55 protein-coding genes (1 of these 55 cut by a window edge) are annotated in these 55312 nt (G+C 67.9%); 28 read left to right on the top strand and 27 right to left on the bottom strand.

Going from position 1 to position 55312, the window contains the following annotated elements; genetic code table 11:
* Positions 1-942 carry the 3' portion of a DMT family transporter gene (locus BLT64_RS07490; RefSeq protein ID WP_011748841.1) on the top strand. Its footprint begins 3 nt before the window's first position, so only the last 942 of its 945 coding nucleotides appear in the window; the start codon falls outside the window, past its left edge; it ends in the stop codon at positions 940-942.
* Between the two features lie 39 nt (positions 943-981).
* On the opposite strand, the gene BLT64_RS07485 is transcribed toward BLT64_RS07490, so the two are convergent.
* Entirely contained in the window at positions 982-1314 is a 333-nt protein-coding gene (locus tag BLT64_RS07485; protein ID WP_104491821.1) for a DUF2794 domain-containing protein, read from the bottom strand.
* Between the two features lie 61 nt (positions 1315-1375).
* A complete protein-coding gene (locus BLT64_RS07480) occupies positions 1376-1975 on the bottom strand; it encodes a cytochrome b (protein WP_011748843.1) in 600 nt (199 codons plus the stop codon).
* Positions 1976-2145: 170 nt separating this feature from the next.
* On the opposite strand from BLT64_RS07480, the gene BLT64_RS07475 reads away from it, so the two are divergent.
* On the top strand, positions 2146-6003 hold the full coding sequence (locus BLT64_RS07475) for a non-ribosomal peptide synthetase (protein WP_041529977.1): 3858 nt from the start codon (positions 2146-2148) through the stop codon (positions 6001-6003).
* Between the two features lie 219 nt (positions 6004-6222).
* On the opposite strand, the gene BLT64_RS07470 is transcribed toward BLT64_RS07475, so the two are convergent.
* The gene (locus BLT64_RS07470) at positions 6223-7056 is read right to left on the bottom strand and encodes an alpha/beta hydrolase (RefSeq protein ID WP_011748845.1); all 834 of its coding nucleotides are present in this window, start codon (positions 7054-7056) and stop codon (positions 6223-6225) included.
* A gap of 151 nt (positions 7057-7207) precedes the next feature.
* Between BLT64_RS07470 and BLT64_RS07465 the strand changes: the two genes are divergently transcribed.
* From BLT64_RS07465 to BLT64_RS07450, 4 genes are read left to right on the top strand one after another with little or no spacing between them, the layout of a single operon-like run.
* Complete coding sequence (locus tag BLT64_RS07465; protein ID WP_011748846.1) at positions 7208-8614, top strand: YncE family protein; 1407 nt, start codon at positions 7208-7210, stop codon at positions 8612-8614.
* Between the two features lie 59 nt (positions 8615-8673).
* Positions 8674-9771 carry an ABC transporter substrate-binding protein gene (locus tag BLT64_RS07460; RefSeq protein ID WP_011748847.1) on the top strand — a complete coding sequence of 366 codons (1098 nt, stop codon included), beginning with the start codon at positions 8674-8676 and terminating at the stop codon, positions 9769-9771.
* Positions 9750-10802 carry a FecCD family ABC transporter permease gene (locus BLT64_RS07455; protein ID WP_230999510.1) on the top strand — a complete coding sequence of 351 codons (1053 nt, stop codon included), beginning with the start codon at positions 9750-9752 and terminating at the stop codon, positions 10800-10802. The genes BLT64_RS07460 and BLT64_RS07455 overlap by 22 nt, the downstream gene beginning before the upstream one ends.
* Entirely contained in the window at positions 10802-11578 is a 777-nt protein-coding gene (locus BLT64_RS07450; protein ID WP_011748849.1) for an ABC transporter ATP-binding protein, read from the top strand. Before BLT64_RS07455 ends, BLT64_RS07450 begins: the two co-directional genes overlap by 1 nt.
* A gap of 30 nt (positions 11579-11608) precedes the next feature.
* Here BLT64_RS07450 and BLT64_RS07445 read toward each other — a convergent pair whose 3' ends face one another.
* From BLT64_RS07445 to rpe, 3 genes are read right to left on the bottom strand one after another with little or no spacing between them, the layout of a single operon-like run.
* Positions 11609-12028, bottom strand: a complete 420-nt coding sequence (locus BLT64_RS07445) for a DUF1178 family protein (protein WP_011748850.1) — start codon at positions 12026-12028, stop codon at positions 11609-11611.
* A gap of 40 nt (positions 12029-12068) precedes the next feature.
* Positions 12069-13268 (bottom strand): 3-deoxy-D-manno-octulosonic acid transferase, encoded by a 1200-nt coding sequence (locus tag BLT64_RS07440; RefSeq protein ID WP_011748851.1) that lies wholly within the window; start codon positions 13266-13268, stop codon positions 12069-12071.
* Complete coding sequence (gene rpe, locus BLT64_RS07435; RefSeq protein ID WP_041529978.1) at positions 13265-13957, bottom strand: ribulose-phosphate 3-epimerase; 693 nt, start codon at positions 13955-13957, stop codon at positions 13265-13267. Before rpe ends, BLT64_RS07440 begins: the two co-directional genes overlap by 4 nt.
* 222 nt (positions 13958-14179) lie before the next feature.
* Here rpe and hslO point away from each other — a divergent pair, with 222 nt between their 5' ends.
* From hslO to BLT64_RS07405, 6 genes are all read left to right on the top strand, one after another.
* A complete protein-coding gene (gene hslO / locus BLT64_RS07430) occupies positions 14180-15205 on the top strand; it encodes an Hsp33 family molecular chaperone HslO (protein WP_011748853.1) in 1026 nt (341 codons plus the stop codon).
* A 2-nt stretch (positions 15206-15207) separates the two neighbouring features.
* Entirely contained in the window at positions 15208-15789 is a 582-nt protein-coding gene (locus BLT64_RS07425) for an NUDIX hydrolase (RefSeq protein WP_041529979.1), read from the top strand.
* Entirely contained in the window at positions 15786-16952 is a 1167-nt protein-coding gene (locus BLT64_RS07420; protein ID WP_011748855.1) for a CCA tRNA nucleotidyltransferase, read from the top strand. Before BLT64_RS07425 ends, BLT64_RS07420 begins: the two co-directional genes overlap by 4 nt.
* Positions 16952-18814, top strand: a complete 1863-nt coding sequence (locus BLT64_RS07415) for an ABC transporter ATP-binding protein (protein WP_011748856.1) — start codon at positions 16952-16954, stop codon at positions 18812-18814. The genes BLT64_RS07420 and BLT64_RS07415 overlap by 1 nt, the downstream gene beginning before the upstream one ends.
* Positions 18811-20031, top strand: coding sequence for a class I SAM-dependent RNA methyltransferase (locus tag BLT64_RS07410; RefSeq protein WP_011748857.1), 1221 nt, complete (start codon positions 18811-18813; stop codon positions 20029-20031). Before BLT64_RS07415 ends, BLT64_RS07410 begins: the two co-directional genes overlap by 4 nt.
* 65 nt (positions 20032-20096) lie before the next feature.
* Positions 20097-20612 (top strand): L,D-transpeptidase family protein, encoded by a 516-nt coding sequence (locus tag BLT64_RS07405; RefSeq protein ID WP_011748858.1) that lies wholly within the window; start codon positions 20097-20099, stop codon positions 20610-20612.
* A 100-nt stretch (positions 20613-20712) separates the two neighbouring features.
* On the opposite strand, the gene BLT64_RS07400 is transcribed toward BLT64_RS07405, so the two are convergent.
* Both BLT64_RS07400 and dalA read right to left on the bottom strand, forming a co-directional pair.
* Complete coding sequence (locus BLT64_RS07400; RefSeq protein WP_232290473.1) at positions 20713-21588, bottom strand: glutathione S-transferase family protein; 876 nt, start codon at positions 21586-21588, stop codon at positions 20713-20715.
* Positions 21510-22073, bottom strand: coding sequence for a divisome-associated lipoprotein DalA (dalA, locus tag BLT64_RS07395; RefSeq protein ID WP_041529980.1), 564 nt, complete (start codon positions 22071-22073; stop codon positions 21510-21512). Before dalA ends, BLT64_RS07400 begins: the two co-directional genes overlap by 79 nt.
* A gap of 231 nt (positions 22074-22304) precedes the next feature.
* On the opposite strand from dalA, the gene BLT64_RS07390 reads away from it, so the two are divergent.
* Both BLT64_RS07390 and BLT64_RS26270 read left to right on the top strand, forming a co-directional pair.
* Complete coding sequence (locus BLT64_RS07390; RefSeq protein ID WP_011748861.1) at positions 22305-22958, top strand: L,D-transpeptidase; 654 nt, start codon at positions 22305-22307, stop codon at positions 22956-22958.
* Between the two features lie 92 nt (positions 22959-23050).
* Complete coding sequence (locus BLT64_RS26270; protein ID WP_128492956.1) at positions 23051-23662, top strand: uracil-DNA glycosylase family protein; 612 nt, start codon at positions 23051-23053, stop codon at positions 23660-23662.
* Positions 23663-23689: 27 nt separating this feature from the next.
* On the opposite strand, the gene hemH is transcribed toward BLT64_RS26270, so the two are convergent.
* Both hemH and BLT64_RS07380 read right to left on the bottom strand, forming a co-directional pair.
* Positions 23690-24721, bottom strand: a complete 1032-nt coding sequence (hemH, locus tag BLT64_RS07385; RefSeq protein WP_011748863.1) for a ferrochelatase — start codon at positions 24719-24721, stop codon at positions 23690-23692.
* A complete protein-coding gene (locus tag BLT64_RS07380; protein ID WP_011748864.1) occupies positions 24718-25557 on the bottom strand; it encodes a methyltransferase domain-containing protein in 840 nt (279 codons plus the stop codon). Before BLT64_RS07380 ends, hemH begins: the two co-directional genes overlap by 4 nt.
* A gap of 31 nt (positions 25558-25588) precedes the next feature.
* Between BLT64_RS07380 and BLT64_RS07375 the strand changes: the two genes are divergently transcribed.
* From BLT64_RS07375 to BLT64_RS07360, 4 genes are read left to right on the top strand one after another with little or no spacing between them, the layout of a single operon-like run.
* On the top strand, positions 25589-26326 hold the full coding sequence (locus tag BLT64_RS07375) for a double zinc ribbon domain-containing protein (protein WP_011748865.1): 738 nt from the start codon (positions 25589-25591) through the stop codon (positions 26324-26326).
* 35 nt (positions 26327-26361) lie between these two features.
* Positions 26362-26625: a glutaredoxin 3 gene (gene grxC / locus BLT64_RS07370; RefSeq protein ID WP_041530282.1), complete on the top strand. Its 264-nt coding sequence runs from the start codon at positions 26362-26364 to the stop codon at positions 26623-26625.
* Positions 26622-27473: a carbon-nitrogen hydrolase family protein gene (locus BLT64_RS07365; protein WP_011748867.1), complete on the top strand. Its 852-nt coding sequence runs from the start codon at positions 26622-26624 to the stop codon at positions 27471-27473. Before grxC ends, BLT64_RS07365 begins: the two co-directional genes overlap by 4 nt.
* Positions 27470-27979, top strand: coding sequence for a MarR family winged helix-turn-helix transcriptional regulator (locus BLT64_RS07360; protein WP_011748868.1), 510 nt, complete (start codon positions 27470-27472; stop codon positions 27977-27979). The genes BLT64_RS07365 and BLT64_RS07360 overlap by 4 nt, the downstream gene beginning before the upstream one ends.
* Before the next feature lie 84 nt (positions 27980-28063).
* Here BLT64_RS07360 and ubiG read toward each other — a convergent pair whose 3' ends face one another.
* A complete protein-coding gene (gene ubiG / locus BLT64_RS07355; protein ID WP_041530285.1) occupies positions 28064-28837 on the bottom strand; it encodes a bifunctional 2-polyprenyl-6-hydroxyphenol methylase/3-demethylubiquinol 3-O-methyltransferase UbiG in 774 nt (257 codons plus the stop codon).
* Positions 28838-28888: 51 nt separating this feature from the next.
* On the opposite strand from ubiG, the gene pip reads away from it, so the two are divergent.
* From pip to infB, 5 genes are all read left to right on the top strand, one after another.
* Entirely contained in the window at positions 28889-29875 is a 987-nt protein-coding gene (pip, locus tag BLT64_RS07350) for a prolyl aminopeptidase (protein ID WP_011748870.1), read from the top strand.
* Between the two features lie 195 nt (positions 29876-30070).
* Positions 30071-30691, top strand: a complete 621-nt coding sequence (gene rimP, locus BLT64_RS07345) for a ribosome maturation factor RimP (protein ID WP_011748871.1) — start codon at positions 30071-30073, stop codon at positions 30689-30691.
* Between the two features lie 3 nt (positions 30692-30694).
* Complete coding sequence (gene nusA / locus BLT64_RS07340; protein ID WP_011748872.1) at positions 30695-32374, top strand: transcription termination factor NusA; 1680 nt, start codon at positions 30695-30697, stop codon at positions 32372-32374.
* A gap of 15 nt (positions 32375-32389) precedes the next feature.
* Positions 32390-33010, top strand: coding sequence for an RNA-binding protein (locus tag BLT64_RS07335; RefSeq protein ID WP_011748873.1), 621 nt, complete (start codon positions 32390-32392; stop codon positions 33008-33010).
* A 7-nt stretch (positions 33011-33017) separates the two neighbouring features.
* On the top strand, positions 33018-35564 hold the full coding sequence (gene infB, locus BLT64_RS07330) for a translation initiation factor IF-2 (protein ID WP_011748874.1): 2547 nt from the start codon (positions 33018-33020) through the stop codon (positions 35562-35564).
* A 140-nt stretch (positions 35565-35704) separates the two neighbouring features.
* On the opposite strand, the gene BLT64_RS27600 is transcribed toward infB, so the two are convergent.
* The 4 genes from BLT64_RS27600 to BLT64_RS07315 all read right to left on the bottom strand — a co-directional run bounded on the left by BLT64_RS27600 (position 35705) and on the right by BLT64_RS07315 (position 38587).
* The gene (locus BLT64_RS27600) at positions 35705-35833 is read right to left on the bottom strand and encodes a hypothetical protein (protein ID WP_011748875.1); all 129 of its coding nucleotides are present in this window, start codon (positions 35831-35833) and stop codon (positions 35705-35707) included.
* 118 nt (positions 35834-35951) lie between these two features.
* Entirely contained in the window at positions 35952-36350 is a 399-nt protein-coding gene (mutT, locus tag BLT64_RS07325) for an 8-oxo-dGTP diphosphatase MutT (protein WP_011748876.1), read from the bottom strand.
* Entirely contained in the window at positions 36347-37744 is a 1398-nt protein-coding gene (argJ, locus tag BLT64_RS07320; protein ID WP_011748877.1) for a bifunctional glutamate N-acetyltransferase/amino-acid acetyltransferase ArgJ, read from the bottom strand. The genes mutT and argJ overlap by 4 nt, the downstream gene beginning before the upstream one ends.
* Before the next feature lie 3 nt (positions 37745-37747).
* Entirely contained in the window at positions 37748-38587 is an 840-nt protein-coding gene (locus BLT64_RS07315; protein ID WP_011748878.1) for a peptidylprolyl isomerase, read from the bottom strand.
* A 208-nt stretch (positions 38588-38795) separates the two neighbouring features.
* Here BLT64_RS07315 and secA point away from each other — a divergent pair, with 208 nt between their 5' ends.
* On the top strand, positions 38796-41501 hold the full coding sequence (gene secA, locus BLT64_RS07310; RefSeq protein ID WP_011748879.1) for a preprotein translocase subunit SecA: 2706 nt from the start codon (positions 38796-38798) through the stop codon (positions 41499-41501).
* 145 nt (positions 41502-41646) lie between these two features.
* Here the strand turns inward: secA and BLT64_RS07305 are convergent, their stop codons facing one another.
* Together BLT64_RS07305 and BLT64_RS07300 are read right to left on the bottom strand one after the other, a co-directional pair.
* Positions 41647-42366, bottom strand: a complete 720-nt coding sequence (locus BLT64_RS07305; protein WP_011748880.1) for a response regulator — start codon at positions 42364-42366, stop codon at positions 41647-41649.
* Complete coding sequence (locus tag BLT64_RS07300) at positions 42363-42881, bottom strand: MarR family winged helix-turn-helix transcriptional regulator (protein WP_011748881.1); 519 nt, start codon at positions 42879-42881, stop codon at positions 42363-42365. The genes BLT64_RS07305 and BLT64_RS07300 overlap by 4 nt, the downstream gene beginning before the upstream one ends.
* Before the next feature lie 152 nt (positions 42882-43033).
* Here BLT64_RS07300 and BLT64_RS07295 point away from each other — a divergent pair, with 152 nt between their 5' ends.
* Complete coding sequence (locus tag BLT64_RS07295) at positions 43034-43903, top strand: branched-chain amino acid aminotransferase (RefSeq protein ID WP_011748882.1); 870 nt, start codon at positions 43034-43036, stop codon at positions 43901-43903.
* Positions 43904-43987: 84 nt separating this feature from the next.
* On the opposite strand, the gene BLT64_RS07290 is transcribed toward BLT64_RS07295, so the two are convergent.
* The 8 genes from BLT64_RS07290 to BLT64_RS07255 form a co-directional block, all read right to left on the bottom strand.
* Positions 43988-44179, bottom strand: a complete 192-nt coding sequence (locus BLT64_RS07290; RefSeq protein WP_041529981.1) for a hypothetical protein — start codon at positions 44177-44179, stop codon at positions 43988-43990.
* Between the two features lie 75 nt (positions 44180-44254).
* Entirely contained in the window at positions 44255-44719 is a 465-nt protein-coding gene (locus BLT64_RS07285) for a PTS sugar transporter subunit IIA (protein WP_011748883.1), read from the bottom strand.
* An 82-nt stretch (positions 44720-44801) separates the two neighbouring features.
* Entirely contained in the window at positions 44802-45380 is a 579-nt protein-coding gene (gene hpf / locus BLT64_RS07280; protein WP_011748884.1) for a ribosome hibernation-promoting factor, HPF/YfiA family, read from the bottom strand.
* Between the two features lie 164 nt (positions 45381-45544).
* Entirely contained in the window at positions 45545-46279 is a 735-nt protein-coding gene (gene lptB, locus BLT64_RS07275; RefSeq protein WP_011748885.1) for an LPS export ABC transporter ATP-binding protein, read from the bottom strand.
* 4 nt (positions 46280-46283) lie between these two features.
* Positions 46284-46769: a lipopolysaccharide transport periplasmic protein LptA gene (gene lptA, locus BLT64_RS07270; RefSeq protein ID WP_011748886.1), complete on the bottom strand. Its 486-nt coding sequence runs from the start codon at positions 46767-46769 to the stop codon at positions 46284-46286.
* 52 nt (positions 46770-46821) lie between these two features.
* Complete coding sequence (locus tag BLT64_RS07265) at positions 46822-47403, bottom strand: LptA/OstA family protein (RefSeq protein WP_011748887.1); 582 nt, start codon at positions 47401-47403, stop codon at positions 46822-46824.
* Positions 47404-47405: 2 nt separating this feature from the next.
* Positions 47406-48353 (bottom strand): KpsF/GutQ family sugar-phosphate isomerase, encoded by a 948-nt coding sequence (locus tag BLT64_RS07260; RefSeq protein WP_011748888.1) that lies wholly within the window; start codon positions 48351-48353, stop codon positions 47406-47408.
* A 10-nt stretch (positions 48354-48363) separates the two neighbouring features.
* Positions 48364-48978, bottom strand: a complete 615-nt coding sequence (locus BLT64_RS07255; RefSeq protein WP_011748889.1) for a ribonuclease D — start codon at positions 48976-48978, stop codon at positions 48364-48366.
* 244 nt (positions 48979-49222) lie between these two features.
* Here BLT64_RS07255 and BLT64_RS07250 point away from each other — a divergent pair, with 244 nt between their 5' ends.
* The 3 genes from BLT64_RS07250 (at position 49223) to BLT64_RS07240 (ending at position 53356) form a co-directional block, all read left to right on the top strand.
* On the top strand, positions 49223-51220 hold the full coding sequence (locus BLT64_RS07250; protein WP_011748890.1) for a TonB-dependent receptor domain-containing protein: 1998 nt from the start codon (positions 49223-49225) through the stop codon (positions 51218-51220).
* 144 nt (positions 51221-51364) lie between these two features.
* Positions 51365-51622 (top strand): helix-turn-helix domain-containing protein, encoded by a 258-nt coding sequence (locus BLT64_RS07245; protein WP_028713927.1) that lies wholly within the window; start codon positions 51365-51367, stop codon positions 51620-51622.
* A 66-nt stretch (positions 51623-51688) separates the two neighbouring features.
* Positions 51689-53356, top strand: a complete 1668-nt coding sequence (locus BLT64_RS07240; protein ID WP_011748892.1) for a SulP family inorganic anion transporter — start codon at positions 51689-51691, stop codon at positions 53354-53356.
* Positions 53357-53470: 114 nt separating this feature from the next.
* Here the strand turns inward: BLT64_RS07240 and purU are convergent, their stop codons facing one another.
* Both purU and folD read right to left on the bottom strand, forming a co-directional pair.
* Positions 53471-54355, bottom strand: coding sequence for a formyltetrahydrofolate deformylase (purU, locus tag BLT64_RS07235; protein ID WP_011748893.1), 885 nt, complete (start codon positions 54353-54355; stop codon positions 53471-53473).
* Positions 54356-54426: 71 nt separating this feature from the next.
* Positions 54427-55311 (bottom strand): bifunctional methylenetetrahydrofolate dehydrogenase/methenyltetrahydrofolate cyclohydrolase FolD, encoded by an 885-nt coding sequence (gene folD / locus BLT64_RS07230; protein ID WP_074810269.1) that lies wholly within the window; start codon positions 55309-55311, stop codon positions 54427-54429.
* Position 55312: the final 1 nt, after the last annotated feature.

The raw sequence follows: 55312 nt of genomic DNA, 5'->3' as shown, positions 1-55312 counted from the left end.
CCGGCACCGGCCGCCACCAACCGCCCCATGACGCCGCTGGAATGGGCGATGCTGCTGGCCCTGTCGGCGGTCTGGGGTGGGTCGTTCTTTTTCAACGCCGTGGCGGTGCGGGAATTGCCGGTGTTCACCGTGGTCGTGTCGCGCGTGGCGCTGGCCGCGCTGATCCTGCTGGCCATCCTGCGCCTGCGGGGCGAGCGGATGCCGCGGGGCCGCCCGGTCTGGGCGGCGTTCTTCGGCATGGGCCTGCTGAACAATGCCATCCCGTTTTCGCTGATCGTCTGGGGACAGCAGCACATCGCCTCGGGCGCGGCCTCGATCCTGAATGCCTCGACGCCGCTCTTCACCGTGATCCTCGCCCATCTCCTGACCAGCGACGAGCGCATGACCGGCGGCAAGCTGGCCGGGGTTCTCATCGGCTTTGCGGGCGTGGCCGTGATGATCGGGGCGGATGCGCTGCGGGACCTGGGCGCGCATGTCGTGGCGCAGCTTGCCTGCCTTGCCGGGGCGATATCCTATGGCTTCGCGGGCATCTACGGACGCCGGTTCCGCGCGATGGGGGTCAGCCCGATGAGCACGGCGACCGGACAGGTGATCGCGTCCAGCCTGATCCTGCTGCCGCTTGTCGCGGTCGTCGACCGGCCATGGACGCTTGCGGCGCCAAGCCCGGCGGCCATCCTTGCGTTGATCGGCCTGGCCGCGATTTCGACCGCGCTAGCCTATGTGCTGTATTTCCGCATCCTCGCCACGGCGGGCGCAACCAATCTCGTGCTGGTGACATTCCTGATCCCGGCCAGCGCGATCCTGCTGGGCATCCTGTTCCTGGACGAAACCCTGCAACCCCGCCAGCTTGCCGGCATGGCGCTGATCGGGTTGGGGCTGGCCGCGATCGACGGGCGGCCGTGGCGGGCGGTCCGGCGGCGAAAAGGCGATTCGGCCGCATGAGCCTGATGACCCATGCCGCAGGCCACGGCAGCGCCGGGCTCAGTCCACCGGACGGATCAGCTTCTTCTCAAGCACGCGCAGCACGGTGCGCAGGTCGTGCCCGCGCTTGAGCACGCGCCCATCCATGCCGATCACCGCATATTGCCCCTGCGCATTGCGCATCCTGGGACGCTTTTCGATGCGATAAAGCGGATGCTCGGCCGCGCGGCGAAAGACCGAAAAGACCGCCATGTCGCGCAGGAAGGACATGGCATAGTCCCGCCATTCCCCCGCCGCCACCATGCGGCCATAGATCGACAGGATGACGCCCAGTTCGGCCCGGTCGAAGGCCACGCGATCATGCTCGGACGGGAAACCGAAGGGCACATTCATCATGAAGGAATGGTGACACCGCCCCGGCGCGCAATCAACGAAAAAGGGGCGGCCTCGGGCCTTACCTTGCCGATCTGCCCGAAATCGTGGCCTGAAGTCCCGCCCGCCGCCGCCCGGCCATGCGCGCCAGCGTGCCGTCGCGCCACATGCCCTCGTGCACGCCGACCATGACGACATGGCCCAGGATCAGCGTCAGGAGCAGCCAGCCCATCTCGCCATGCAGCGCATCGCCCAGCCCGACCATCCAGCCGATGGGAGGCTGCTGGGCCGGAAAGATCTCGAAGCCGAAGGGGGCAAAGACCCGCTCGCCGCCATAGGCGCGCAGCAGGGCCGCGACCGGCACCAGCACCATGACCAGATACAGCGCCAGATGGCCCAGCCGCGCCGCCAGTCCCCAGAACCCGGGGCCGTGATCCGGCCGGCGGCTGCGGTTCGCCAGGGCCCAGCCCACCCGCAGCACGATCAGCAGGAACAGCACCGTCCCCACAGGCTGATGCCAGCCGACGAAAAAGGACACCAGCGGCGTGCGGCCCAGAAGCAGCCGCAGCCCCATGCCGAAGAACTGCCACAGCATCAGCGCCGCGATGCTCCAATGCAGCAGGCGGGTCACCTTGCCATAGGCCTGCTCGGTATCGCGCAAGGGCAGGGATCTGGGGGTCATGGCCGCTCCTGCGCGGCCGGCCGCGCGAGTAAAGTTGACTAAATTCCTTAGCGACAGTATGGCCATGGCCCCAGACGGGCAAGACCCGCGATCCGGTGCCCGGGGTAACATGGTTGTCAGCTTATTCTTTTTCCCGCGATTTCACTCGTTCCGGCCCGGACGGGCCTGACATGGACACGCATCGCGACATTCCCGCCGATACCGGCTGCCCGCTGACCGAGGCGCAGGAGGGGCTGTGGTATGTCCAGGCGCTGGACCCGGGCAACCCGATCCTGAACACCGGGCAATATCTCGAGCTTGTCGGCCCGCTGGACCGCGACGCGCTGGCCCAGGCCGCGCTGCGCACCATCGCCGAGACGCCCGCCCTGTCGCTACGCTTTGGCACCGGGCCGCAGGGACCGCGGCAATGGGTGGGGCGCCCGCCGATGCTGGGCTTTGCCGACCTGTCCGCCCAGCCCGATGCCGAGGCGCAGGCACTGGCGCAGATGCGCGCCGACAGCCAGCGCCCGCTGGACCTCGGCAACGAACCGGCCGGGACGCTGACGCTTTTCGTCCTAGGGCCCGAGCGGCACCTGCTTTACGAGCGCATCCATCACCTAGCCATCGACGGCTATGGCATGGTGCTGGTGACGAACCGCATCGCCGCGCATTACGCCGCGCTGGTGGCCGGTGCGCCGGCGCCCGAACCCTTTGGCCCGCTGTCGCTGGCGGCCGAGGAGGACGCGGCCTGGCGCGCCTCGCCGCGCCGGCAGGCCGACCGTGACTGGTGGCATGCGGAACTGGCCGGCCTGCCCGAAGTGGCCGGGCTGGTGCCGGGCCGCGCGGTCAGCGGACCCGATTTCCTGCGCGACACGCGCTTGCTGCCGCAGGCTTTGCTGGACCGGCTGGCGGGCTATGCCGCCCAGAACCGGCTGGGCTGGCCCGACATCCTGAACGCGCTGACCGGCGCCTATCTGGCGCGTTGGACCGGCGGCGAGGCGGTGATCGGCCTGCCCTTCATGGCGCGGATGGGACGCAAGATCGCGCAGGTGCCCTGCATGGCGATGAACGTGCTGCCGCACCGGCTGCGGCTGGACGAGGATGCTCCTCTGCCCGAATGGCTGGCCGCGCAGTCCAGGCGAATGGCGCAGGGTCGCCGCCGCGGCCTTTACCGCAGCGAGCTTCTGCGCCGCGAATTGGGGCTGGTCGGCGGCACGCGGCGGCTGTACGGGCCGCTGGTGAACGTGCAGCCCTTCGACAAGCCGCCGGAATTCCCGGGGCTGGACTGCCGGCTGCATATCCTCGGCGCCGGCGCGGTCGATGACCTGACGCTGACCTTCCGCGGCGATCCGGCCTCGGGCATGATCTTCGAGGTGGACGCAAACCCGGCGCTTTATGCGCCCGAAGAGGTGCGCGGCCATGGCGACCGGCTGGTCGCCTTCCTGACCGCCGCGCTTTCGGCCGAGACGCTGGCCGGCGTGCCCACCGCCAGCCCCGCCGAAATCGCCGAGGCAAGGGCGAGGGGCGAGGCGACGCGCCATCCCCTGCCCGACACCACCCTGACCGCGCTGATCGAGGCGCAGCTTGCCGCCACGCCCGGGGCGCCGGCGATCAGCTTCGACGCGGACAGCCTCAGCTTTGCCGAACTCGACCGCCGCAGCGCCGCCCTTGCCGCGCGGCTGGAGGAACTGGGCGCCGGCCCCGACCGTATCGTCGCGGTGGCGCTGGAGCGTTCGCTGGAACTGCCCGTCGCGCTGCTGGCGATATTGCGTGCCGGCGCGGCCTACCTGCCGCTGGACCCCGCGCATCCGCCCGAACGCATCGCCCGCATCCTGGCGCAGGCCCAGCCGGTCGCGGTGCTGAGCACGGCCGATCTGGCGGGGCTGTTTCCCGCCGGCACCGATCCGCTGCTGCCCGGCGACTGGCCAGCCGAGGGACGCCCCAAGGCCAGGCCGCAGCCCGGCGATCTGGCCTATGTGATCTTCACCTCGGGCTCGACGGGCGAACCCAAGGGCGTCGCCGTCGAGCATCGCGCCATCGTCAACCGCCTCATGTGGATGCAGGCGCATTACGGCATCGCCCCCGACGACCGCATCCTGCAAAAGACCCCCGCGACCTTCGACGTATCGGTCTGGGAATTTTTCCTGCCGATGATCGCCGGGGCCGAGCTGGTCATGGCGCCGCCCGGCGCGCATCGCGACCCCGCCGCCATCGCCAAGGCGATCCGCGACCGCGCCGTGACAACCTGCCATTTCGTGCCCTCGATGCTCTCGGCCTTCCTGGCCTCGCCCGCCTCGCAGGGGCTGGCGATGCGCCGGGTGTTCTGCTCGGGCGAGGAGTTGACGGCCGATCAGCGCGACCGCTTCCACGCCCGGATCAAGGCCGAGTTGCATAACCTCTACGGCCCGACCGAGGCGGCGGTGGATGTCAGCTATTGGCCCGCCGGGCCCGAGGATCGCACGAACCCGATCCCCATCGGCTGGCCGGTCTGGAACACGGCGCTGGAGGTGCTGGACGATCGCATGCGCCCGGTGCCGCCGGGCCTAGCCGGGCATCTTTATCTAGGCGGGGTGCAGCTTGCGCGCGGCTATCTGGGCCGGCCCGACCTGACGGCCGAGCGGTTCGTGGACGGCCCCTCGGGGCGGCTTTACGCCACGGGCGACCTGGCGCGGCTGCGGCCGGACGGGGCGGTGGTCTATCTGGGCCGTTCGGACCACCAGGTGAAGATCCGCGGGCTGCGGGTCGAGTTGGGCGAGATCGAGGCGGCGATCATGGCCACCGGCATGGCGCGCGAATGCGTGGTGATCGCGCGCGAGGACCATGCCGGCGAAAAGCGCCTCGTCGGCTACCTGGTGCCGGGCGAGGATTGGCGGCCGGGACTGCTGGCCGAGCGGCTGGCGGCCGGCCTGCCCGCCTATATGGTCCCCTCGGCCGAGGTGGCGCTGGAGGCACTGCCCGTCACCTCGAACGGCAAGCTGGACCGCAAGGCACTGCCTGCGCCGGAATTCGCCGCATCCGGCCGGGCAGCGGAGACCCCGACCGAGCACCTGCTGGCGCGCCTCTTTGCCGAAATCCTGCACCTGCCCGAGCCGGCCCCGGCCGAGGCGGATTTCTTTGCCCTTGGCGGCGACTCGCTGTCCGCCGTGCGGCTGGCGCAGGCGCTGGAAGCCGAGACCGGCCGCGACCCCGGCCTGGGCACGATCTTCGAGTATCCGGTGCTGGCCGTGCTGGCCGCCGCGCTGGATGCGCAGACGCCGCATGACGACGGGCTTGGTCCGCTGATCCTGCTGGCCGAGGGCGATGCGCAGGCCGCGCCGCTGTTCCTGATCCATCCGGCGGGGGGCCTTGCCTGGGGCTATCGCGGGCTGGCACGGCGCATCGCGCCGGCGCGGCGGGTCTGGGGGCTGCAACATCCGGGCCTCGATCCGACGGTGGCGATGCCCGAAAGCCTTGCCGCGCTGGCGCAGGACTATGCCCGGCGCATCACCGCGCTGGCACCGCAGGGAAAGATCCATCTGGCGGGCTGGTCGGTCGGCGGCATCCTGGCACAAGAGATCGCCGTGATCCTGTCCGCGATGGGCCGCGAGGCCGGGGTGGTCGCCATGCTGGACAGCTATCCCTGCGACGCCTGGCGCGACGAGCCCGAGCCGGACCCGGTCGCCGCCCTGCGCGCGCTGCTGGCCATCGCCGGCTACGACCCCGAGGCGCATCGCGACCTGGACACGCGCGAGGCGGTGGTCGCCTTCCTGCGCCGGGGCGACAGCGCGCTGGGGGCGCTGCCCGCGCAGGTGCTGGACGGGGTGGTCCGCACCGTGACCGGCACCAACCGGCTGATCCGGGGCCATCACCATCGCAGCTTTGCCGGCACGGTCACGCATTTCCGCGCCGCCCGCGACCACAAGGATCGCGCGCTGACGCCCGAAATGTGGGCGCCCTATGCCGCCGGGCTGGAGGTCATCGACCTGCCCTTCATGCATGCCGAGATGACCTCGGCCGAAGCCACCGCCCTGATCGCGCCCGAGCTTGCCCGCAGGCTGGCCGAGAGCTGATCCTGTCGTCAGGGCGGCCCGGTGGCGGGCGGGGCAAGACCGGCAAAGCCCTTGTCGGTCCGCCGCCCGGCCAGCGGAATACGGCCGGAAACCGCTTGCCGCATCCGGCGACTGCCCCGGCAGAACAGCGCAGCAAGCAAGATCAGAAAATATCCGGCGAACAGCATCCGAATCCCCATTCGATTGCCGCCAGCCAAGCACCAAAGGCTGAAGATCCGGTTAACCCGCGCTGGCAAAGGGCAGGACCAGCGGGAAGGAGCCCGCCAGCGTCTGGATATGGATATGCCCGGGCAGCACATGGACCTGCACGCGATGGCCGGGATGGCGGGCGAGGTCCGCGACGAACTGCATGGTGGCCGGTGCCGGCCCGTCGGGGGGCGGGCCGTCGCTGCCCGAGCGTTTCTCGCGATCCCCCAGTGCCACCAGCAGCGGCAGCGATGCGGGCGCAGCGGCTTGGGCCACGCGGCGGATCAGCGCCTCGTCCCACCAGATCGAGGGGCTGATCGCGGCATGGCGGGCAAAGCCCTGCGGCCGCGCCAGCAGCGCATATAGCGTGAACAACCCGCCGAAACTGTGGCCCCAGAGCGTGCGGCGGGCAGGATCTACGGGCAGGCCGGCCTCGGCCGCGTCGCGCAGCGGGCCGGTCAGCCGGTCGTGAAAGATCGCCGCGCCGCCGGCCGTGCGGCCTTCGTGGACATGGTCGGGGCGCAAGCCGTCGCCCGGCCCGTCGGGCGCGGTAAAGTCCAGCGTCCGCAGCTCACGCGCGAATTGCCGGTCGGTATCGTAGCCGATGCCGACGACCATGAGCCCCGGTGCCAGCGCCAGATGCTCGGGCGTCAGGAAATCGAAGGCGGCATTGCCGTCCAGCATGTAGAGCACCGGCCAGCCGCCCGCCGGCACGGGCGCCCTGGGCACGGCCAGGAACAGCCGGTAGCCGGGACCGACCGCCACCACCTTCTGCGACAGCCGATGCGTGGGCGCCCCGGTCTGGAAGATGCGCAGTTCGGCCTGTTTTCTGGCATGCTCCGGCCCGACCCGTCCCAGCTGCGACATATTGCGTCGATTCCTCCGCTTATAAAGCTCCGACCTCCCGCCAGCGTTAGTTGACAAGGACAGTCAGGAATATAGGTTGCGCGCTGACCGAAGCCAGCCCTGATCCGGGGTCAGCCAAAGCGAGTCCTGATCCGTTTTCAAGGAGTTTCTCATGGCACATCCATCGCGCCCCTCATTTCGCGCCCTGCTTGGCGTGTCGGCGCTGGCGCTTGCGGTGATTTCGGCCCCGGCGCTGGCCGAGACCGTCTTCACCAAGCCGCTGGTCGATTTCCCGGGCCGCGTCAGCGCCGGCGGCGTCGAGCGCGCCCCGGTCCACAAGGGCGGCAAGGCGGTGATCGAGGGCCAGGACCTGATCCCCGGCCAGACCGTCACCCTGATGCGCGGCACCACCACGCTGAACGCCGAGCCGATCACCGTCGATGCCGAGGGCAAGTTCAGCTTTGCGCTGGACGTCGATGCCGAGGCCGAGACCGGCTTGCAGCCCATCGCCGTCATCACCGAGAACCCGGCCTCGGCCGAGGTGGTCCAGCTGAAGATCTCGCCCGAGGTGGCCATCTCGGGGGCCGATAAATTCGCCATCGCCAGCGAGCCGGTGGTGCGCGGGCTTTATCAGGTGAAGTTCAGCGAGGCCGCGAATGCCGCCTTCGTGACCAGCGCCGTCGGCCGCCCGCCGGTCAAGGAAGCGAAGCTGGTCAAGATCAACCCCGAGACGCTGAAGATCGAGGCCGAGGCCGTCCCGGGCGCCGCGCCCGCCCGTCCCGACGGCAGCGACGGCGGGCTGTTCGCCGTCTACGGCGTCGATGTCGACGAGGCGAACGGCAATGTCTGGGTGACCAACACCCGCCAGGACACGGCCGCGGTCTACAAGCAATCGGACCTGTCGCTGGTCAAGCAGTTCGAGCCGGGCGCCGTGCCCCATGCCCGCGACGTCGTGGTCGACGAGGCCAATGGCCGCGCCTATGCCAGCGCCACCGGCACGCCCGAGATCAAGGTCTTCGACACCGGGACGCTGGAGCCGCTGGAGCCGATCACCATCCAGTCGCAGATCCGGGGCGAAGAGTTCTCGACCATGGCGCTGGATATCGACGAGGCGGGCGGCAAGCTGGTCACCGTCAGCATTTCCACACCAGAAGCCGCGGTGGTCGATCTGGCCTCGGGCGAGGTCAAGGTGATCGCGCTGCCGGGCGCCAAGGTCGCCTCGGGCGTGGCCTACGACCCGCAGGAGGGGCTGATCTTCGTCGCCTCGCAGGCCACCGACAACCTGCTGATCGTCAAGGCCGAGACCGGCGAGGTCCTGCATGACGTGGCCGTCGGCGCCGGCCCGCTGAACGTCGCCTTCGAGCCGGTGGGCCGCCTGGCCTATGTCGCCAATCGCGGCGCCGGCACCATCGCCGTGGTCAGCCCCGAGGGCGAGGTCGTCGCCAACCTCGACGCCGGCAGCTTCCCCAACCAGTTGCGCGCCGACGGCAAGGGCAACGTCTGGGCGGTCAACAAGTCGCGGGGCGAGGACGACGAGGCGGGCGACCGCATCTGGCGCATCACCCCCGCCACGGAGTAAGAGGGTCCTCGACCCTGCCGGGGCGTTCGCGCCCCGGCGCACGAGCCAACGGACCCGCCATGACCCTGACCCGCCCGCTGCTTGCCGCCCTTGCCCTGATCGCCTCGCTTGGCTCTGCCGCGGCGGATGTGGTGGCCACCGACATCCTGGGGCGCGAGGTGCACCTGCCCCAGCCCGCGCGCCACATCGTGCTGGGCGAGGGGCGGCACCTGTCGGTGCTGGGCCTGATCCATGACGATCCGGTCGCGCTGGTCTCCGGCTGGCGGCTGGACAAGGCGCTGGACGAACCGACCATGCAGGCCTATCGCGAGAAGTTCCCGACCATCGACCAGATCCGTCCGGTCGGCTCGGGCAATCGCGACATCTCGGCCGAGGCGATCATCGCGCTGCATCCCGACCTGGTGGTGCTGACGCTGATCGACCGGAACGACCCGGGCATGGAGGTCGCCCGCCAGCAGATCGAGGCGGCCGGCATCCCGGTCGCCTATGTCGATTTCTTCTCGCATCCGCAGGAGAACTCGATCCCCAGCCTGCGCATCCTGGGCAAGCTGACCGGCGCCGAGGACCGCGCCGAGGAATTCGCCGGTTTCTACCAAAGCCGGCTCGACCGCATCCGCGACCGGCTGGCCGTGCCGGGCATCGTCCGGCCGCGCGTCTTCTTCCACGTCCATGCCGCCCCGCAGAATTGCTGCTCGACCGTCGGCACCGGGGTGTTCCACGATTTCATCACCACGGCGGGCGGGCAGAATATCGGCAACGACACCGTCAAGGGCGTGCTGGGCAATGTCAGCCTGGAATACCTGATCGGCGCCGACCCGGATGTCTATGTCGCCACCGGCGGCACGCATATGGCGGCGCGGGGCGGGCTGGTGCTGGGCTCGGGCGTCGATGCCGAAACCGCGCAGGCCGGCTTCGAAAGGCTGATCTCGGCGCCCGGCTTCTCGTCGCTGCGCGCGATCGAAGAGGGGCGCGCGGCCGGGGTCTGGCATCTGTTCAACGATTCGCCCGTGCATATCGCCTTGATCGAATACCTGGCCAAGACCTTTCACCCCGAACTGTTCGAGGATGTCGATCCCGCCGCCACGCTGGCCGAGATCAACGCCCGCTTCTCGCCCGTCATCGTGCCGGGAACGTGGTGGGTGACGCCGAAGCCATGAGCGACGCGACGCTTCAGCTCTATCACCGGCAGGGCCGGCGCAACGCCCTGCTGGTCGGGGTGCTGGGGCTGGCGGCGCTGGCGGCGCTGCTGCTGGATCTGGTGACCGGCCCCGCCGGCCTGCCGCTGGCCGAGACGCTGCGGGCGCTGACCGGCGGCGAGGTGGCGCGCGGCACTCGGGTCATCGTCTGGGACGTGCGCCTGCCCGTCGCCTGCATGGCGCTGCTGGTCGGCGCAGCGTTGGCGCTGGCCGGGGCCGAAATGCAGACCGTGCTGGAAAACCCGCTGGCCGAGCCCTTTACGCTGGGCGTCTCGTCCTCGGCCGCGCTTGGCGCCGCCGTGGCCATCGTGCTGGGCCTGACCCTGCCCGGCCTGCCGGCGGTCTGGAGCGTGTCGGGCAACGCCTTCCTGTTCGCGCTTGGCGCGCTGGCGCTGTTGCAACTGCTGGGCCGCATCCGCGGCGGCGGACCCGAGGTGCTGATCCTGTTCGGCGTGGCGCTGAACTTCACCGCCGCCGCGCTGCTGTCGCTCTTGCAATTCGTCGCCTCGGCCGATGCGCTGCAACAACTGGTGTTCTGGACCATGGGCAGCCTCGCCTCGGCGCAATGGCCGGGCGTGGTGATGATCGGCGTGGTGCTGGCCCTTGCGGTGCCGTTTTCCTTTCGCGCGGCGTGGAAGCTGACCGCGCTGCGGCTGGGCGAGGACCAGGCGAAAAGCTTCGGCGTCGATGTGGCCGGCCTCAGGCGCTGGACGCTGCTGCGGGTCAGCCTGCTTGCCGCCTCGGCGGTCTCGATGGTGGGCGTGATCGGCTTCGTCGGGCTGGCCGGGCCGCATATCGCCCGGATGCTGGTGGGCGAGAACCACCGCGTCTTCCTGCCCGCCAGCATCCTGACCGGGGCGCTGGTCATGTCGCTGGCCTCGACGCTTTCCAAGACGCTGGTGCCGGGGGTGCTGCTGCCGGTCGGCCTGGTCACCTCGCTGATCGGGTTGCCGATCTTCTTCGCGCTGATCCTGCGCGGAAGGCGGCGCTGATGCAGGGGTTGCTGGCCCGCGGTATCTCGGTCCGCTACGGCACCCGCTCCGTGCTGGAGGGGCTGGACCTGCCGCTGCTGCGCCCGGGCGAGGTCACGGTGCTGGCCGGGCCGAACGCGGCCGGGAAATCGACGCTCCTGCGCGCAATCGCCCAGTTGCAGCCCCATGGCGGGCAGGTCTTTCTGGATGGCCAGGAGCTGTCCCATACCCCGATGCGCGACCGCGCCCGGCTGATCGGCTTCATGCCGCAAAGCCTGCCGTCGAGCTCATCGCTGGTGGCGCTGGAAAGCGTGATCGCGGCACTGCGCGCGGGCGATACGCTGGGCGCGCGGCAGGCCGATGCCACCGCCATGGCTGTGCTGGACAAGCTGGGTATCGGCGCGCTGGCGCTGGAGCCCCTTTCGGCGCTGTCGGGTGGACAGCGCCAGATGGTCAGCCTGGCGCAGGCCATCGTGCGCGATCCGCGCCTGCTGCTTCTGGACGAGCCGACCAGCGCGCTGGACCTTGCGCGACAGGTGCGGCTCTTGTCGGAACTGCGCCGGCTGGCGGGCGAGGGGCGCATCGTCGTCGCCGTGCTGCACGACCTGGCGCTGGCGGCGCAATGGGCCGACCGCATCGTGCTGATCCACGGCGGCCATACCCATGCCGAGGGCGCCCCGGAACAGGTGCTGACGCCGCAGCTTCTGGCCGAAGTCTATGGCGTCGAGGCGCGGGTCGAGCGCTGCTCGCACGGGCGGATCATGGTGCTGATCGACGGCGAACACGCCCCGGCCTGATCCCGTATAGGGCGTTTCCGCGCCGCGCGGTCAATGCGCCCGCTGGCGCGAACGAAAGGGCAAGGGCGCGACGGGAATGCCTTCCTCCAGCAACCTCCTGGCATCTTCCAGCTTGGCCTCGCCATGGATCGCGCGCTCGGGCGCCAGGCCCTCGTGCATGGCGCGGGCCTCGGAGGCAAAGGACATGCCGACGTAATCCGAATTCTCCTCGACATGGCGGCGCAGCTTTTCCAGAACGGCCTCATGCTCGTTGCGCGGGCTGTGCAGGTCGGCGGCCTCGTCGCGACCCTGCGCCACGCGCGGCGCCATCAACGCCTTGTCCACTGTGGTCGAGCCGCAATGCGTGCAAGTGACCTGGCCCGCGGCGCGCAGGCTTTCGAACCCGTCCGAGGACCGGAACCAGCCATCGAATTCATGGCCTTTGTCACAGCGCAGGGCATAGCGGATCATCGCGACTCCTTTCCCTTGGAATATCGGGCCGCACAAGGGCTTATACAAGACTGCGCCGCGCCAGATGCCCGATCCGCTCGATCAGCGTTGCGGGATTGCCAGCCCGCGCCAAAAGCAGCGCCCGCGCCGCCTCGCCCATGCGGCGCTGGCCCGCCGCATCCTGCGCCAATGCGGCCAGCAACTGCGGCAGCACCGCCGCCTCGCAGCCTCTTGCCGCCCCCACGGCCTCCAGATCGGCGTAGTCGCCGGCATGGTTGGCGACATGCGGCCCGTGCAGGATGGCGCAGCGCCAGGCGGCGGGCTCCCATGGCGTATGCCCGCCGTGATCGGCAAAGGAACCGCCGGTGATGCAGATGCCCGCGGCGCGATACCACGATGCCATCTCGCCCAGCGTATCGGCCAGCAGCACCGCCGCCCCCAGCCCGCCGCCCCGGCTGCGGCGGACGACGTCCAGCCCCCGCGCCGCAATCAGCGCCGCCACGGCATCGCCGCGCTGGGGATGGCGCGGCGCCAGGATCAGCCGCAGGCCCGGCGCCGCCTCGCGGGCAGCCGCCCAGGCGTCCAACATCGCCGCATCCTCTCCCTCGTGGGTCGAGGCCGCCAACACGGTGCGGAAACGGTCCGGCGCATCCTCGCCCGGATCGACGCGGGCCGGACCCAGCAGCTTCAGGTTCAGCCGCGGCGTCAGCGCATCAGCCCGCAGCCCCAGCGCCAGAAGCCGCGCCTCGCTGTCCGCATCCTGCGCCGACAGCGCGTCGATGCGGGCCAGCATCGGCCCGATCAGCCCCGGCAGCCGGCCCCAGCGCGCCGCCGAGCGGGCCGAGATGCGCGCGCCCACCACGACCTGCGCCACGCCCCGCGCCGCCGCCATGGCCGAGCGGTTGGGCCAAAGCTCGTTCTCGACCGTGACCAGCACCGCGGGCCGGACCCGGCCCAGAAAGCGTCCCACCGCCTGCGGCACGTCCAGCGGCGCCAGCGCGCAGGCATGGCCCAGCCGCCGGGCAAGATCGCGCCCGGTCAGGCTGTTCACCGTCACCACCAGGGGAAAGTCCCGCGCCAGTTCCTCGGCCAGCACCTGAACCGAGTTCAGCTCGCCCACGCTGGCCGCATGCAGCCAGATGCCGCCCGGCGCGACCTCGGGGCCGGAAAGCGCCAGCCGCTCGCGCCAATCCGCACCGGCCAGCGGCGCGGCAAGACCCAGCGCCCCGCCGGCCAGCGCCGTGGCGCCGCGCCAGATCAACGCGTCGCGGCCTCGGCTGCCTCGCGGATGGCGCGGATGTTCTCGCCATAAGGCGCGCTGTTCGAAACCGAGCCGCCCCGGAACACCGCCGAGCCGGCGACCAGCACATCCGCCCCCGCCGCCGCGACCAGCGGCGCGGTGGTGGGATCGACCCCGCCGTCGATCTCGATATGGACCGGCCGGTCGCCGATCATGGCGCGCAGCTCGCGCACCTTCTCGATCTGGCTGTGGATGAACTTCTGCCCGCCGAAGCCGGGGTTCACCGTCATCACGCAGATCAGGTCGACGTCGTCCAGCAGGGGTCGCGCCGCATCGGCGGGCGTGCCCGGGTTCAGCGCCAGCCCGGCCCTGGCACCTGCGCCGCGAATGGCCTGAAGCGTGCGGTGGACATGCGGCCCCGCCTCGACATGGGCGGTGATGATGTCGCTGCCCGCCTCGGCGAAGGCCTCGATATAGGGATCGACCGGGGCGATCATCAGATGCACGTCCATCACGCCGCGGATATGCGGCCGGATCGCCTTGCACATGGCGGGGCCGAAGGTCAGGTTCGGCACGAAATGCCCGTCCATCACATCGACATGGACCCAGTCGGCGCCCTGGTCCTCGACGGCACGGCATTCCTGGCCGAAATTGGCGAAATCCGCGGAAAGGATCGAAGGCGCGATCTTGATGCGGCGGTCGAATGTCATGGCTGGCTCCCTGCATTGCCCCTGGTCCCGGTTATCGTCCAAGGCCGCCGGCCGTCAACATGCATGAAAGTCGCATTTCTCCGTTTTCCAAATACTCCGCGGGGGTCCGGGGGCGCGAAGCCCCCGGCTTCCCCCTTGGGCTTTCCGCCGCAGGGCCTATATTGGAGCCAAGGCGCCAGGCCGCTGCCGGCCCTCGCGCATCCCTATTCCGAAGGACTTCCGATGACCGAAACGAAGGAAATTTCCTGGGACGACCGCATGCTGCCCTTCCAGCTGGAACGCTCGGACATGCGCGGCCGCGTCGCGCGCCTCGGGCCCCTGCTCGAACATATCCTGTCGCGCCACGACTACCCGGTCGCGGTCAGCGCCATGGTGGCGGAACTCACCACCCTGGCTGCGCTGATCGGCCAGACCATCAAGCTGCGCTGGAAGCTTTCGCTCCAGGTGCGCGGCAACGGCGCCATCCGCACCATCGCCACCGATTACTATGCGCCCGAGACCGAGGGCGGCCCCGCCCGCATGCGCGCCTGGGCCAGCTTCGACGCCGAACGGCTGCAAGAGGGGGTGCCCGGCTTCGACCAGCTCGGCCAGGGCTATTTCGCGGTGCTGATCGACCAGGGCGAGGGCACGACGCCCTATCAGGGCCTGACGCCCCTGGCCGGCGGCTCGCTCGCGACCTGCGCACAGACCTATTTCGAACAGTCCGAGCAGCTTCCGACCCGGTTCGACCTGACGGTGGGCCGCTCGCGCCTGCCCGGCCAGCACCAGGACCATTGGCGGGCCGGCGGCATCATGCTGCAAACCCTGCCCGCCGCCAGCCATGCCGCACCCGAGGGCGGCACGCTGCAATCCGCCGACATCCTGCAAGGCGCGCAATCCGAGGACTGGAACCGCGCCACCATGCTGATGGCGACGGTCGAGGCGATGGAACTGGTCGACCCCACCCTGCCCTTGCCGAACCTGGTTTTCCGACTGTTCCACGAGGAAGAACCGACCTCCTTCGCCGCCCAGCCGCTGGTCTTCGGCTGCTCCTGCAACGCCGAACGGGTGCGCGGCACGCTGTCGATCTATTCGGCCAAGGACATCGCCCATATGACGAACGAGGACGGCATCGTCACCGCCGATTGCCAGTTCTGCGGCGCGCATTACGAATTCGACCCGAAAAGCCTCGGCTTCGAGGCGGAGATCGACGCCGAGGGCAACCCGCTGCCCAAGGGCGAGGCCGGGGAAAACCGGGCCGCGCTTTGACGATGGCGATCCGCGAGACATTGATGCGGGCCCTGTCGGGAACGACGGGGCCTTCGTCCGATTTCGACTTCGGAGGCACGCCGCCGGGCGAGGCGGTCCTGCGCCCTGCCGGCGTTCTTGCCGCCTTCGACGCAGTGGACGGCCGGCTGATCCTGACCAAGCGCGCCTCCAGCCTGCGCCACCATCCCGGCCAGATCGCCCTGCCCGGGGGCAAGGTCGATCCCGGCGATGCCGACGAAACCGCCGCCGCCCTGCGCGAGGCACATGAGGAGGTCGGCCTCGACCCCGCCCGCGTCGAGGTGCTGGGCACCATGCCGCCGCATCGCACCATCACCGGCTTTGCCATGACCCCGGTGCTGGCGCTGGTCCACGGCCCCTTCACCCCCATCCCCGAGATGGGCGAGGTCGAGGAGGTCTTTACCGTCCCCTTCGCCCACGTCGCCGATCCGGCGAACTATCATATCGAGGGCCGGATCTGGCGCGGGGCGCGGCGGGACTATTACGTCGCCCCCTGGGGACCCTATTATATCTGGGGCGCCACCGCCCGCGTGCTGCATTCCCTTGCGACAAGGCTTTCCGCATGACCCGTCTGACCGCGCCCTTCCTTGACGATCCGGCATTGAAGCAGGTTCTGGCCGCGCTTGCGGCCGGGGGCGCGCAGGCGCTGATCGTCGGCGGCGCGGTCCGAAACGCGCTTCTGGGCGAACCGGTGGCGGATGTGGACATCTCGACCTCGGCCCGGCCCGAGGACACCGTGCGGCTGGCCGAGGCCGCCGGGCTGCGCTCCGTGCCCACCGGCATCGAGCACGGCACCGTCACCGTCATCGCCGACGGCCGCGGCTTCGAGGTCACCAGCTTTCGCCGCGATGTCGAGACCTTCGGCCGCCGTGCCGTCGTCGCCTATTCCGACCGGATCGAGGACGACGCCCATCGCCGCGACTTCACCATGAACGCGCTTTACGCCACCGCCTCGGGCGAGGTTCTGGACCCGGTCGGCGGCCTGCCGGACCTGGCCGCGCGGCGGCTGCGCTTCGTCGGCAATCCGCACGCCCGCATCGCCGAGGACTACCTGCGCATCCTGCGCTTCTTCCGCCTGCTCGCCTGGTATGGGCGCGAGGCCGAGTTGCAGGCGCTTGCCGCCTGCCGCGAGCTGCGCGAGGGGTTGACCGGCATCTCCAGGGAACGCATCGGGCACGAGATCCGCAAGCTGCTGGACGCCCCGGACCCGTCCCGCGCCGTGGCGCTGATGGCCGAGGCGGGCGTGCTGCCGCTGGTCCTGCCCGGTGCGGATGCCGGCGACCTGCCCGATCTGGTCGAGGTCGAGCGGGAATACGGCACCGGCGCCCTGCCCTGCTGGCCGCGCCGGCTGGCCCTGCTGGCACCGCAGGATGCCGAGGGCGCCCTGCGCCTGTCGCGGGACGAGGCCCGCGCGCAGGACCACATTGCCGCCGCGCTGGCCCTGCCCGCGCCCGCCGCCGCCTATCGCTTCGGCCGCGCCAGCGCCGCGCAAGCGGTGCTGATCCGTGCCGCCCGCGGCGAAAGGCCGGCCTTCGGCTGGTGCCATGACCTGGCCCGCGGCGCCGCGGCGCAGTTCCCGCTGACCGCCCGCGACCTGATGCCCGAACTGTCCGGCCCCGCCCTGGGCGAGGCGCTGCGCCGGGCCGAGGCCGCCTTTGTCGAAAGCGATTTCACCCTGCCGCGCGACGCGCTGCTGCGGATCGCCCTGCAACACGAGGCCCGCGCCTGATGCATGATTTCTTCGCCCGCATGATCGACGCCTTCCGCCCGGCCGAGGGCCCACCGCCGCGCCGGCTGCTGGCCTTTTTCCGCTGGTGCCTGTCGGGCGCCTGGCCGGGGCTTACGCTGGCGGCGGTGGCCTCGGCGCTGGGGGGCATCGCCGACGTCGGCTCGGCGGTGCTGCTGGGCTGGGTGGTCGATGCGGTGGTCTCGACCCCCGTGGACCGGATCTGGGCGGAACAGGGCGGGCTGATCCTGGGCTTCGTCGCCTTCTTCCTGCTGATCCGCCCGGCGATCTTCGGGCTTTCGACCGCCAGTTCCAGCGTCATCATCGGGCCGAACATCCTGCCCTTGGTGCTGTCGCGGCTGCATCGCTGGACCATGGGCCATGCCGTCACCTTCTTCGACAACGATTTCGCCGGCCGCATCGCGCAAAAGCAGATGCAGACCGCCCGCGCCGTGACCGATGTGGCGACCGAGTTCGTGAACGTGGTGGCCTTTGCGCTGGCCTCGGTGATCGGCTCGGCCGCCTTCCTCGTCTCGGTCGACGGCTGGGGCGCGCTGGCGCTGATGGTGTGGCTGGGCTCGTATGTCCTGCTGATCCGCTTTTTCCTGCCGCGCATCCGCACGCGCTCGGCCAGCCGGGCCTCGGCCCGGGCGATGGTGACGGGGCAGGTCGTGGACACGATCACCAATATCAAGACCGTCAAGCTTTTCGCCCATGCCGAGCACGAGGACCGCGCCGCACTTGGCGCCATGGCCGGCTTTCGCGAACGCGCGCTGGATTTCGGCCGCGTCTCGACCTGGTTCCGCCTGTCGCTGATGACCATCGCCGGCGCGCTGCCGGTGATCCTGGTCGGCGGCGCCATCCTGCTGTGGCGCCAGGGGCTGGCCACGGCGGGCGACATCGCCGCCGCCGGCGCCATCGCCATGCGGCTGGCGCAGATGACCGGCTGGGTCAGCATGGCGCTGATGGGGGTCTGGGGATCGATCGGCGAGGTCGAGGACGGCATGAAGACCCTTGCCCCGCCCCATGCCCTGACCGATGCGCCCGATGCCGTCGCCCTGGGCCGGGTCGCGGGGCGGATCGACTTCGACCATGTGGATTTCGCCTATGGCCGGGCCGAAGGGGGCATCACCGACCTGGACCTGCATGTCGCGCCCGGCGAAAAGCTGGGCATCGTCGGCGCCTCGGGGGCGGGGAAATCCACCATGGTCTCGCTGCTTCTGCGGCTTTACGACGTGGAAAGCGGCGCGGTCCGCGTGGACGGCCACGACGTGCGCGCCGTGACGCAGGAAAGCCTGCGTCGCAACATCGCCATGGTCACGCAGGAAACCGCGATGTTCAACCGCTCGGCGCGCGAGAACATTCTCTACGGCCGTCCCGACGCGACCGAGGCCGAGATCGTCGCCGCAGCCCGGGCGGCCGAGGCGCATGAGTTCATCCTGACCCTGCGCGACCACATGGGCCGCACCGGCTATGACGCGCATCTGGGCGAGCGTGGCGTCAAGCTGTCCGGCGGCCAACGCCAGCGAATCGCGCTGGCCCGCGCGCTGCTCAAGGACGCGCCGATCCTTGTGCTGGACGAGGCGACATCGGCGCTGGACAGCGAGGTCGAGGCGCAGGTCCAGGACGCGCTGCACCGCGCCATGCGGGGCAAGACGGTGATGGCCATCGCGCACCGGCTTTCGACCATCGCCGAGCTTGATCGCATCGTCGTGCTGGAGGCCGGGCGCATCGTCGAACAGGGCAGCCATGCCGAGTTGCTGGCGCTCAATGGCACCTATGCGCGCTATTGGAACCGGCAGTCGGGCGGCTTTCTCGGGACCGAGGACGATACGGCAGAAGATGCGACGGAGGCCGCCGAGTGACGCTCTGGACCGTCGAGCGGCTGGGCCGCAAGGGCGATGGCGTAGCGCTCAGCGGCGATCGGCGCGCATTGGCCGCGCTGACCCTGCCCGGCGAACAGATCGAGGGCGAAGAGGAAGCCGGCCGCATCGCCAGCCCGCGCATCGTGACACCTTCGGCCGACCGGGTCCGCCCCCCATGCCAGCACTACCGCGCCTGCGGCGGTTGCTCGCTGATGCATGGCTCGGAGGCTTTCGTTAAGGCATGGAAGGTCGGCGTGGTGACCGAGGCGCTGCGCGCGCAGGGGCTATCGGTGCCGGTCGCCGGGGTGCATGTCTCGCCGCCGCGCTCGCGCCGGCGGGCGGTGCTGTCCGGGCGGCGGACGAAGAAAGGCGCGCTGCTGGGCTTTCACGCCCGCGCCTCCGAGGTGATCGTCGACATCGCCGATTGCCATGTGCTGCGGCCCGATATCCAGTCCGCGCTGCCACTGTTGCGGCGGCTGGTCGTCGCCGGCGCCTCGCGTGCGGGCGAGCTGTCGCTGACCGTGACCGAAACGCCGGCGGGGCTGGACGTGGCCGTCACCGGCGGCAAGCCGATGGAGCCGGCGCTGTTCCAGACCCTCGCGGCACTGGCCGATCAGGGCGATCTGGCACGGCTCAGTTGGGACGGGCAGGCCATCACCCGCCGACCGCCAGCCCTTGCCATGGGCCGCGCGCGGGTGGTGCCGCCGCCGGGCAGCTTTCTGCAAGCGACAGCCGAGGGCGAGGCCGCACTGCTTGCCGCCGTGCGCGGCATGGTGCGGGGCGCCGGGCGGATGCTGGACCTGTTCGCGGGCTGCGGCACCTTTTCGCTGCCGCTGGCCGAGACGGCCGAGGTCCATGCGGTCGAAGGGCTGGCCGCGCCGCTGCAGGCGCTGGATGCCGCCGCCCGGCAGGCGCAGGGCCTGCGCCGAATCACGACCGAGATCCGCGACCTGGCCCGCCGCCCGCTCATGCCCGACGAGCTGGCTTATGACGCAATCGTGATCGATCCGCCGCGCGCCGGGGCCGAAGCGCAGGCGCGCGAGATCGCCCAGGCGCAGGTTCCGACGCTGGCCTGGGTCAGCTGTGACCCGGTCACTTTCGCAAGGGATGCGCGGATTCTTGCCGAGAACGGCTACAGGTTGTGCCAGCTGTTCGTGGTCGATCAGTTCCGCTGGTCGCCGCATGTCGAGACCGTAGCAGAGTTTCGCCGACGCTAGCCGAATCTTAACCTCTGTGGTATTTCATAACAAAACGAAGCGCATAGCGCATACAGAGGGCAGTGATGATTCGGGCAATTCGCGCATTTCTCGCGGTTGTCGCAGTTGCCGTCGTGGCAAGCTGCGGCGGTGGCGACAGCCTCCAACCTAGCAAGACCTATCAGGGGCCGCCCATCACGCAGATCGTGGTGAAGAAGGCCGACCGCAAGATGTATCTGGTCAGCGGCAAGGAAGTCGTCAAAAGCTACAAGGTCAACCTCGGCAACCAGCCGTTCGGGCCAAAGCAGTTCGAAGGCGACGGCCGCACGCCCGAGGGCATGTATTTCATCGACCGCTTCAACCCGCGCAGCCGCTATCACCTGTCGGTCGGCATCTCCTACCCCTCGGCGCAGGACGTGGCCAAGGCGGCAGCCATGGGACTGCGGCCGGGCGGCGATATCTTCATCCACGGCCTCGGTCCCGAGGGGCGGGCACTGAACCGCGCGGACTGGACCGCCGGCTGCATCGCCGTGACCGATGAGGAGATCGAAGAGATTTTCACCATGCTACGGCCGGGCGTGCCGATCTTCATCTACCCCTAAAAAGCGACGAAGGCCCCGCGCCTGTGCTCGCGGGGCCTCGCGCCGGATGGGGCCCAGTCGGCGAATTGCCGGGGATCGTCAGGCAGGACGGCCCCGCCGTTCAGTTCCGGGCCTGGGCCTTTGCCGCATCGGCCGCTTCGAAATGCGCCAGTTGATCCCGGCGGGCCTTCCGGAAGGCCGGGCGACTGCAAGAACGCGCCACATAGGCCCCGAGAGCGGGGTAATTCTCCAGCTTTCCCAGATCGTTCGGAATGCGAAGCACGTCGGACATCATGATGTCGGCGACCGTGAAGCACGTGGCCGCCAACCATTCCCGCGTCTCCAGAACCGCCTCCAGCCGCTCGAAACGCTGCTGCATCCAGCCGGCAAGGAGGTTTTCCGCTTGCCCGGACATGTCGATGAACCACCAGGGCACGGTGACCATCTCGACCGAATTCAGCGCAGCGACGAACCATTGCAGCGTATCGGCTTTTTCCTGGGGTTCGCGAGGCATCAGCGCCTCGCTCTTTTCCGCCAGATGCAGGAGACAGGCGCCGCTTTCGAAAATGCGGATATCGCCGTCGTCGAGAAAGGGCACCTGCGCGAAAGGCTGCCGGGCAAGGTGATCCGGCCCCCGGTCATCGAACGGGACGGTCGCAACAGCATAGCCGATGCCCGCCTCCTCCAAGGCCCAGCGAAGCCTCAGATCGCGCACATAGCCGCGTGGCGCCTTGGGCACCCAATCGTAGGTCCAGATCGTCACTTGCCCGGGCATCGCGATATCTCCTCGGCAGTGCGACGCGAGAATAACACGCCGCAGCCCCGGGATCGACACCGCGAGGAATGGAGCCGGGCCGCCCGGCGGACCGGCGCGCAACTCGGGCGAAAGGCGCGGCCCGGACGGACCGCGCCGCCGGATCAGATGCCGGCACCCGGGGCGAAGCCGCCCGCCATGGCCGTCGGCGCGCCGCCCGCGCCGCCGGTGATCAGCACCCACCAGATCTTGCCCGAGGGCTCCTGATACCAGCCGATGCCGAACTCCGTGGCGCGCGGGTCCATGATCACGTCGCGCGTGTCGCGGGTCTGCATCCAGGCGTTCAGCGTGGTGATCTCGTTCTCATAGGTCTCCGAGATGTTCTCGCCCACCAGATGGCCCGAATAGCCCTGGCGCCGCACCCGGTCCAGCGGCGAGGAACCGTCCGAGCCGAAATGCCATGCCCGGTTCTGCGCCGCCATGTCGCGGGCATGGACCTTGGCGGCCGCATCCAGCATCGGGCTCTGCATCATGGCAGGCGCCGCGACGTTGGCGCGCAGGGCGTTGATCTGGCCCAGAACGCGGCCGGGAATCTCCGCCTCTTCGCGCGGGGTGATCTTGTAGGCGACCGGCAGCGGTTGGCCGTCGGGGCCGAGTTGCGGCTGTGGCTGCTGGCAGGCCGCAAGGGCCAGCACCGACACGAGCGCCAGGGTAGAAAGTCTCAGCATGATATCCTGTCCCAGAGGAGATTTTGCCCCAGCCATACAAAAGCGCACCAGTCGCTTCAAACGCAAGATTGCGTGAGGGCCACAGGCTGCGACTCTGTTGCGACAATGACGCTTGTTTGAATTGCAAGGCGCATGGACCGGGCGTAAATCCCCGTTTCAGCAAGACCTCATTTCGCGGAATCGGGCAGAGAAGGCCGCAGGAAGCGGTCCGTTACATATCAGGAGCGACACATGATCACGCCGAAAAATCCGGTTTCGCGCCGGAAATTTCTGACCGCCTCGGTGGCGATGGGCGCGGCGGGCCTGGCGGCCCCGGCCATCGCACAATCCTTCGACCCCTATACCGGCCAGCCGCTGCAAGGCACGGCGGGCGGCGCCACCCCGGACGCGGGCATGGTGCAATACGATTCCGGGCAGGATTCGCGGCGCAACATCTCCAGCTTCCGCATGCAGGACTGGCAGCCCTATTTCGGCACGCTGGCCAATGGCGCCATCCTGGTCGACCTGACCTCGCGCGCACTGCATTTCTGGTCCGAGGACCAGTCGGTCTATCGGCTGTTCCCGACCTCGGTCCCGGTCAGCGCCGACCTGACCCGCACCGGCCGCACCGAGATCATCAAGAAGGTCGTCGGCCCCAGCTGGGCGCCCACCCCCGAGATGAAGAAGCGCAACCCCGAATGGCCGGATTTCGTGCCGCCGGGGCCGGACAACCCGCTGGGCACCCATGCGCTGTGGCTGAGCTGGCAGTATTACCGCATCCACGGCACGCATGACACGCGCAAGATCGGCCGCAAGTCCTCGAACGGCTGCATCGGCCTTTACAACGAGCACATCCAGCAGCTTTACGAGCTGACCAAGATCGGCACCCAGGTGCTGCTGATCTGACCCGGTCGGGACAGGAGCGACAGCAAGGGGCCACGAGGCCCCTTTCTTGTTTGTCGCACGGCTAATAGGCTGTCTGAAAAGGAATTTGCATAATGACACCTGCCAACAATCCGGCTACATTATTCGACTTCTACGCTGAGACCCTTGCCCAGACACAGCCGTTTGATGGCCAGTATCCGCGCCCCTGGATGACGGATCTAACAGATCCGCTAGATGCAAACTGTTTCATTGTAGGAAAGAACCAACGCAACAGGTATCCAGTCGGCGCGGTAGATCACGTGAGACACGTCAACGCGCTCTTCAACCGCAATGGCGAATCGTGTCGGGCGCTATATGAAGAACTCTGCGAACCTTCACCGACTCGTAAGAACACCGACAGACTATCTGGTAAACTGAAAGCTGCCGGTGCACGTGTACTCGAAACGAATGTCATCTGCTTTTCGTCACCCATGAGCAGCGACTTGACTCGCATCCAGAAGCAGAAAGGCTCTGCCATATTCGAGTGGCTACTAGCCCGCCTTCAACCAAAGGTTATCATTGTGCATGGCGAAGGCGCCGCGCGGGCACTTTCGAAAGTCGCAACGGGCAAAGCAATCATCATCAGAATGCCGTCACTTGCTCCACCAGCATATCAGAAGTGGCATTTTGAATCTGAAAAAATCATGAATGAAACTGTTAGCGCTGCCACCGCTGCGCTGGCGTGAATCAGTTCGTTCAAGCCAACAACCCTGTTACACCCACCCCCCCAGATTCTCGCCGATCACCGCCGTCAGCACGTCGATATGGTCGGGCTCGGCGTTCAGGCAGGGGATATAGGTGAATTCCTTGCCGCCGGCATGGATGAAGGCCTCGCGGATCTCGCCCTGGATCTCCTCCAGCGTCTCGATGCAATCGGCCGAGAAGGCGGGCGAGATCACCGCAATCTCGGTGATGCCCCGCTGCGCCAGTTCGGCCACATGCTCGACCGTATAGGGGCGCAGCCATTCCTCGGTCCCGAAGACCGACTGGAAGGTGGTGTCGATCACGTCCTCGTCCCAGCCCAGCCGTTCCCGCAGCAGGCGCGAGGTCTCGGTGCATTGCAGGAAATAGGGGTCGCCCTCCTCGAAATAGCGCCGGGGCATGCCGTGATAGCTGGCGACCAGCTTCCTGGGCTGGCGGCCGCCCAGCGCGCGCTCGACCGAAGCCGCGAGCGCCGCGATATAGTCGGGCCGGTCGAAATAGGGCGGCACGGTGCGCGCGGCGGGCTGCGCCTTCTGCCCCATCAGCGCGCGGAAGAACTGGTCGTTCGCGGTCGCCGTGGTGGCACCGGCATATTGCGGATAAAGCGGGAAGAACAGGATGCGGTCGCAGCCCGCCTTGACCATGCGCTCGACCACGTCCGGCGTCGAGGGGTTGCCGTAGCGCATGCAGAAATCGACCATGACCCGGTCGCCCCACAGTGCCGCCGTCCGCTCGCGCAGCGCCGCCACCTGCTGCTTGGTGATGGTCATCAGCGGGCTTTCATTCGCCTCGTTGTTCCAGATCAGCCGATAGTTCGCCCCCGAGGTGAAGGGCCGCTTGGTCAGGATGACGGTCTGCAGCAGCGGCTGCCATTTCCAGGCGGGATAGTCGATCACCCGCTTGTCGGACAGGAACTCGCTCAGATAGCGCCGCATCGGCCAGTAATCGGGCGAATCGGGAGTGCCCAGGTTGGCGATCAGCACGCCGATCTTGCGGGCCGGGCTCTGCGGTTGGCTTGCGGGGGCGTGCTCGGGAAGGGTCATTCGGGCTTTCTCGTGCTGGCAAGTGCTTCGGCAAGCGGCATCCGGGCCGAGCCTGGGCGAAGTGGTTTCTGCTGACTGGCATCGGGCGCCCATCCGGTCAGGAAAACCAGATCGAAGGTCGCCCGGATGCGCGTTCCGTCCTGTGGGTCGGCATGGTTTTCGGCATAAAGCGCAGCGGCGCGCAACAGGACATCTCGTCGCGTCGGGTGCCGCAGCCGCTGGGCCAGCGCATTACCCTCGCCCATGGCGCGCAGGTCGCGTGCCAGGTGGAACAGGCTGCGATAGCTGACGGTCTGGGTGATCTGGTCGGCGACCGGCAGCGCCAGCCCGGCGCGCGGCAGCAGTCCGCCGAGGTCGCGGATCTCGCCCATGGGCAGGACGCGCGGCGACAGGCCGCCGGTCACCTCGGCCTCGGCACGGGTCAGCGAATCGCGCAATTCGTGCAGCGTGCCGCCGCCCGGACAGGCGGCGATGAACAGCCCGTCGGGACGCAGTGCGCGCGCCGCCTGCGCGATCTGGCCGACCGGGTCCTCGGCCCAATGCAGCGCCATGGCGTGGATCACCAGGTCATGCGCGCCGGGTTCAAGCTCCAGCACGGGTGCATCGGCGACGATCTTGGCGCCGGGCATCGCCTCGCGCCAGAAATCCGGCCAGCCGGTCACGACGGCGATGTCGCTAAACCGTCTGTTAACCTCTGCCAGCCTATCCTCGACCTCGTCGGCGACGATTCGGTGCAGGAAATCGACCGGCCCAAGGCGCAGAGACCGGGCGCGGTTACGGTCGAGCGCATGGCGGTCGGTCAGGCCGGGAACGGAGGAGGGAAGATCGGGCATCATGGGGGCTGAACATAGGGGGCTTCGCAGCCTGATGAAAGGCGCATTGCGGCTGGTCTATCCGCCGCAATGCCTGTGCTGCGGCGCGCCGGTCGTCGAGGAAAGCGGGCTGTGCCCGGCCTGCTGGCGCGAGGCCGAGTTCATCACCGGCACCTGCTGCGCGCGCTGCGGTGCGCCCTTGCCGGACGACGGATACGGCGATGGCGGGGACGAGGCGGCAGGGCTGCTGGTCTGCGACGATTGCATCGCGATGCCGCGGCCCTGGCAGCAGGCGCGCGCGGCGCTGGTCTATCGCGGCGCCGGCCGCAGGCTGGCCCTGATGCTGAAACACGGCGACCGGCTGGACCTCGCCCCCGCTCTGGGTGGCTGGGTGGCACGGGCGGCGCTGCCGCTGCTGCGGCCGGATGCGGTGGTGGTGCCGGTGCCCGTGCATCTGCGCCGGCTGCTGAGACGCAAATACAACCAGGCCGAGATGCTGTCGCGGCGTGTCGCCCGCACGCATGGGCTGGCGCATCTGCCGGGCGCCCTGCGGCGGCTGCGGCATACGCCGATGCAGGATCACGGCAGCGTCCGCGACCGTTTCGCGAATGTCGAGGGCGCCATCGCCGTTCCTGCACGCATGGCCCCGCGCCTGCAAGGGCGCCCGGTGCTGCTGGTCGATGACGTGATGGCGTCGGGGGCGACGCTGGCCGCCTCGGCCCAGGCATTGGCGGCAGCGGGGGCAGGGCCGATCTCGGTCGTGGTTCTGGCGCGGGCGGTCAAGGATGCATAGATAGGGACCGAACCACGAATATCGGAACGCGCATGATGGCCAAGATCGAGATCTACACCACCCCCACCTGTCCCTATTGCATCGCCGCGAAATCGCTGCTGCAAAAGAAGGGCATTACCTATGAGGAAACCGATGTCAGCTGCGATCCGCAACTGCGCATCGCGATGACCCAGCGCGCCGGCGGGCGCCGCACCGTGCCGCAGATCTTCATCGACGGCCAGCATGTCGGCGGCAGCGACGACCTGCACGCACTGGAGCATCGGGGCAAGCTGGACGGATTGCTGGGCCTGACGGCATGAGCAAGGCGCTGACGGCGGGACTGGTGCAACTGAGCGTTTCGGACGACCCCGAGCGCAACCTGCCGGTCACGCGGGCGCTGATCCGCGAAGCGGCGCAGGGCGGGGCAAGCTGGGTGCTGACGCCCGAGGCCACCAACCTGCTGGGCGCCAGCCGCGAGCGGCAGGAGCACGTCCTGCACACCGAGGCCGAGGACCCCACCCTGGCCGCGCTGCGCGAGGATGCGCGCGATCTTGGCATCTGGCTGCTGATCGGCTCGCTGTCGCTGAAAACCGGCGATCCGGCCGAGGTGCGCTTTGCCAATCGCAGTTTCCTGATCGCGCCGGACGGCGACATCCGGGCGCGATACGACAAGCTGCACATGTTCGACGTGACGGTATCCGAGAGCGAATCCTATCGCGAATCGGCGGCCTTCCGGCCCGGCGAACGCGCGGTACTGGCCAAGGAGCCGCTGCCCATCGGCATGACCGTCTGCTATGATCTGCGCTTTCCCCAGCTTTATCGCGCTCTGGCCAAGGCCGGGGCCGAGGTGTTGACGGTGCCCGCCGCCTTCAACGACACCACCGGCGCCGCGCATTGGGAGGTGCTGTTGCGCGCCCGCGCCATCGAGACCGGCTGCTTCGTGCTGGCCCCGGCGCAATGCGGCACGCATGCGAACCACGCCGAGCCGGACCGCCGGCCGCGCCGCAGCCATGGCCATTCGCTGGCCGTGGGTCCATGGGGAGAGGTGCTGGCCGATGGCGGCACCGAGCCGGGGGTCAGCCTCGTGACGCTTGACCCGGCGGCGGTTCTCGGGGCACGGTCCCGCATCCCATCCCTGACGCATGACCGGAACTTCGCGGGCCCATGATCCACAAGACGCACGACAACCCGCAAGGGCATGCCGAAGCCTCGGCCGATGCCTTGGCCGCAAGCCTGTTTTCCGAGGTGTTCATCGCCGACCAGCTGGCGCGCGACCTGATCGGCAAGGCACTGCCCAAGGGCATGCAGATCTCGCATTTCTCGGTCCTGAACCTGCTGGCGCACCTGAATGTCGAGCGCACGCCGGCCGAGCTGGCCGAGGCGTTTCACGTCACACGCGGCGCCATGACCAACACGCTGTCGCGGCTGGAATGGGCCGGGCATATCCATATCCGCCCGGATTGGGACGACGCGCGGCGCAAGTTCATCGCCATCAGCCCGGCCGGGCGGGCGGCGCGCGACGCGGCGCTGGCCGCCTTCATGCCGCGAATCGCCGACGTGGTGCGGGATGTCGGCGCCGACCGGGTGCGCGCGGCGCTGCCGGTTTTGCGCATGCTGCGCAAGCAACTGGAAGAGACGTTGCGTCACGAAAACCGCGGCTCGGGCGGGCGCTGAACCGGCGCCGCCCCGCCCGGCAGCAACGCCTGCATGAGTATTTGAAGAACGAAGAAGCCCGGGGAGCGGGCTGCCGAAGCCGGCTCAAGCGTCGGCGTCGTGCAGTGCGGTCAGGACATAGTTCACCGACAGGTCGCGATGCGACAGCGACCAGTTCCAGCCCAGCGGGTTGAAGACCATGCCGCAGCGGTCCACGACCCGCAGCCCCGCGGCCTCGGTCATCTGCGCCAGTTCGTCGGGGGTGATGAAGCGGCGCCAGTCATGCGTGCCCTTGGGCAGCCAGCGCATGATCCATTCCGCACCGACGATGGCGGCGGCGAAGCTGCGCGCGGTGCGGTTCAGCGTCGAGACGATCAGCATGCCGCCCGGTGCCACCAGCTCGCGGCAGGTGGCGATGAACTGCGCGGGGTCGGCGACATGCTCGACGATCTCCAGCGCCATCACCACGTCGAAGCGGTGTCCGTCGGCCGCCAGCGCCTCGGCCGTGGTGGCGCGGTAGTCGATGGCGAGGCCCTGCTCTTCGGCATGCAGGCGGGCGATGGCGATATTGCCCTCGGCCGCGTCGGCGCCGGTGACGGTTGCGCCCAGCCGGGCCATCGGCTCGGCCATCAGCCCGCCGCCGCAGCCGATGTCGAGCAACGTCAGCCCCTGGAAAGGTCCGGCGGCCGCAAGGTCGCGGCCGAACTGCGCCGCGATCTGCGTGGTGACATAGTCCAGCCGCGTCGGGTTCAGCATGTGCAGCGGCTTGAACTTGCCTTGCGGGTCCCACCACTCGCGGGCCATGGCCTGGAACTTGGCGACCTCGGCCGGGTCGATGCTGCTGGGGGCCGGGTTGCTGGGGGCTGGTCTTTCGGTCATCTGGCCGTCCTTCATGTGGCGGGCGCGCGCGAGGCGCTATATAGTGGTGCCATGGACAGATTGGCAGGGCAAATCGGCGGCACGCCGTCGCATGGCAGGCTGCACCCGATGGTCGAGCCCTTCGACCGCCGGGTGATCGATGTCGGCGACGGCCACCAGTTGCATGTCGAGCAAAGCGGCAATCCCGACGGCGTGCCGGTGATCGTGCTGCATGGCGGACCGGGCGGCGGATGCAGCCCCTATATGCGGCGATTCTTCGATCCGGCGCATTACCGGGCGGTGCTGTTCGACCAGCGCGGCTGCGGCCGCTCGCAGCCCCATGCCGCCGTCATCGCCAACACCACCCAGCACCTGATCGCCGATATCGAGGTGATCCGCCGCACCTTGGGCATCGAGCGGGCGATCCTGTTCGGCGGCAGCTGGGGCGCGACCCTGGCCCTGGCCTATGCCCAGGCCCATCCCGAGCCGGTCGAAGCGCTGGTGCTGCGCGGGGTCTTTCTGGGCCGGCGGGCCGAGCTGGACTGGTTCTATGGCGGGGGCGTCGCGCGCTTCTTTCCTGATCGCTGGGCCGAGTTCCAGGCCCCGATTCCCGAGGCCGAGCGCGGCGACATGATCGCCGCCTATCACCGGCGGCTGTTCAGCGGCGACCGCGGGCAGGAGACGCGCTTCGCCCTGCCCTGGCTGGTCTGGGAAAACGCGCTGGCGGGGCTGGAGATCAACGGGCCGGGCCATGCACCCCCCGACTATGCCCGCACCTTCGCCCGGCTGGAGAATCACTATTTCGCCCATGGCTGCTTCCTGGCCGAGGGCCAGCTTTTGCGCGACCGCCACCGCATCCAGCATATCCCGGCCGTGATCGTGCAGGGCCGCTATGACATGGTCTGCCCGCCCGCCACCGCCTGGGAGCTGGCCGAGGGCTGGGACCGGGCCGAATTGCGGCTGGTCCCAGCCTCGGGCCATGCCCTGAGCGAGCCGCGAATCGCCGCTGAGCTGGTGCGCGTCATGGACGGCTTTCGGGATGCGGCGGGGCGGGGCTGATCCATCCGCGCCCGGGCGCGCAGCGGCCGGTTTGCGGCCCCGGCACGGCCGTTTGCGGGCGGTGCGGCGGTTTTCCTTGCAATCCCTCGCACGGGGCCCTATATGCGGCTCAACAGCGGCGCAGGCGTCCACAACCTGCCCACCGGTAAGACGCACGGGCCGCCTAGGCCCGTTTTTCGTATTTGGGGTATCAGCATGACCGACCTCATCGCCAAGACCGCCATCGACCGGCGTCTGGCCGAGATCATTTCCCCGGTCATCGAGGATCTGGGTTTCGAACTGGTGCGCATCCGCCTGCAAGGCGGCAAGACCGCAACCTTGCAGATCATGGCCGACCGGCCCGAAGGCGGCATCAACGTCGATGACTGCGCCGACATCTCGACCGCCGTCAGCGCGATCCTGGATGTCGAGGACCCGCTGGAGGATGCCTATCACCTTGAGGTCTCGAGCCCCGGCATCGACCGGCCGCTGACCCGGCTGAAGGATTTCGAAACCTTCGAGGGCTACGAGGCGCGGCTGGAAACGAACCAGCCCATCGACGGCCGCAAGCGCTTCAAGGGCGTGCTGGCGGGCGTCGAGAAGGGTGAGGGCGGCGACGAGGTTCTGCTGAACATCGAGGAAGGCGGCGAGACCCAGACCATCGGGCTGAACTTCGACTGGCTTTCCGATGCGAAACTGGTCCTGACCGACGAACTGATCGCCGAGATGCTGCGACAGAAAAAGGACGCGGGCGTGCAGATCGAGAATCTGGACGAAGCCGCCTTTGACGAGATCGAAACGGAAGCCGGCGAAGACAACGCCGCCGCGAAGGAGTGAGGAATGGCCATCACCTCTGCCAACCAGCTTGAACTGCTGCAAACCGCCGAGGCCGTTGCACGGGAAAAGATGATCGACCCCGATCTGGTGATCGAGGCGATGGAGGACAGCCTGGCCCGCGCGGCGAAGTCGCGCTATGGCAGCGAGATGGACATCCGCGTCCATATCGACCGCAAGACCGGCAACGCCACCTTCACCCGCGCCCGCACCGTGGTCGAGGACGAAGCGGTCGAGAACTATCAGGCGCAATTCACCGCCGACCAGGCTGCGCCCTATTTCGAGCCCTCGAAGGACGGCCGCGCCCATTGGCTGCGCGACGGCGCGCAGCTGGCCGATTTCTCGGGCAGGCCGCAGCCCGGCGACGTGTTCGAGGAGCAGGTGCCCCCGGTCGATCTGGGCCGCATCGCCGCGCAATCGGCCAAGCAGGTGATCCTGCAAAGGGTCCGCGAGGCCGAGCGCGACCGCCAATACGAGGAATTCAAGGACCGCGTCGGCAGCATCATCAACGGCGTCGTCAAGCGCGAGGAATACGGCAACATCATCGTTGACGTGGGCCGCGGCGAGGCGATCCTGCGCCGCAACGAAAAGATCGGCCGCGAAAGCTATCGCCCGAACGACCGCATCCGCGCCTATGTCAAGGACGTGCGCCGCGAGGCGCGCGGCCCGCAGATCTTCCTGTCGCGCACCGATCCGCAGTTCATGGCCGAGCTGTTCAAGATGGAAGTGCCGGAAATCTATGACGGCGTGATCGAGATCAAGGCCGTGGCCCGCGATCCCGGCTCGCGCGCCAAGATCGCCGTGATCTCCTACGACAACTCGATCGACCCGGTCGGCGCCTGCGTCGGCATGCGCGGCTCGCGCGTGCAGGCCGTGGTCGGCGAGCTGCAGGGCGAAAAGATCGACATCATCCCGTGGTCCGACGATCAGGCGACCTTCCTGGTGAATGCGCTGCAACCGGCCGAGGTGGCGAAGGTCGTCTTCGACGAGGACGCGACCCGCATCGAGGTGGTGGTGCCGGACGAGCAACTGTCGCTGGCCATCGGCCGTCGCGGCCAGAACGTGCGGCTGGCAAGCCAGCTGACGGGCCTCGACATCGATATCCTCACCGAAGAAGAGGAATCGAAGCGCCGGCAGGCCGAGTTCAACGCCCGCACCAAGCTGTTCATGGACGCGCTGGACCTGGACGAGTTCTTTGCCCAGCTTCTGGTCGCCGAGGGCTTCACCAACCTCGAAGAGGTGGCCTATGTCGACCTGGACGAGCTGCTCTCGATCGAGGGCGTGGACGAAGGCACCGCCGAGGAACTGCAGACCCGCGCCCGCGAGCACCTGGAGGCCGCGAACAAGGCCGCGCTGGAAAACGCCCGCGCCCTTGGCGTCGAGGACAGCCTGATCGAGTTCGAGGGGCTGACCCCGCAGATGGTCGAGGCGCTGGCCAAGGACGGCGTCAAGACGCTGGAGGACTTCGCCACCTGCGCCGATTGGGAACTGGCCGGCGGCTGGACCACGCAGAACGGCCAGCGCGTCAAGGACGACGGCATCCTGGAGCCCTTCGACGTCTCTCTGGAAGAGGCGCAGACCATGGTGATGACCGCCCGCGTGATGCTGGGCTGGGTCGACCCGACCGAACTCGAATCGGCCGACGAAGCCGAGGCCGAGGGCGACGAACAGGAGGCCGGGGTGTAACGCCCCGGGAGCCGGATGACGCGCGGGGGCCGTATCAAGGACCGCGACACGCCGGAACGGCGCTGCATCGTCACGGGCGAGGTCCAGCCCAAGGCTGGGCTGATCCGCTTTGTCGCGGACCCCGATGGCGAGGTGGTGCCGGATCTGGCCGAGAAGCTGCCCGGACGCGGCTTCTGGGTGGTGGCCGACCGGCAGGCGCTGGACAAGGCTGCCGCCAAGGGCTTGTTTTCACGGGGCGCCAAGGCGCGGGTGACCGCCCCGCCCGAGCTGCTGGCGATAATCGAAACCGGGCTGGCGCGGCGGGTGACGGACACGCTGTCGCTTGCGCGCAAGGCTGGGCTGGCGGTCGCCGGCTTCGAAAAGGTCAAGGACTGGCTGGCCGCCGGCAAGGCCAAGGTGCTCTTGCAGGCCAGCGACGGATCGGAACGCGGCAAGGGCAAGCTCTGGACCCCACCCGGGGGCCGGTGGTTCGGCTGCATGACCGCCTCAGAATTGGGTTTGTCCTTTGGGCGCGATCATGTCATACACAGCGCGCTTGCGCCTGGGGGCCTGACCGAAAAATTGATCAGGGACGCGAGCAGACTGACAGGTCTGCGCGAGCATGACGGTGGCAATGCGGCTGCCGGGAAGGAATGAAGATCGGATGAGCGATACTGACGGAAAGAAACCCCTGGGTCTTGGTGGCGGCCGTTCGGGCCATGTGAAGCAAAGCTTCAGCCACGGACGGACCCATAACGTGGTCGTAGAGACCAAGCGCAAGCGCGTGGTCGTGCCCGGCAAGACGGGCGCGGCGGCTGGCGGCGGGCGCTCGGGCTCGCCCTCGGCCGTGTCGGGCGACCCGTCTAAGCGACCCGCCGGTATCTCGGATGCCGAGATGGAGCGGCGCATGGCCGCCTTGCGCGCCGCCAAGGCCCGCGAGGTCGAGGAGGCCGCGCAGCGCATTGCCGACGAAAAGGCCCGCGAGGAAGAACGCGAACGCCGCCGGCTCGAGCTGGAGGCCAAGGAGCGCGAGGAGCGCGAGCGCGAGGAAGCCCTGCGGCTGAAGGCCGAGGAAGACGAGCGCCGCGCCCGCGAGGCCGAGTTGCGCGAAAAGAAGAAGGCCGAGATCGCCAAGCCCAAGACGGAAGCCCGCCCGGCGACACCCGCCGACCGTGCCGCCGCCGAGGCCGCCGCCGTGCGCGCCGAGACCAAGGGCGTCAGCGCCGCCGGCCCGCGCAAGACCGACCGCGACCGCGACACCCGCGGCGGCGGCGGCGACGACCGCGACAGCCGCAACAAGGGCCGCGACGACAGTCGCCGCACCGGCAAGCTGTCGCTTTCGCAGGCGCTGGACGGCGAAGGCGGGCGCCAGCGCAGCCTGGCCGCGATGAAGCGCAAGCAGGAAAAGGCCCGGCAAAAGGCCATGGGCGGCAACCAGCGCGCCGAAAAGCAGGTGCGCGACGTGCAGCTGCCCGAAACCATCGTGGTTTCGGAGCTGGCCAACCGCATGGCCGAGCGCACGCCGGATGTCATCAAGTCGCTGATGCGCATGGGCATGATGGTCACCGCGAACCAGTCGATCGACGCCGACACCGCCGAACTGGTGATCGACGAGTTCGGCCATCACGCCGTCCGCGTCTCGGATGCCGATGTCGAGCAGGTCATCGACCAGGTCGAGGACAAGCCCGAGGATCTGCAGCCGCGCGCGCCGATCATCACCATCATGGGCCATGTCGACCACGGCAAGACCTCGCTGCTGGACGCGATCCGTCACGCCAATGTCGTGGCGGGCGAAGCCGGCGGCATCACCCAGCATATCGGCGCCTATCAGGTGAAAGCCTCGAACGGGGCGGTGCTGACCTTCCTCGACACGCCCGGCCACGCGGCCTTCACCTCGATGCGGGCCCGTGGCGCGCAGGTGACGGATATCGTCGTGCTGGTGGTCGCCGCCGATGACGCCGTGATGCCGCAGACGGTCGAGGCGATCAACCACGCCAAGGCCGCCAAGGTGCCGATGATCGTGGCGATCAACAAGATCGACAAGCCCGCCGCCAACCCGCAGAAGGTCCGCACCGATCTGCTGCTGCACGAGGTCGTCGTCGAGGCGATGTCGGGCGAGGTGCAGGATGTCGAGGTCTCGGCCAAGACCGGCCAGGGCCTGGACACACTCCTGGAAGCCATTGCGCTGCAGGCCGAGATCCTCGAACTGAAGGCCAATCCCGACCGCCCGGCCCAGGGCGCGGTGATCGAGGCGCAGCTGGACGTCGGCCGGGGTCCGGTCGCCACGGTCCTGGTCCAGAACGGCACGCTGAAGCGCGGCGACATCTTCGTCGTCGGCGAACAGTGGGGCAAGGTTCGCGCGCTGATCAACGACAAGGGCGAGCGCGTGGACGAGGCCGGCCCCTCGGTCCCGGTCGAGGTGCTGGGCCTGAACGGCACGCCCGAGGCGGGCGACGTGCTGAACGTCGTCTCGACCGAGGCGCAGGCCCGCGAGATCGCGGATTACCGCATCCAGGCCGCCAAGGACAAACGCGCCGCCGCCGGTGCCGCGATCACGCTGGACCAGATGCTGGCCAAGGCCAAGGCCGACGAGAACGTCGCCGAACTGCCGGTGGTCATCAAGGCCGACGTGCAGGGCTCGGCCGAGGCCATCGTCCAGGCGCTGGAAAAGATCGGCAACGACGAGGTGCGCGTCCGCGTGCTGCATTACGGCGTCGGCGCGATCACCGAATCGGATATCGGCCTGGCCGAGGCCAGCCAGGCGCCGGTGATCGGCTTCAACGTCCGGGCAAATGCCCCGGCGCGGAACGCCGCCAACCAGAAAGGGGTCGAGATCCGCTATTACTCGATCATCTACGACCTGGTTGACGACATCAAGGCGGCGGCCTCGGGCCTGCTTTCCGCCGAAGTGCGCGAGAACTTCATCGGCTATGCCGAGATCAAGGAAGTCTTCCGCGTTTCGGGCGTGGGCAATGTCGCCGGCTGCCTCGTCACCGAGGGCGTGGCGCGTCGCTCGGCCGGCGTGCGCCTGCTGCGCGACAACGTGGTGATCCACGAGGGCACGCTGAAGACGCTCAAGCGCTTCAAGGACGAGGTCAAGGAAGTGCAGTCCGGCCAGGAATGCGGCATGGCCTTCGAAAACTACGACGACATCCGCAAGGGCGATGTCATCGAGATCTTCGAGCGCGAGGAAGTGCAGCGCCAGCTGTGATCCGGCAATCGAACGGCATGGATTGGGGGCGGGCCTGCGGGTCCGCCCTTTTCATGTCGAAGCCCTGTGCCGAGCCGTAAAAAAGAACGGGGCCCGCCATGGGCCCCGTTCCGCTATCATGTGGGCACGTTTCTGTTGCGTCAGGACAGGACGGGCTTGCCCTCATAGGTTTTGCTGCCTACGCGGACAACGACATTCCCGTTCGCCTGCTGCCGTTCGAAGATACCTTGAACAGAAATGCAGCTGCCGATCGTGATCGTGCGAATCATGTCCGATCTCCTCCTCTACAGGATTTCAGAATTGTCCCGGAAACGTTGAAAGTTAACTAACAATGCTCGATGATCGGGCGAATTGGCGACAAGGCCCGGCTGGCGTGACCAATATGCCTCACAGCCAGTCGCGCAGGATGGGAAGCAGGGGCAAGTCCGCAGGCGGCATCGGGTATTTGTTCAGGTCCTGGGATCGCGCCCAGGCCAGGTTCTGCCCTTCCTGCGGCATCGGCACGCCCTGCCAGCGCCGGCAGGCGAACAGCGGCATCAGCAGGTGGAAGTCGTCATAGGCATGGCTGGCAAAGGTCAGCGGCGCAAGGCACGAGTGCCAGGTTTCGATACCCAGCTCCTCGTGCAGTTCGCGGATCAGCGCGGCCTCGGGGGTCTCGCCCGGCTCGACCTTGCCGCCCGGAAACTCCCACAGGCCCGCGAGGGACTTGCCCTCGGGGCGCTGCGCCAGAAGCACGCGGCCGTCCGCATCGATCAGCGCGACGGCCGCGACAAGCACCATCTTCATGAGCGGTAATCGGCGTTGATGTCGATGTAGCCATGCGTCAGGTCGCAGGTCCAGACCGTGCGCCTGCCCTTGCCCAGCCCCAGGTCGACGCCGACGACCAGATGGTCGCGCTTCATATAGGCGCTGGCGGCGGCCTCGTCATAGCCGGGCGCGCGCCAGCCGTTCTCGGCCAGCACCATGTCGCCAAAGCGGATGGTCAGCCGGTCGCGGTCGGCCTCGGCGCCGGACTTGCCCACAGCCATGACCACGCGGCCCCAGTTCGCATCCTCGCCGGCGATGGCGGTCTTGACCAGCGGCGAATTGGCGATGGCCATGGCGACGCGATGCGCATCGGCATCGCTGGCCGCACCCGTCACCTGCACCTCGACGAATTTCGTCGCCCCCTCGCCGTCCCGCACAACCTGCTGCGCCAGGTCCAGCATGACCTGCGACAGCGCCTTGCCGAAGGCCCGCGCCGGGGCCGAGCGCAGGTCGGTGATCGGCGCCGCCTTCGACTTGCCGGTCGCCGCCAGGATCAGCGCATCCGAGGTCGAGGTGTCGCTGTCCACGGTGATGGCGTTGAAGGTCTCGTCCATGCGCGACGACAGCATGCGCTGCAGCAGCGCGGGCGCGATCTGCGCATCGGTGAAGACATAGACCAGCATGGTCGCCATGTCGGGCGCGATCATGCCCGAACCCTTGGCGATGCCGACGATGTTGATGGTGCCGCCGTCGCCCTCGAAACTGGCCGCCGCGCCCTTGGGGAAGGTGTCGGTGGTCATGATGGCCCGCGCCGCACCGGCCGCGCCGCCCGCATCCAGATTGGCGGCAAGGTCGCCGATCACGGCGGTGATGCGCTCGGCCGGCAGCGGCTCGCCGATCACCCCGGTCGAGGACGAGAACACCCGCTCGCGCGGCACCCCCAGCGCCTTGGCGACGCCGCCGGTGACGGCATCCACCGCCTCTTGCCCGTTCTTGCCGGTGAAGGCGTTGGCGTTGCCCGAGTTCACCAGGATCGCCGCACCCTTGGCCGTGTCCTGCTTCAGCGCCAGCTTGGCCTGGCAGTCCAGAACGCTGGCCGCGCGGGTCGAGGACTTGGTGAAGGCGCCGGCGATGGCGGTGCCCGGCGCCAGCCGGACCAGCATGACATCGGTGCGGCCCCGGTATTTCACCCCAGCCGCGCCCGAGGCGAACTCGGCCCCCTCGATCACCGGCAGGTCGGGAAAGCGCGCGGGCGCCAGCGGTGAAACCGGGCTCTTGGGCTTCACCGCAGCCGCCACCGCGGCCTCGGCCCGGGCCTCAAGGCCCGCCGCGGCCTCCTTGAGCGCGGATTTCAGCTTTTTCAGCTTCTTCTTCAGCACTTTCAGCTTTTCGGCATCGGAAAGCCGGGATTTCTTGTCATCCGTCTTGGCCATCGATCACTCTCCCAGAATGTCGGTCTTGTTCAGCAGGTCGACGGCAAGCCCCTCGGTCTTCTCGACCTTGGCTTCGGTCACGCGCTTCTCGATCTCGGCCTGCACCTTGTCGCGGCGGACCTGCACGGCCAGTTGCTCCTTGATCTCTTCAAAGGCGGGGGGCGTGACCTCGCGCGTGTCGTTCAGCTTGATGACATGCCAGCCGAACTGGGTCTCGACGGGTTCCGAAACCTGGCCCTTTTCCAGCGCCTTCACGGCTTCGGCAAAGGGCTCGACCATCTGCTCGGGCTGGAACCAGCCCAGGTCGCCCTTGTTCGGGCCGGAATTGTCGGTCGACTTCTCCTCGGCCAGCGCACCGAAATCGGCACCTTCTGCCAGTTGCTTGGCGATGGCCTCGGCCTCTTCCCTGGTCTTCACCAGGATATGGGCGGCATTGTATTCCACTGCAGGCTCGGCCTGGCCGCCGAACGCCTGGTCATAGGCGGCTTTCAGCTCGGCCTCGTCCGGCTCGGCGGCGGCGATCTTTTCCAGCACCGAACCGGCCAGATAGGCGCGCTTCTCGATCTCCAGCGCCACGGCGTCGCGCTTGCTCAGCGGCTCGGCGGCCTGCGCCACGGCGGTCTGGCGGATCATCTGGTCCAGCATCAGGTCCCACAGCGCCGAATCCGGCAGGCCCTGGGTCGCCTGCGCGTCCAGCCCCTGCCGCATGGCGACCATCTGGCCCAGCGTGATCGCCTCGCCGTTGACGGTAGCGACGACCGTATCGGCATCCTGCGCCAGGACGGGCAAGGCCGGGACAGCCGCAGAAAGCAGCACGGAGACGGCAAGAAGCGGTTTCAGCATAGGTTTCCCCTTCATGGGACGGCGCGTCCACGCACAGGTGAACGGGCGCAAGCGTTGACAGTGGGCCGGCCGGGGCATACATCCGGCGCAACCGAAAATGCGCGCCCGTCGCCGTTTTTCCGGCCCAAGTGATAGGGCAAGGCGAATGGTGCCGGCAAGTGGGCGGAACGTCCCGCGCACCCCCAGATACGCGATTTTGAAGGTTCATATGCTCGGCATCGGAAACTTGGCGAAACTGGTCTTTGGCACGCCCAACGACCGCAAGGTGAAATCGGCCCGTCCGCTGGTGGCACAGGTCAACGCGCTGGAGGAACAGTTCCGCGCCCTGTCCGACGCCGACCTGATCGGCAAGACCCGCGAATTGCAGGGCCGCGCGCAATCGGGCGAGGATCTCGACAAGCTTCTGCCCGAGGCCTTCGCCAACTGCCGCGAGGCCGCGCGGCGCGCGCTTGGCCTGCGCGCCTTCGACACGCAGCTGATGGGCGGCATCTTCCTGCACCAAGGCAATATCGCCGAGATGAAGACCGGCGAGGGCAAGACCCTGGTCGCGACCTTCCCGGCCTATCTGAATGCGCTGGCCGGCAAGGGCGTGCATGTCGTCACCGTGAACGACTATCTGGCGAAACGCGACGCGCATTGGATGGGCAAGGTCTTTGCCCAGCTGGGCATGACCACCGGCGTGGTCTACCCGTTCCAGGACGATGCCGAAAAGCGCGAAGCCTACCGGGCCGACGTGACCTATGCCACGAACAACGAGCTGGGCTTCGACTACCTGCGCGACAACATGAAGGGCTCGATCGAGCAGATGACCCAGCGCGGGCATTTCTTCGCCATCGTGGACGAGGTCGACTCGATCCTGATCGACGAGGCGCGCACGCCGCTGATCATCTCGGGCCCCTCGCAGGACCGCAGCGAGCTTTACAAGACGCTCGACGCGTTCATGCCGGAACTGGCGCCCGAGCATTACAAGCTGGACGAAAAGGCCCGCAACGCCACCTTTACCGAGGAAGGCAACGAGTTCCTGGAAAAACGGCTTCAGGCGGCGGGCATCCTGCCCGAGGGGCAGACGCTCTACGACCCGGAATCGACCACCATCGTCCATCACGCCAACCAGGCGATGCGGGCGCACAAGCTGTTCATGCGCGACCAGCACTATATCGTGCGCGACGACGAGGTGGTGCTGATCGACGAATTCACCGGCCGGATGATGAAGGGCCGCCGGCTGTCGGACGGGCTGCACCAGGCCATCGAGGCCAAGGAAGGCGTCTCGATCCAGCCCGAGAACGTGACGCTGGCCTCGGTCACCTTCCAGAACTATTTCCGGCTCTACGACAAGCTGTCGGGCATGACCGGCACCGCCGCGACCGAAGCCGAGGAATTCGCCGAGATCTACAAGCTCGGCGTGGTCGAGGTGCCGACGAACCGCCCGGTGCAGCGCATCGACGAACACGACCGCGTCTATCGCACCGCCACGGAAAAATACGCCGCCGTGATCGAGGCGATCAAGGAGGCCCATGCCAAGGGCCAGCCGATCTTGGTCGGCACGACGAGCATCGAGAAATCCGAGATGTTGTCGCAGATGCTGACCAAGGAGGGCATCCAGCACAACGTGCTGAACGCCCGCCAGCACGAGCAAGAGGCCAAGATCGTCGCCGATGCCGGCAAGCTGGGCGCGGTGACCATCGCCACCAACATGGCCGGCCGCGGCACCGACATCCAGCTGGGCGGCAATGTCGAGATGAAGGTGATGGAGGCGCTGGCCGCCGATCCCGAGGCCAACCCCGACGAAGTGCGCGCCCGGATCGAGGCCGAGCACGCCGCCGAGAAGCAGGCGGTGCTGGACGCCGGCGGCCTTTTCGTGCTGGCGACCGAGCGCCACGAAAGCCGCCGCATCGACAACCAGCTGCGCGGCCGCTCGGGCCGCCAGGGCGACCCCGGCCGCTCGCTGTTCTTCCTGTCGCTGGAAGACGACCTGATGCGCATTTTCGGGTCCGAGCGGCTGGACAAGGTGCTGTCCACGCTCGGCATGAAAGAGGGCGAGGCCATCGTCCACCCCTGGGTCAACAAGTCGCTGGAACGCGCCCAGGCCAAGGTCGAGGGCCGCAACTTCGACATCCGCAAGCAACTGCTGAAATTCGACGACGTGATGAACGATCAGCGCAAGGCGATCTTCAGCCAGCGCCTGGAGATCATGCATACCGAGGAAGTCGGGGATATCGCAGCCGACATGCGCGCGCAGGTGATCGACGACCTGATCGACCGGCACCTGCCCCCCCGCGCCTATGCCGAGCAATGGGACGTCAAGGGGCTGCACGACGCGGTGATCGACAGGCTGAACATGGACCTGCCGATCACTGATTGGGCCGGCGAGGACGGCGTGGACCAGGACACGATCCGGGAACGCATCCAGCAGGCCACCGACGCCTATATGGCGCAAAAGGCCGAACAGTTCGGCCCCGAGAACATGCGCCAGATCGAAAAGCAAGTGCTTCTGCAACAGATCGACAGCAAATGGCGCGAGCATCTGGTGACGCTGGAACATCTGCGCTCGGTCGTGGGCTTCCGCGGCTATGCGCAGCGCGATCCGCTGTCGGAATACAAGACCGAGGGTTTCCAGCTGTTCGAAACCATGCTGGACGGGCTGCGCTTCGACGTGACCCAGCAACTGGCCCGCATCCGCCCGCTGACCGACGCCGAACGCGAGCAGATGCTGCGCGAATACCAGCAGCAGCAGGCAGAGACCGAGGCACAGATGCACCCCGAGCACGAAGAGGCCGAAGGCGGCGAGGTCTCGGGCCGGGTGGCCGGCTTCGACGAGACCGACCCCACCACCTGGGGCAACCCGTCGCGCAACGACCCCTGCCCCTGCGGCTCGGGCAAGAAGTTCAAGCATTGCCACGGCGTGCTGGCGTGAATTGGGGGCCTTCGGGCCCCTTTCTCATGCGCCCCGCCTCTTGCACGCTTGGCATGGGTATTTGGGAAACGGAAAGAACCGGGTGCAGTGCCCTTTTCCGTTTTTCAAATACCCGGATCCTGCAGTGCTGCCGGCGCGACGCCTGTCAGTCGGGCACCAGCATATAGCCTGTGCCGCGCACGGTCTGCAGGTAGCGCGGCTCCTTGGGATCGGGTTCGATCTTGCGGCGCAGGCGGGTGATCTGCACGTCGATGGCGCGTTCGGAGTTCTCGCCCGCCTCCTCCGAATGACTGCGGCCCAAGTCCTCGATCAGTGTGCTGCGGCTGACCGGCTGGCGCGGCGTGTCGGCCAGGCGCCTGAGCAATGCCTGCTCGGTGCCGGTCAGGCGCAGCGGCGCATCGCCCTGCCACAGCTCGCCCTTGTCCGCATCGTAGCGCAGCGGGCCGAGCGACAGGAATTTCGGGCCCTTGGCCTCGGCCGTGGGCATGCGGCGCAGGATGGCGGCGATGCGCAGCAGCAGTTCGCGCGGCTCGAAGGGCTTGGGCAGGTAGTCGTCGGCACCGCTTTCGAAGCCCTCGATACGGTCGCCCGTCTCGCCCTTGGCGGTCAGCAGCAGGATCGGCGTGGTCATGCGCTTGCGCAGATCGCGGGTCAGCGTAAAGCCGTCCTCGCCCGGCATCATCACGTCGAGCACGATCAGGTCGAAATCCAGCCCGTCCAGCAGCCGCCGGGCATGGGCGGCGTCGCGCGCCGTCGTCACCAGGAAATCGTTGCGCATCAGGAAGCGGCGCAGCAGGCTGCGGATGCGCTCATCGTCATCGACGACCAGGATATGGGCAGCGGGCTGCGGATCGGGACTGTTCATGGTGTGTCGGGCAGTTCTTTCAGCGCACGATACTGGCGCAGCGTGTCGCGGTCCATCATCGCCTCCAGCACCTGCCGGAAACCCGCCACCGCCTGCGGTCCGGCGGCGCGATAGGCGGCGCGCATGCGGGCGCGCTGCGCCTCGGACAGCCGGCGTTCCAGCGCCGCGCCCTTGTCGGTCAGGTAAAGCTGCCGTTCGCGGCGGTCGCGGCGGCCGATGCGGCTTTCGACCAGCCCGTCCTCGATCAGCGTGCGCAGCACCCGGTTCAGCGATTGCTTGGTCACGCCCAGCACGTCCAGGAGCGCCGTCACCGTCAGGCCCGGCTCGCGATGGATGAAGTGAATCGCCCGGTGATGGGCGCGGCCGTAATCCAGTTCGGCCAGAATCAGGTCGGGATCGGCGGTAAAGGCACGATAGGCGAAGAACATCGCCTCGATCCCGCGGCGAAGCTGATCGTCCGTCAGAAACAGCAGGCTTTCCCCGCCCGCCGGCGCGACGCTTACCTTGTTCTGCATGGCCTTCCCTTCACTGCATGGCCCTTATTACGTCAGACTTGTTGACTTTCCAACCATGAATGGATAGCCCAGACCCCAAGTTGCGCAACTTTCTTTGCCAGGCATGCTCTGACAGCGCAACATTCTGCAAACAGAACCGGCCGGAGGGAAAAATGGCGGGCGCATATGACGATCGTGACGGCAAGATCTGGATGGATGGCAAGCTGGTGGAGTGGCGTGAGGCGAATATCCACATCCTGACCCATGCGCTGCATTATGCCAGCTCGGTATTCGAGGGCGAGCGTTGCTACAGCGGCAAGATCTTCAAGGGACACGAGCATTCGCTGCGGCTGATCGAATCGGCCCGGCTCCTGGACATGCAGTCGCCCTATACCGCCGATGAGATCGACCGCGCCAAGGAAGAGGTGCTGGAGGCCAACGGCTTCAAGGACGCCTATGTCCGCGCGGTGATGTGGCGCGGCTCGGGCGAGGACATGGGGGTTTCCGCCCGCCGCAACCCGGTGCGCATGGCCGTCGCCGCCTGGGAATGGGGCAGCTATTACGGCGAGGCGAAGTGGCAGGGCGCCAAGCTCGACATCGCCAAGTGGAAGCGGCCCAGCCCCGAGACCATCCCCACCGCCGCCAAGGCCGCCGGGCTTTACATGATCTGCACCATGTCCAAGCACGCGGCCGAGGAAAAGGGCTGCTCGGACGCACTGTTCATGGATTGGGAAGGCTATGTCGCCGAGGCCACCGGCGCCAACATCTTCTTCGTCAAGGATGGCGAGGTCCATACGCCCCTGGCAGACCGCTTCCTGAACGGCATCACCCGGCAGACCGTCATCCAGATGCTGAAGGACAACGGCACCGCCGTGCATGAGCGCCGCATCAAGCCCGAAGAGCTGGAAAGCTTCCAGGAATGCTTCCTGACCGGCACCGCGGCCGAGGTGACCCCGGTCGGACAGATCGGCGACTGGCATTTCCAGGTCGGCGACACCACTCGCAAGATCGCCGGGGATTACGAAAAGCTGGTCCGCAGCTGATCACGGCGCTGAAATGAAAACCGGCCGGGCGGCAGCACCCGGCCGGTTTCGCATTTCTGGGCCAGAGATCAGATGGGCCTGGGATCAGACCCGATGGCCGCGCTCGATCCTGGCGAATTCGGCGGCACGGCGATTCGCCGCCTCGCTGCGGGCGCGGGGCCGCATGCGCAGGGCGGCGACGGCCGGATGAAGGCCGGATTCGCGTTCCTGCCGCGTATAGTATTGCGTGCGGCCGGAACTGTCTTCGTGACTGCGATCTGCGATATGTCTGGTCATTTCGGTCTTCCTCCCGTGCGGGAGTATAGCGCGGATAAGGGGGCATTTCACCCCCTGCCGGCGGGACTGCGACCTTCAGGCTGCCTTGATGCCGGGGGCGGCCGCCAGCATGGCATGCAGCGCCACCGGGTCCTCGTTGGCGCGCAGCTTGGCGCGCAGGTCCTGGTCGCGCAGCGTGCGCGACACCAGCGCCAGCGCCTTGAGGTGATCGACGCCGGAATTCTTGGGCGCCAGCAGTGCAAAGATCAGGTCCACCGGCTGGCGATCCACCGCGTCGAAATCCAGCGGCTTCTCCAGCCGCAGGAACAGGCCGACCACATGGTCGAGCCCGTGCAGCCGGGCGTGGGGCAGCGCCACGCCATGGCCAACCCCTGTGGGGCCCAGGCTTTCGCGTTCCTGCAGCGCATCCAGCGTCTGGGCCGCGTCCACGCCATAGACCGCCCGGGCCTGTTCGGCGATTTCCTGGAACAACCGTTTCTTGCTGGTGGTCTGGCTCATCGTCCGCACGGCGGCGGGGGAGAGAATGTCGCTGATCTGCATGTCGCCCGAAAATTGTCAGGTCCCGGCTGCGGGCCGCGCAGCCGGGACGTTTGGTTCAACAAGACTGCCCTTCTGCGTCAGTCTAGCCCAGATTGCGGGGGTCGATCCAGCCCACGTTGCCGTCATCGCGGCGGTGAACCACGTTCACGCCCCCATGTTTCTCGTTGCGGAAGACCAGCAGCGGGCTGCCGGCCAGTTCCATCTGCATCACCGCCTCACCAACCGACAGGGTGGGCACGCGGGTCTCCATCTCGGCGATGATCATGGGTTGCAGGCCGTCATCCTGCGTTTCCCATTCATCATCCTCGCCGGCGGCCAGCACATACATCCCCGCCTGCTCGAATTCAACCGGCTGGGTCCGGTCCTTGTAGTGATCCTTGAGCCGGCGCTTGTAGCGGCGCAATTGCTTGTCCATCCGCTCGCGGCACTGTTCGAAGGCCGCATAGATGTCGGTGGCCGCACCCTTGGCCTGGGCGGTCAGCCCGGTCGAGAGGTGCACCACGGCATCGCAGATGAATTCATGCGCGTTGCGGGAAAAGATGACCGTCGCATCCGTGGGGCGTTGGGAATATTTCTCAACGGTTTCCCCCAGTTCGGTCTTGACATGAGTCGAAAGCGCATCGCCCACGTCGATCTGTTTTCCGCTGATCTGGTAGCGCATGGTGGTCCGTCCTTTCGGTTGCCCGGTCTTGTCGTCAACGCCCTCGCGCAGGCGCTGCGTTCGGGTATCTCAGGCCGGGCGTCCTGCCCGGCCATACCCTCATTTGGTGACAGCCATGCCGCCGTGTCAACGGCTGCGCGCAGAGGATCGGCACGTCCTCGCATTCAGTTCATGCGGAAGGTTTCGCCCAGGTAGACGCGACGGACCTGCGGATCGGCGACGATCTCGGCGGTGGTGCCGGATTTCAGCACATGGCCGTCGTGCAGGATATAGGCGCGATCCACGATTTCCAGCGTTTCGCGGACGTTGTGATCGGTGATCAGCACGCCGATGCCGCGGCTTTTCAGGTCGTGGACAAGGGCGCGGATCTCGCCTACGGCGATGGGATCGACGCCGGCGAATGGTTCGTCCAGAAGCAGATAGGCCGGATCGGCCGCAAGGCAGCGGGCGATCTCGACCCGGCGCCGCTCGCCCCCCGACAGCGCCATGGCCGAGGCGCCCCGCAGATGACCGATCGAGAAATCGCCCAGCAGTTCTTCCAGCCGCTCGCGCCGCTGGTGGACATGCGGCTCGACCAGTTCCAGCACCGCCATGATGTTCTGCTCGACCGTCAACCCGCGAAAGATCGACATCTCCTGCGGCAGATAGCCGATGCCCATTTGCGCGCGGCGATACATCGGCAGGCGCGTCGCGTCCCGCCCGTCGATCAGCACCTGGCCCGAATCAGGTGCGACCAGCCCGGCCACGCAATAGAAGCAGGTGGTCTTGCCCGAGCCGTTCGGACCCAGCAGCGCCACCACCTCGCCGCGCTCCAGATCCATTGCCACGTCGCGGATCACCGGGCGGTTGCGGTAGGATTTGCGCAAGCCGCGAACCCGCAGCCCCTGTTTCTCGGACATGGCGTCAGTTCTCCGGCTGCAGGACGCTGCGCACCCGGCCCGAGGCGTTGGCGGTGCCGCTTTCCAGGTTCACCGTCACCTTGTCGCCCGCCAGCAGATTGCCGCCCTGGGTCAGAAGCACGTCGCCGGTCAGCACGATGGTTCCGGTCTCGACATCGTAGTCGGCCGCCTGCGCCTCGGCCGCGTCCTCGCCGCTGGCCAGGGTGACGTTGCCCTCGGCATGCAATGCGCTGATGCGGCGCTGGTCGCCCTGGGCATAGGTCACGGTCACGCTGTCCGCCGAGAGCCGCATCGCCCCCTGCCCGATCAGCACATTGCCGGAAAAGGTCGCCCGGCCCGTCTTCTGGTCCACCGTCAGCGCATCGGCGGTGACCTCGACCGGCTGCTTGATGTCCTGCGCGTTGCCGAAGCCGGCGGTCTGCCCCAGAGCCGCGCCCGCCGCCAGCACGAGCGACAGGATCACGGGCAAAAGCGGTCGGGGCCGGATCATCGGATTTCCTTTCTGGCTCCTGAGGGGCCCTTGCGCGGCATGAGGCGCCGGGTCATGGCCGGTATATCAAGCGGACTCCGCCACTCAAATCAAGAACGTGATCGCCGCTGCCCTGCTCCGAGGGCCGCAGTTCCATCCGGCCCGCGGTCATGGTGCCGAAAGGGGCGAGGACATTGACCTCGTCCTCGGACACCAGCCTGCCCTCGGTGGTCGAGGCCAGCAGGTCCGGCGCGGTCAGCACCCAGCCGTCGGCGGTGGTCATGCGCACGCCCTCGCCGAGCCGCACCTGCTCGCCCTGAAGCGAGGCCGCCCCGGCACTGACATCGGCCGCCCGCCCGTCCCGTGCGCGCAGGGTCATGTGCACCGCCTGCGCGATGCCCTCGCCCTTATCGCCGCCCGGCCGGGCCTCGGCGGCCGAGATGCTCAGTTGCGCGCCGTCCCGGGTCACGCCGGCATAGGTCGGGCCGGTCACCGCCTGCCGCTCGGCCAGTTCGCGCGGGTCCACATCGGCATAGGGAATGCTGGCCTCGGGGTCGGGCTTGCGGCCCAGAAGGAACAGCACCGACAGGATCGCCAGCGCGGTCAGCGGCAAAAGCACCCGCAACCAGGCCACGATGCGCGAGCGGGTGGTCACCGTCAGACAAGCCCCGTGCGCAGGAAATCGTGGATATGGATCAGCCCCGCCGGCGTGCCTTCGGGCGTGACGGCGAACAGGCAGGTGATGCGGCGCGCCTGCATCTCGGCCAGCGCCGCCTCGGCAAGCTGGTCGGGACCGATGGTGCGCGGGTTGCGGGTCATCACCTCGGCAGCGCTATGGTCCAGAAGGCCCTGCATGTGCCGCCGCAGGTCGCCATCGGTGATGATGCCGGTCAGCCGCCCCCGGGCGTCGGTCACGCCGGTCACGCCAAAGCTTTTCTGGCTGATGGTCAGCAGCGCCTCGGCCATGGGCGCGGTCTCGGGGACCAGTGGCATGTCCTGATGCATCAGGTCGGCCACCCGCGACAGTTTCGCGCCCAGCTTGCCGCCGGGATGGAAGGTGCGGAAATGCTCGGGCGTGAACTGGCGGTGCTCCATCAGCGCCACGGCCAGCGCATCGCCCAGCGCCATGGTCATGGTGGTCGAGGTGGTGGGCACGATGCCGGTGCCGCAGGCCTCGGGCGCCGCCGGCAGGACCAGCGCCACGTCGGCCTGGCGCAGCAGCGTCGATTGCGGCCGCCCGGCGACGCCGATCAGCGGGATCTGGAAGCGCCGGGTATGGGCGACGATATCGGCGATCTCGGGCGTCTCGCCGGAATTGGACAGCACCAGCGCCACGTCGCCCTGCGTCACCATGCCCAGGTCGCCATGGCTCGCCTCGGCCGGATGGACGAATTGCGCCGGCGTCCCGGTCGAGGCCAGCGTCGCCGCGATCTTGCGCCCGACATGGCCGGACTTGCCCATGCCCGAGACGACGACCCTGCCGCGCGCGGCCAGGATGGTCTCGACCGCGCGGTCGAAGCTGTCGCTAAGGCCGTCGGCCAGCAGGGCCAGCCCCTCGGCCTCGGTGCGGATCACCCTGCGGGCGGTATCGAGATATGCGCTCATGGCCCGCTACCTAGTGATGAAAGATGTCGTTTTCATCCCCCCAGCCCAGCAGATCCAGATGGGCGCGGGCGGGAAGGAAATCGAAACAGGCCTGGGCCAGACCCAGCCGCCCCTCGCGCGCCAGCCGCTTTTCCAGCTCGGCCTTCAGCGCATGCAGGTAAAGCACGTCCGACGCGGCATATTCCAGCTGCGCCTCGGACAGCTCGGCCGCGCCCCAGTCGCTGGTCTGCTGCTGCTTGGAGATGTCGACGCCGACCAGTTCCGAAAGCAGGTATTTCAGCCCGTGCCGGTCGGTATAGGTGCGCACCATCTTCGAGGCGATCTTGGTGCACCAGACCGGCTTCGTCACCACGCCGAAGGCCGCCTCCAGCGCGGCGATGTCGAAGCGGCCGAAATGGAACAGCTTGAGCACCTTGGGATCGGCCAGCATCCGCGCCAGGTTCGGCGCCTCGCGCTGGCCCTTGGCGATCTGCACCAGGTGCGCGTTGCCGTCGCCCGAGGACAGCTGCACCAGGCACAGCCGGTCGCGGCGCGGGTCGAGCCCCATCGTCTCGGTGTCGATGGCCACGACCGGCCCCAGGTCCAGATCGTCCGGCAGGTCGTTTCGATAAAGGGTGATGGTCATCTGTGGCTTCTCGGGCTGCGGGTTCGGCCTGCTGTAACCCCTTTGCCCCCGCCTGCGCCAGCCCCGGCATCGGGTGTCGGCAGGCTGCGGCCCATCGTCGCATCCTTGCCGGCCAGTGGCGCAGAAGCGCAACAATCCCGACCGTTTCACTCGAAATCGGGCGGGATATCCGAGTAAAATACTTGTGCACCCCGGGAGCGGCCATATAACTCGCGCCAGTTTCGAACGAATCAAGGCAGTGACCATGAAATTGCGCCGTATCATCCCGCTGGCGGGCGTGTCCTCGCTTGCCCTCGCGACAGCCCTTTACGCCCAGGACGGCCAGAACGCCGAGACCGTCATCCTGAATCCGATCACCTTGGTCGCCAATGGCCAGGAGAACGTCGAGGCGACCGGCGGCGTATCCGTCACGGCCGAGGACATCGAGGCAATGCAGCCCGCCGACATCTCGGAGCTGTTCTCTCGTGAATCCTCCATCACCGTTTCCGGTGGTGGCGGACCTGCCAAGAAGGTCAGCGTCTTCGGTATCGAGCAATCGCTGCTTGCCGTTACCGTGGACGGCGTGCCGCAAGCACAGACCAGCTGGCACCACACCGGCTCGAACGTGATCGACCCGGCCTTCCTGAAATCGGTCGAGGTCGAGGCCGGCGCAGCAGCCGCCGACTCTGGTTTTGCCGCCGCAGCGGGTGCGCTGCGCTACGAGACGGTGGGCGCACTCGATCTGCTGGAAGCGGGGCAGAACGTCGGCGGTCGTGCAGCACTTTCCTATGGCTCGAATGGTCGCGGCATCTCGGGCAGCCTTGCCGGCTATGGCCGTAGCGGCGGGTTCGACTGGTTCATCATGGCCCACGGTTCGGACGGTGACAATTACGACAACGGCGACGGCAACGAGATTCTGGGCACCGAACCTGCGGCGCGCAATGTCTTGGCCAAGCTGGGCTATGAGTTCGAGGGGCACCGGATCGAGCTTGGCCTGGAGCGCAGCCGCGACGAGGCCGATCGTCTGATCAAGGCAAACATGGGCCTTGCCGGCGACGAGGTCTATCCGCTGAAGGTCAGCCGCGACACGGTCAAACTCACCTATACGTCAACCGATCCGACAGACATGTGGGATCCCGAGGTTTCGCTTTACTTCAGCCAATACGAATACTGGCGGCCGAACTACGCCACGGGCGCGCGCGGCAACAACGGTGACGCGATATTCAACGAGGACCAGTTCGGCGGGAAGGTGCAGAACACCTTTACGATCGGTGCCGGCAAGATCACCGCAGGGGTCGATTTCAACGAACACGACTACGCTACCGACAACTACGGCGACGGAGCCAATGCCGACCGCCGTTACCGCAACTTCTCGACCAGCCAGATCGGGATCTTCACCCAGGGTCGGTTCGAGTTCCAGAACGGCTTCAGCCTTTCGACCGGCGTCCGCTACGACGCGCATCGCTTTACCGATTGGAACGGCGAGCGGTTCAGCGATTCCGGTGCGAGCGTGAATGGCACCATCGCGTATCGCGTCAACGACAGTATCGAGGTTTTCGCGGGTGCTTCGCGCACCTGGCTGGGTTACGTCATCGGCGATTATGGCTATGTCCATGCCCGCAATGACGCGTTCATCACCGACCCGGACCTGGACACGGGCACGGCCAAGAACCTCAAGCTCGGTGCGAACTTCGGCGGCGATGCCTGGCAGGCCGGTATCACTTTCTTCGACACGAAGATCGATGGATTGCTGAGCTATGAATCCTCAACCATGCTGACCAACCGCACCGAGGAATACCGCAGCAAGGGCGTCACCCTGCACGGCGCCTATGATTTTGGCCCCACCAGAATCGGCGCCTCCTTCACCAAGGCGGACGTGACCGGCGATGGTGACGATGTCCTGCCCAACAACGGCGTCTACTTCATGCCGGTGGGCGAAACCGCCACGCTCTGGGTCGATCACGAACTGCCGGCATGGAACACGGTCCTGGGCGCCTCGGTGGAATGGGCAGGCTCGATCGACGAGCGGGTCGTCAACGGCACGACCTACTACAAGCAACCGTCCTATACCGTGGTCAACGCCTATGCCGAGTGGACGCCCCAGGCATATGAGAACCTGGCAGTCCGGCTCAGCGTCGATAACCTGTTCGACAAGAACTATTACGAGCGTTCCGGCTTTGCTGCGAATGACAGCCGGGGTGGGATCGAGCCAGTCTGGGCGCCCGGCCGCACGATCACGCTGGGCACGACGATGAAGTTCTGACCTCCTGCCCACCCGGGCATACGAACAGCAAAGGCCCCCTTCGCGGGGGTCTTTTTGCATCCATGCACCGCCACCCAATCATGATGTTTGAAATATCATGATCGCCATGCTAGACATCCATAATCAAGGATTGGAAATCACTGCATGATGACCTCGGCCCAGATGCGTGCGGCGCGTGCCCTGCTTGGCATCGACCAGAAGCGGCTCGCCGAACTCTCTGGCCTGTCGGTCCCGACCATCCAGCGCATGGAGGCCAGCGACGGCAATGTGCGCGGCGTGGTCGAAAGCCTGACCCGCGTGGTCGAGGCGCTGGAGGCCGCCGGGATCGAGCTGATCGGCGAAGGCGCCGCCAGCCCGTCGGGCGGGCGCGGCGTGCGGCTGAAATCCGGTCCGCAGACGTAATCGCGACGGCGACCGCCGACGAAAGCCGACGATCCCGCCGCCTCTTTCACCAAGGTGCGGCCCCAGATGAACCAGCAGGCAATCGCAGCGCCCGGATTTGCGCCGCTGTTCACCCCGAAACTGATCACCGTCCTGCGCGAAGGCTATGGCGCCGCGCAGTTGCGCGCCGACGCCCTGGCCGGGTTGACCGTCGCCATCGTGGCGCTGCCGCTCAGCATGGCCATCGCCATCGCATCCGGGGCGAGCCCGGCGCAGGGGCTCTATACCGCCATCATCGGCGGCTTCCTGGTTTCGGCGCTTGGCGGCTCGCGCTACCAGATCGGCGGACCGGCGGGGGCCTTCATCGTGCTGGTGGCGGGGATCGTAGCGCAGCACGGCATGTCCGGGCTGATCCTTGCGACCTTCATGTCGGGGCTGATGCTGGTCGCCATCGGGTTCTTGCGGCTGGGCACCTTCATCAAGTTCATCCCCTTTCCGGTGACGGTCGGCTTTACCGCCGGCATCGCCGTCATCATCTTCACCAGCCAGCTGAAGGAGATCTTCGGCCTGACGCTGGCGCATGAGCCGGGCGAGCTGGTCGAAAAGATCCCCGCCCTCTGGCAGGCCCGCGCCAGCCTCAGCCCCGCGGCACTGGGGATCGCGCTGGGGACCGTCGCGGTAATCCTGGGGTTGAAGCGCGCCCGGCCGCACTGGCCCGGCATGCTGATCGCCGTGGCGCTGGCGGCAGGCTTCACCGCAGCTACGGGGGCGGATGTCGCAACCATCGGCAGCCGCTTCGGCGGCATCCCCTCGACCCTGCCGGCCCCCTCGTTGCCGGAATTCTCGCTGGACAGGGCCATGACGCTCCTGCCCGCCGCGGTGTCGCTGACATTGCTGGGCGCCATCGAATCGCTGCTTTCTGCAGTGGTCGCGGATGGCATGACCGGCCGTCGCCACCGTTCGAATTGCGAGCTGGTGGCGCAGGGCGTGGCCAACATGGGCTCGGCGCTGTTCGGCGGCATCTGCGTCACCGGCACCATCGCCCGCACCGCGACCAATGTGCGCGCGGGCGCGCATGGGCCGGTGGCGGGGATGCTGCATGCGCTGTTCCTGCTGGGCTTCATGCTGCTGGCGGCGCCGCTGGCGTCGTATATCCCGCTGGCAGCACTGGCCGGCGTGCTGGCGGTCGTCGCCTGGAACATGATCGAGAAACCTGCCATCGCCATCCTGCTGCGCTCGGGCTGGGGCGAGGCGGCGGTGCTGCTGGTCACCTTCGGGTTGACGATCTTCCGCGACCTGACCGAGGCCATCGTCACGGGCCTGGCGCTTGGTTCGGTGCTGTTCATCCAGCGCATGAGCCAGGCCGTGGGGGTCGAGGCACTGGTCGGCACCGACATGGCCGACAGCGCCCAGCCGCGCCCGGACCAGCCGCACCCGCGCGACGTGGTGGTCTATCGCATCTCGGGGGCGCTGTTCTTTGGCGCCACGGCCTCGATCGGCTCGGTTCTGGATCGTATCCAGGACGGGTTCCGGGTGCTGGTGGTGGATTTCAGCGCCGTGCCCTTCCTGGATTCGACCGGCGCCAACATGATCGAGGGGCTGGCGCACAAGGCGCAGCGCCGCGGCATCGCGCTGTGGGCGACCGGGACCAGCCGAGACATCCGCCGGGTGCTGCTGACCCACGGGCTGCGCCGTCCGCTTATGCATTACGCGCCGACGGTTGAGGATGCGTTGCGGCGGCGTCACGGTTCGTAGCCGGTTCTTCCCGCCCGGCGCCGGCTTCGGCGCCTTGCCTCCGGCGGGAGTATTTTTCGAACGAAGAAGCGGCGGGCGCGAAAAGGGCGGCCCGATGGCTGCCCCGTGCCGCTCTCAGCCCATGCGCTCGCTGGCGTAGCTGCCGGGCGAGGCGGGGAAGACCACGGTCTTGTTGCCGTTCAGGAACACCCGGCGATGGATATGGGCGTGGATGGCGCGGGCCAGAACCTGGCTCTCCACGTCGCGGCCCAGCGAGACGTAGTCCTCGGGCGATTGCGCATGCGTTACCCGGATGATGTCCTGCTCGATGATCGGGCCCTCGTCCAGGTCGGCGGTGACGTAATGGCTGGTCGCGCCGATCAGCTTCACCCCGCGCTCGAAGGCCTGCTTGTAGGGGTTGGCGCCCTTGAAGCTGGGCAGGAAGGAATGGTGGATATTGATGATCCGCCCCGACATCTTCCTGCACAGGGCATCCGACAGCACCTGCATGTAGCGCGCCAGAACCACCAGTTCGGCGCCCGAATCCTCGACCACCTGCATCAGCTGCGCCTCGGCCTGCGGCTTGTTCTCCCTCGTGACCTTGATGCAGTGGAAGGGGATGTCGTGGTTCACCACCACCTTCTGGTAGTCCATGTGGTTCGAGATCACCGCCACGATCTCGATCGGCAGCGCCCCGATGCGCCAGCGATACAGAAGGTCGTTCAGGCAATGGCCGAAGCGGCTGACCATGATCACCACCTTCATCTTCTCGGCCTCGTCATGGATGGCATAGTCCATGTCGAAGGGCTTGGCCGGCTCGGCCAGGCCCGCGCGCAACTCCTCGAGCCCCACGCCTTCCTCGGAGACGAAGCTGACGCGCATGAAGAAGCGCCCGGTCTCGATGTCGTCGAACTGGCTGGAATCGGTGATGTTGCAGCCGTGCTCGGCCAGGAAGCCGGCCACGGTGGCGACGATGCCGCGGGTCGAGGGGCAGGCGACCGTCAGCGTGTATTTCTTCATCTGGCTCTCCACTGAAAGGGCAAGGGCCCTGATTTCCTTCTTGTGCGCATATCCGGGGAACCGTCAGGCGGTCAGCCCCCCGCCTCTGCGAAATCGGGCTCGGGCAGGCCGTTGGCCCGGCAGCAGGCGGTCAGCGTATTCGCGAGCAGGCAGGCGATGGTCATCGGCCCGACGCCGCCCGGCACCGGGGTGATGGCGCCCGCCACCGGCGCGGCGCTGTCGAAGTCCACGTCGCCGACCAGGCGCGAGCGGCCCGCCTCCTCGATGCGGTTGATGCCCACGTCGATCACCGTGGCGCCCGGCTTGATCCAGTCGCCGCGGATCATCCGCGGCCGGCCCACCGCCGCGACCAGGATGTCGGCCGTCCGGCACAGCCCGGCCAGGTCGCGGGTGCGCGAATGCGCGATGGTCACCGTGCAGCTTTCGTTCAGGAGCAGCTGCGCCATCGGCTTGCCGACGATGTTCGAGCGCCCGACCACCACCGCGTTCAGCCCGGACAGATCGCCCAGCGTGTCGCGCAACAGCATCAGGCAGCCCAGCGGCGTGCAGGGCACCATGGCCTTCTGCCCGGTCCCCAGCAGGCCCACGTTCAGGACATGGAAGCCGTCCACGTCCTTCTTCGGGTCGATGGCGTTGATCACCGCCTCGGCATCCATGTGCCGGGGCAGCGGCAGCTGCACCAGGATGCCATGGACGGCCGGATCAGCGTTGAGCCGTTCAATCAGCGCCATGAGTTCGGCCTGCGCCGTCTCGGCCGGCAGCTTGTGCTCGAAGCTCGCCATGCCGGCCTCGCGGGTCTGGATGCCCTTGTTGCGGACATAGACCTGGCTCGCCGGATCCTCGCCCACCAGCACCACCGCCAGCCCCGGCACCACCCCGTGCGCGGCCTCCAGCCCGGCAACCGCCGACGCAACGCGGCCCCGGACACCAGAAGCAAAAGCCTTGCCGTCGATGATC

It is taken from the genome of Paracoccus denitrificans (genome assembly GCF_900100045.1).
GTDB classification, from domain to species: domain Bacteria; phylum Pseudomonadota; class Alphaproteobacteria; order Rhodobacterales; family Rhodobacteraceae; genus Paracoccus; species Paracoccus denitrificans.
Note: the sequence above shows the minus strand (reverse complement) of the source record. Positions and strands in the feature narration are given on the sequence as shown.

Coding starts and splice junctions, on each gene's coding strand:
- BLT64_RS07390 (WP_011748861.1), top strand. CDS start 22,305: ATGATCACGCCGAAAAATCCGGTTTCGCGCCGGAAATTTCTGACCGCC.
- BLT64_RS07485 (WP_104491821.1), bottom strand. CDS start 1,314: ATGAATGTGCCCTTCGGTTTCCCGTCCGAGCATGATCGCGTGGCCTTC.
- BLT64_RS07335 (WP_011748873.1), top strand. CDS start 32,390: ATGACGCGCGGGGGCCGTATCAAGGACCGCGACACGCCGGAACGGCGC.
- hpf (WP_011748884.1), bottom strand. CDS start 45,380: ATGCGCTACCAGATCAGCGGAAAACAGATCGACGTGGGCGATGCGCTT.
- BLT64_RS07285 (WP_011748883.1), bottom strand. CDS start 44,719: ATGCAGATCAGCGACATTCTCTCCCCCGCCGCCGTGCGGACGATGAGC.
- BLT64_RS07255 (WP_011748889.1), bottom strand. CDS start 48,978: ATGACCATCACCCTTTATCGAAACGACCTGCCGGACGATCTGGACCTG.
- BLT64_RS07290 (WP_041529981.1), bottom strand. CDS start 44,179: ATGACCAGACATATCGCAGATCGCAGTCACGAAGACAGTTCCGGCCGC.
- BLT64_RS07450 (WP_011748849.1), top strand. CDS start 10,802: ATGCAGGGGTTGCTGGCCCGCGGTATCTCGGTCCGCTACGGCACCCGC.
- BLT64_RS07240 (WP_011748892.1), top strand. CDS start 51,689: ATGAACCAGCAGGCAATCGCAGCGCCCGGATTTGCGCCGCTGTTCACC.
- grxC (WP_041530282.1), top strand. CDS start 26,362: ATGGCCAAGATCGAGATCTACACCACCCCCACCTGTCCCTATTGCATC.
- purU (WP_011748893.1), bottom strand. CDS start 54,355: ATGAAGAAATACACGCTGACGGTCGCCTGCCCCTCGACCCGCGGCATC.
- lptB (WP_011748885.1), bottom strand. CDS start 46,279: ATGTCCGAGAAACAGGGGCTGCGGGTTCGCGGCTTGCGCAAATCCTAC.
- argJ (WP_011748877.1), bottom strand. CDS start 37,744: ATGGCCAAGACGGATGACAAGAAATCCCGGCTTTCCGATGCCGAAAAG.
- hemH (WP_011748863.1), bottom strand. CDS start 24,721: ATGACCCTTCCCGAGCACGCCCCCGCAAGCCAACCGCAGAGCCCGGCC.
- BLT64_RS07405 (WP_011748858.1), top strand. CDS start 20,097: ATGATTCGGGCAATTCGCGCATTTCTCGCGGTTGTCGCAGTTGCCGTC.
- pip (WP_011748870.1), top strand. CDS start 28,889: ATGGACAGATTGGCAGGGCAAATCGGCGGCACGCCGTCGCATGGCAGG.
- BLT64_RS07365 (WP_011748867.1), top strand. CDS start 26,622: ATGAGCAAGGCGCTGACGGCGGGACTGGTGCAACTGAGCGTTTCGGAC.
- BLT64_RS07305 (WP_011748880.1), bottom strand. CDS start 42,366: ATGAACAGTCCCGATCCGCAGCCCGCTGCCCATATCCTGGTCGTCGAT.
- BLT64_RS07420 (WP_011748855.1), top strand. CDS start 15,786: ATGACCCGTCTGACCGCGCCCTTCCTTGACGATCCGGCATTGAAGCAG.
- BLT64_RS07315 (WP_011748878.1), bottom strand. CDS start 38,587: ATGCTGAAACCGCTTCTTGCCGTCTCCGTGCTGCTTTCTGCGGCTGTC.
- BLT64_RS26270 (WP_128492956.1), top strand. CDS start 23,051: ATGACACCTGCCAACAATCCGGCTACATTATTCGACTTCTACGCTGAG.
- BLT64_RS07300 (WP_011748881.1), bottom strand. CDS start 42,881: ATGCAGAACAAGGTAAGCGTCGCGCCGGCGGGCGGGGAAAGCCTGCTG.
- BLT64_RS07260 (WP_011748888.1), bottom strand. CDS start 48,353: ATGAGCGCATATCTCGATACCGCCCGCAGGGTGATCCGCACCGAGGCC.
- ubiG (WP_041530285.1), bottom strand. CDS start 28,837: ATGACCGAAAGACCAGCCCCCAGCAACCCGGCCCCCAGCAGCATCGAC.
- rimP (WP_011748871.1), top strand. CDS start 30,071: ATGACCGACCTCATCGCCAAGACCGCCATCGACCGGCGTCTGGCCGAG.
- BLT64_RS07445 (WP_011748850.1), bottom strand. CDS start 12,028: ATGATCCGCTATGCCCTGCGCTGTGACAAAGGCCATGAATTCGATGGC.
- BLT64_RS07465 (WP_011748846.1), top strand. CDS start 7,208: ATGGCACATCCATCGCGCCCCTCATTTCGCGCCCTGCTTGGCGTGTCG.
- secA (WP_011748879.1), top strand. CDS start 38,796: ATGCTCGGCATCGGAAACTTGGCGAAACTGGTCTTTGGCACGCCCAAC.
- lptA (WP_011748886.1), bottom strand. CDS start 46,769: ATGATCCGGCCCCGACCGCTTTTGCCCGTGATCCTGTCGCTCGTGCTG.
- BLT64_RS07475 (WP_041529977.1), top strand. CDS start 2,146: ATGGACACGCATCGCGACATTCCCGCCGATACCGGCTGCCCGCTGACC.
- hslO (WP_011748853.1), top strand. CDS start 14,180: ATGACCGAAACGAAGGAAATTTCCTGGGACGACCGCATGCTGCCCTTC.
- BLT64_RS07360 (WP_011748868.1), top strand. CDS start 27,470: ATGATCCACAAGACGCACGACAACCCGCAAGGGCATGCCGAAGCCTCG.
- rpe (WP_041529978.1), bottom strand. CDS start 13,957: ATGACATTCGACCGCCGCATCAAGATCGCGCCTTCGATCCTTTCCGCG.
- BLT64_RS07460 (WP_011748847.1), top strand. CDS start 8,674: ATGACCCTGACCCGCCCGCTGCTTGCCGCCCTTGCCCTGATCGCCTCG.
- dalA (WP_041529980.1), bottom strand. CDS start 22,073: ATGCTGAGACTTTCTACCCTGGCGCTCGTGTCGGTGCTGGCCCTTGCG.
- mutT (WP_011748876.1), bottom strand. CDS start 36,350: ATGAAGATGGTGCTTGTCGCGGCCGTCGCGCTGATCGATGCGGACGGC.
- BLT64_RS07380 (WP_011748864.1), bottom strand. CDS start 25,557: ATGATGCCCGATCTTCCCTCCTCCGTTCCCGGCCTGACCGACCGCCAT.
- BLT64_RS07295 (WP_011748882.1), top strand. CDS start 43,034: ATGGCGGGCGCATATGACGATCGTGACGGCAAGATCTGGATGGATGGC.
- BLT64_RS07425 (WP_041529979.1), top strand. CDS start 15,208: ATGGCGATCCGCGAGACATTGATGCGGGCCCTGTCGGGAACGACGGGG.
- BLT64_RS27600 (WP_011748875.1), bottom strand. CDS start 35,833: ATGATTCGCACGATCACGATCGGCAGCTGCATTTCTGTTCAAGGTATC.
- BLT64_RS07415 (WP_011748856.1), top strand. CDS start 16,952: ATGCATGATTTCTTCGCCCGCATGATCGACGCCTTCCGCCCGGCCGAG.
- BLT64_RS07470 (WP_011748845.1), bottom strand. CDS start 7,056: ATGTCGCAGCTGGGACGGGTCGGGCCGGAGCATGCCAGAAAACAGGCC.
- nusA (WP_011748872.1), top strand. CDS start 30,695: ATGGCCATCACCTCTGCCAACCAGCTTGAACTGCTGCAAACCGCCGAG.
- infB (WP_011748874.1), top strand. CDS start 33,018: ATGAGCGATACTGACGGAAAGAAACCCCTGGGTCTTGGTGGCGGCCGT.
- BLT64_RS07245 (WP_028713927.1), top strand. CDS start 51,365: ATGATGACCTCGGCCCAGATGCGTGCGGCGCGTGCCCTGCTTGGCATC.
- BLT64_RS07375 (WP_011748865.1), top strand. CDS start 25,589: ATGAAAGGCGCATTGCGGCTGGTCTATCCGCCGCAATGCCTGTGCTGC.
- BLT64_RS07480 (WP_011748843.1), bottom strand. CDS start 1,975: ATGACCCCCAGATCCCTGCCCTTGCGCGATACCGAGCAGGCCTATGGC.
- BLT64_RS07250 (WP_011748890.1), top strand. CDS start 49,223: ATGAAATTGCGCCGTATCATCCCGCTGGCGGGCGTGTCCTCGCTTGCC.